This window comes from Campylobacter concisus (genome assembly GCF_002913945.1).
Lineage (GTDB): Bacteria > Campylobacterota > Campylobacteria > Campylobacterales > Campylobacteraceae > Campylobacter_A > Campylobacter_A concisus_P.
The window spans coordinates 1-57,671 of record NZ_POZK01000029.1; the positions used below are offsets into that span (position 1 = coordinate 1).

The 57,671-nt window shown below is 37.3% G+C and carries 50 protein-coding genes (1 of these 50 running past the window's edge); 40 read left to right on the forward strand and 10 right to left on the reverse strand.

Annotated features, from left to right (window positions below):
* The first annotated feature begins 2 nt into the window (after window positions 1-2).
* The 5 genes from CYP64_RS06480 to CYP64_RS06500 are packed head-to-tail and all read left to right on the forward strand — an operon-like array spanning window position 3 to window position 5,839.
* Window positions 3-1,403: a CYTH and CHAD domain-containing protein gene (locus CYP64_RS06480; RefSeq protein ID WP_103649125.1), complete on the forward strand. Its 1,401-nt coding sequence runs from the start codon at window positions 3-5 to the stop codon at window positions 1,401-1,403.
* Window positions 1,404-1,415: 12 nt separating this feature from the next.
* Entirely contained in the window at window positions 1,416-2,138 is a 723-nt protein-coding gene (gene ubiE, locus CYP64_RS06485; RefSeq protein WP_103649126.1) for a bifunctional demethylmenaquinone methyltransferase/2-methoxy-6-polyprenyl-1,4-benzoquinol methylase UbiE, read from the forward strand.
* Window positions 2,131-3,297: an exodeoxyribonuclease VII large subunit gene (gene xseA, locus CYP64_RS06490; RefSeq protein WP_103649127.1), complete on the forward strand. Its 1,167-nt coding sequence runs from the start codon at window positions 2,131-2,133 to the stop codon at window positions 3,295-3,297. Before ubiE ends, xseA begins: the two co-directional genes overlap by 8 nt.
* 2 nt (window positions 3,298-3,299) lie before the next feature.
* Window positions 3,300-4,379 carry a phosphoserine transaminase gene (gene serC / locus CYP64_RS06495; RefSeq protein WP_103649128.1) on the forward strand — a complete coding sequence of 360 codons (1,080 nt, stop codon included), beginning with the start codon at window positions 3,300-3,302 and terminating at the stop codon, window positions 4,377-4,379.
* Window positions 4,379-5,839 (forward strand): class I SAM-dependent methyltransferase, encoded by a 1,461-nt coding sequence (locus CYP64_RS06500; protein WP_103649129.1) that lies wholly within the window; start codon window positions 4,379-4,381, stop codon window positions 5,837-5,839. Before serC ends, CYP64_RS06500 begins: the two co-directional genes overlap by 1 nt.
* A 30-nt stretch (window positions 5,840-5,869) precedes the next feature.
* Here the strand turns inward: CYP64_RS06500 and CYP64_RS06505 are convergent, their stop codons facing one another.
* Window positions 5,870-6,610, reverse strand: coding sequence for a sulfite exporter TauE/SafE family protein (locus tag CYP64_RS06505; protein WP_103640949.1), 741 nt, complete (start codon window positions 6,608-6,610; stop codon window positions 5,870-5,872).
* 152 nt (window positions 6,611-6,762) lie between these two features.
* Between CYP64_RS06505 and CYP64_RS06510 the strand changes: the two genes are divergently transcribed.
* Window positions 6,763-8,034: an anthranilate synthase component I family protein gene (locus CYP64_RS06510; protein WP_103640948.1), complete on the forward strand. Its 1,272-nt coding sequence runs from the start codon at window positions 6,763-6,765 to the stop codon at window positions 8,032-8,034.
* Here CYP64_RS06510 and CYP64_RS06515 read toward each other — a convergent pair.
* Genes CYP64_RS06515 through CYP64_RS06530 form a run of 4 tightly spaced genes read right to left on the reverse strand, consistent with a single transcriptional unit; the run spans window position 8,031 to window position 13,906 of the window.
* Window positions 8,031-10,901: a response regulator gene (locus tag CYP64_RS06515; RefSeq protein ID WP_103649130.1), complete on the reverse strand. Its 2,871-nt coding sequence runs from the start codon at window positions 10,899-10,901 to the stop codon at window positions 8,031-8,033. The genes CYP64_RS06510 and CYP64_RS06515 overlap by 4 nt on opposite strands.
* Window positions 10,891-11,646, reverse strand: a complete 756-nt coding sequence (locus CYP64_RS06520) for a hypothetical protein (RefSeq protein WP_103649131.1) — start codon at window positions 11,644-11,646, stop codon at window positions 10,891-10,893. The genes CYP64_RS06515 and CYP64_RS06520 overlap by 11 nt, the downstream gene beginning before the upstream one ends.
* Window positions 11,643-13,460: an excinuclease ABC subunit UvrC gene (uvrC, locus tag CYP64_RS06525; protein ID WP_103649132.1), complete on the reverse strand. Its 1,818-nt coding sequence runs from the start codon at window positions 13,458-13,460 to the stop codon at window positions 11,643-11,645. Before uvrC ends, CYP64_RS06520 begins: the two co-directional genes overlap by 4 nt.
* A complete protein-coding gene (locus tag CYP64_RS06530) occupies window positions 13,454-13,906 on the reverse strand; it encodes a hypothetical protein (RefSeq protein ID WP_103649187.1) in 453 nt (150 codons plus the stop codon). Before CYP64_RS06530 ends, uvrC begins: the two co-directional genes overlap by 7 nt.
* A 30-nt stretch (window positions 13,907-13,936) precedes the next feature.
* On the opposite strand from CYP64_RS06530, the gene CYP64_RS10020 reads away from it, so the two are divergent.
* The 16 genes from CYP64_RS10020 to CYP64_RS06615 all read left to right on the forward strand — a co-directional run bounded on the left by CYP64_RS10020 (window position 13,937) and on the right by CYP64_RS06615 (window position 33,837).
* On the forward strand, window positions 13,937-14,104 hold the full coding sequence (locus CYP64_RS10020) for a hypothetical protein (RefSeq protein WP_167496277.1): 168 nt from the start codon (window positions 13,937-13,939) through the stop codon (window positions 14,102-14,104).
* A 115-nt stretch (window positions 14,105-14,219) separates the two neighbouring features.
* Window positions 14,220-15,608, forward strand: coding sequence for a sodium:proton antiporter NhaD (gene nhaD, locus CYP64_RS06535; RefSeq protein ID WP_103649133.1), 1,389 nt, complete (start codon window positions 14,220-14,222; stop codon window positions 15,606-15,608).
* A 10-nt stretch (window positions 15,609-15,618) separates the two neighbouring features.
* Complete coding sequence (guaA, locus tag CYP64_RS06540; protein ID WP_103649134.1) at window positions 15,619-17,151, forward strand: glutamine-hydrolyzing GMP synthase; 1,533 nt, start codon at window positions 15,619-15,621, stop codon at window positions 17,149-17,151.
* Window positions 17,152-17,537: 386 nt separating this feature from the next.
* A complete protein-coding gene (locus CYP64_RS06545) occupies window positions 17,538-17,942 on the forward strand; it encodes a YbgA family protein (RefSeq protein WP_103649135.1) in 405 nt (134 codons plus the stop codon).
* Window positions 17,926-18,294, forward strand: a complete 369-nt coding sequence (locus tag CYP64_RS06550; protein ID WP_103649136.1) for a TIGR02328 family protein — start codon at window positions 17,926-17,928, stop codon at window positions 18,292-18,294. Before CYP64_RS06545 ends, CYP64_RS06550 begins: the two co-directional genes overlap by 17 nt.
* 551 nt (window positions 18,295-18,845) lie before the next feature.
* Complete coding sequence (locus CYP64_RS06560; protein ID WP_103649137.1) at window positions 18,846-19,490, forward strand: cupin domain-containing protein; 645 nt, start codon at window positions 18,846-18,848, stop codon at window positions 19,488-19,490.
* Window positions 19,491-19,599: 109 nt separating this feature from the next.
* Window positions 19,600-20,760 (forward strand): multidrug effflux MFS transporter, encoded by a 1,161-nt coding sequence (locus tag CYP64_RS06565; RefSeq protein ID WP_103649138.1) that lies wholly within the window; start codon window positions 19,600-19,602, stop codon window positions 20,758-20,760.
* Window positions 20,753-21,391 carry a uroporphyrinogen-III synthase gene (locus CYP64_RS06570; RefSeq protein ID WP_103649139.1) on the forward strand — a complete coding sequence of 213 codons (639 nt, stop codon included), beginning with the start codon at window positions 20,753-20,755 and terminating at the stop codon, window positions 21,389-21,391. Before CYP64_RS06565 ends, CYP64_RS06570 begins: the two co-directional genes overlap by 8 nt.
* Before the next feature lie 233 nt (window positions 21,392-21,624).
* Window positions 21,625-22,869 carry a phosphoribosylamine--glycine ligase gene (gene purD / locus CYP64_RS06575; RefSeq protein WP_103649140.1) on the forward strand — a complete coding sequence of 415 codons (1,245 nt, stop codon included), beginning with the start codon at window positions 21,625-21,627 and terminating at the stop codon, window positions 22,867-22,869.
* Window positions 22,866-23,315, forward strand: coding sequence for an RDD family protein (locus CYP64_RS06580; protein ID WP_072595114.1), 450 nt, complete (start codon window positions 22,866-22,868; stop codon window positions 23,313-23,315). The genes purD and CYP64_RS06580 overlap by 4 nt, the downstream gene beginning before the upstream one ends.
* Window positions 23,308-25,467, forward strand: coding sequence for an LPS-assembly protein LptD (locus CYP64_RS06585; RefSeq protein WP_103649141.1), 2,160 nt, complete (start codon window positions 23,308-23,310; stop codon window positions 25,465-25,467). The genes CYP64_RS06580 and CYP64_RS06585 overlap by 8 nt, the downstream gene beginning before the upstream one ends.
* Window positions 25,468-26,166, forward strand: a complete 699-nt coding sequence (locus tag CYP64_RS06590) for a hypothetical protein (RefSeq protein WP_021091548.1) — start codon at window positions 25,468-25,470, stop codon at window positions 26,164-26,166. It begins immediately after the preceding gene.
* Window positions 26,156-28,354, forward strand: a complete 2,199-nt coding sequence (locus CYP64_RS06595; protein WP_103649142.1) for a polyribonucleotide nucleotidyltransferase — start codon at window positions 26,156-26,158, stop codon at window positions 28,352-28,354. The genes CYP64_RS06590 and CYP64_RS06595 overlap by 11 nt, the downstream gene beginning before the upstream one ends.
* A 17-nt stretch (window positions 28,355-28,371) precedes the next feature.
* The gene (locus CYP64_RS06600) at window positions 28,372-29,223 is read left to right on the forward strand and encodes a universal stress protein (protein ID WP_021091781.1); all 852 of its coding nucleotides are present in this window, start codon (window positions 28,372-28,374) and stop codon (window positions 29,221-29,223) included.
* Between the two features lie 306 nt (window positions 29,224-29,529).
* Window positions 29,530-33,147: a DNA polymerase III subunit alpha gene (gene dnaE / locus CYP64_RS06610; RefSeq protein WP_103649143.1), complete on the forward strand. Its 3,618-nt coding sequence runs from the start codon at window positions 29,530-29,532 to the stop codon at window positions 33,145-33,147.
* A 15-nt stretch (window positions 33,148-33,162) separates the two neighbouring features.
* Complete coding sequence (locus CYP64_RS06615) at window positions 33,163-33,837, forward strand: DUF6882 domain-containing protein (protein ID WP_103649144.1); 675 nt, start codon at window positions 33,163-33,165, stop codon at window positions 33,835-33,837.
* Here the strand turns inward: CYP64_RS06615 and CYP64_RS06620 are convergent.
* From CYP64_RS06620 to CYP64_RS06630, 3 genes are read right to left on the reverse strand one after another with little or no spacing between them, the layout of a single operon-like run.
* Window positions 33,834-34,496 (reverse strand): cysteine hydrolase family protein, encoded by a 663-nt coding sequence (locus tag CYP64_RS06620; protein ID WP_103649145.1) that lies wholly within the window; start codon window positions 34,494-34,496, stop codon window positions 33,834-33,836. The genes CYP64_RS06615 and CYP64_RS06620 overlap by 4 nt on opposite strands.
* On the reverse strand, window positions 34,493-35,482 hold the full coding sequence (locus tag CYP64_RS06625; protein WP_103649146.1) for a sensor histidine kinase: 990 nt from the start codon (window positions 35,480-35,482) through the stop codon (window positions 34,493-34,495). Before CYP64_RS06625 ends, CYP64_RS06620 begins: the two co-directional genes overlap by 4 nt.
* The gene (locus CYP64_RS06630; protein WP_103649147.1) at window positions 35,479-36,315 is read right to left on the reverse strand and encodes a DUF234 domain-containing protein; all 837 of its coding nucleotides are present in this window, start codon (window positions 36,313-36,315) and stop codon (window positions 35,479-35,481) included. Before CYP64_RS06630 ends, CYP64_RS06625 begins: the two co-directional genes overlap by 4 nt.
* A gap of 110 nt (window positions 36,316-36,425) precedes the next feature.
* On the opposite strand from CYP64_RS06630, the gene CYP64_RS06635 reads away from it, so the two are divergent.
* From CYP64_RS06635 to CYP64_RS06650, 4 genes are all read left to right on the forward strand, one after another.
* On the forward strand, window positions 36,426-37,757 hold the full coding sequence (locus CYP64_RS06635) for an aminotransferase class V-fold PLP-dependent enzyme (protein ID WP_103649148.1): 1,332 nt from the start codon (window positions 36,426-36,428) through the stop codon (window positions 37,755-37,757).
* Window positions 37,754-38,500: a hydroxymethylpyrimidine/phosphomethylpyrimidine kinase gene (locus tag CYP64_RS06640; protein WP_103649149.1), complete on the forward strand. Its 747-nt coding sequence runs from the start codon at window positions 37,754-37,756 to the stop codon at window positions 38,498-38,500. Before CYP64_RS06635 ends, CYP64_RS06640 begins: the two co-directional genes overlap by 4 nt.
* The gene (thiE, locus tag CYP64_RS06645; RefSeq protein WP_103649150.1) at window positions 38,493-39,098 is read left to right on the forward strand and encodes a thiamine phosphate synthase; all 606 of its coding nucleotides are present in this window, start codon (window positions 38,493-38,495) and stop codon (window positions 39,096-39,098) included. Before CYP64_RS06640 ends, thiE begins: the two co-directional genes overlap by 8 nt.
* Before the next feature lie 70 nt (window positions 39,099-39,168).
* A complete protein-coding gene (locus tag CYP64_RS06650; protein WP_103649151.1) occupies window positions 39,169-40,446 on the forward strand; it encodes an aminotransferase class V-fold PLP-dependent enzyme in 1,278 nt (425 codons plus the stop codon).
* A gap of 36 nt (window positions 40,447-40,482) precedes the next feature.
* On the opposite strand, the gene CYP64_RS06655 is transcribed toward CYP64_RS06650, so the two are convergent.
* Window positions 40,483-41,589: an FtsW/RodA/SpoVE family cell cycle protein gene (locus CYP64_RS06655; protein WP_103649152.1), complete on the reverse strand. Its 1,107-nt coding sequence runs from the start codon at window positions 41,587-41,589 to the stop codon at window positions 40,483-40,485.
* A 52-nt stretch (window positions 41,590-41,641) separates the two neighbouring features.
* Between CYP64_RS06655 and CYP64_RS06660 the strand changes: the two genes are divergently transcribed.
* From CYP64_RS06660 to mnmC, 14 genes are all read left to right on the forward strand, one after another.
* Complete coding sequence (locus tag CYP64_RS06660; RefSeq protein WP_103649153.1) at window positions 41,642-42,613, forward strand: RluA family pseudouridine synthase; 972 nt, start codon at window positions 41,642-41,644, stop codon at window positions 42,611-42,613.
* Window positions 42,546-43,220, forward strand: a complete 675-nt coding sequence (locus CYP64_RS06665; protein WP_180382139.1) for a fibronectin type III domain-containing protein — start codon at window positions 42,546-42,548, stop codon at window positions 43,218-43,220. Before CYP64_RS06660 ends, CYP64_RS06665 begins: the two co-directional genes overlap by 68 nt.
* Before the next feature lie 64 nt (window positions 43,221-43,284).
* Window positions 43,285-43,752: a hypothetical protein gene (locus CYP64_RS06670; RefSeq protein ID WP_258032978.1), complete on the forward strand. Its 468-nt coding sequence runs from the start codon at window positions 43,285-43,287 to the stop codon at window positions 43,750-43,752.
* A complete protein-coding gene (trmB, locus tag CYP64_RS06675) occupies window positions 43,752-44,939 on the forward strand; it encodes a tRNA (guanosine(46)-N7)-methyltransferase TrmB (protein ID WP_103649154.1) in 1,188 nt (395 codons plus the stop codon). The genes CYP64_RS06670 and trmB overlap by 1 nt, the downstream gene beginning before the upstream one ends.
* Window positions 44,923-45,594 carry a cell division ATP-binding protein FtsE gene (locus tag CYP64_RS06680; RefSeq protein ID WP_021091805.1) on the forward strand — a complete coding sequence of 224 codons (672 nt, stop codon included), beginning with the start codon at window positions 44,923-44,925 and terminating at the stop codon, window positions 45,592-45,594. Before trmB ends, CYP64_RS06680 begins: the two co-directional genes overlap by 17 nt.
* On the forward strand, window positions 45,581-46,396 hold the full coding sequence (locus tag CYP64_RS06685) for an FtsX-like permease family protein (RefSeq protein ID WP_103649155.1): 816 nt from the start codon (window positions 45,581-45,583) through the stop codon (window positions 46,394-46,396). The genes CYP64_RS06680 and CYP64_RS06685 overlap by 14 nt, the downstream gene beginning before the upstream one ends.
* Complete coding sequence (locus tag CYP64_RS06690; RefSeq protein ID WP_103649156.1) at window positions 46,393-47,613, forward strand: murein hydrolase activator EnvC family protein; 1,221 nt, start codon at window positions 46,393-46,395, stop codon at window positions 47,611-47,613. Before CYP64_RS06685 ends, CYP64_RS06690 begins: the two co-directional genes overlap by 4 nt.
* 73 nt (window positions 47,614-47,686) lie before the next feature.
* On the forward strand, window positions 47,687-48,403 hold the full coding sequence (gene pyrH, locus CYP64_RS06695) for a UMP kinase (protein ID WP_054196984.1): 717 nt from the start codon (window positions 47,687-47,689) through the stop codon (window positions 48,401-48,403).
* 18 nt (window positions 48,404-48,421) lie between these two features.
* Window positions 48,422-48,637, forward strand: a complete 216-nt coding sequence (locus CYP64_RS06700; RefSeq protein ID WP_084041541.1) for a DNA-directed RNA polymerase subunit omega — start codon at window positions 48,422-48,424, stop codon at window positions 48,635-48,637.
* On the forward strand, window positions 48,624-50,813 hold the full coding sequence (locus tag CYP64_RS06705) for a RelA/SpoT family protein (protein WP_084041542.1): 2,190 nt from the start codon (window positions 48,624-48,626) through the stop codon (window positions 50,811-50,813). The genes CYP64_RS06700 and CYP64_RS06705 overlap by 14 nt, the downstream gene beginning before the upstream one ends.
* 10 nt (window positions 50,814-50,823) lie before the next feature.
* Window positions 50,824-52,029, forward strand: coding sequence for a tyrosine--tRNA ligase (tyrS, locus tag CYP64_RS06710; RefSeq protein ID WP_103649157.1), 1,206 nt, complete (start codon window positions 50,824-50,826; stop codon window positions 52,027-52,029).
* The gene (locus CYP64_RS06715; protein ID WP_021091713.1) at window positions 52,030-53,121 is read left to right on the forward strand and encodes a nitronate monooxygenase; all 1,092 of its coding nucleotides are present in this window, start codon (window positions 52,030-52,032) and stop codon (window positions 53,119-53,121) included.
* Complete coding sequence (locus CYP64_RS06720) at window positions 53,118-54,560, forward strand: N-acetylmuramoyl-L-alanine amidase family protein (RefSeq protein WP_103649158.1); 1,443 nt, start codon at window positions 53,118-53,120, stop codon at window positions 54,558-54,560. Before CYP64_RS06715 ends, CYP64_RS06720 begins: the two co-directional genes overlap by 4 nt.
* Window positions 54,557-56,425, forward strand: a complete 1,869-nt coding sequence (mnmC, locus tag CYP64_RS06725; RefSeq protein ID WP_103649159.1) for a bifunctional tRNA (5-methylaminomethyl-2-thiouridine)(34)-methyltransferase MnmD/FAD-dependent 5-carboxymethylaminomethyl-2-thiouridine(34) oxidoreductase MnmC — start codon at window positions 54,557-54,559, stop codon at window positions 56,423-56,425. The genes CYP64_RS06720 and mnmC overlap by 4 nt, the downstream gene beginning before the upstream one ends.
* 58 nt (window positions 56,426-56,483) lie before the next feature.
* Here mnmC and putP read toward each other — a convergent pair whose 3' ends face one another.
* A protein-coding gene (putP, locus tag CYP64_RS06730; protein ID WP_103649160.1) for a sodium/proline symporter PutP crosses the window boundary here: on the reverse strand, window positions 56,484-57,671 show its 3' portion. The gene runs 300 nt beyond the window's last position; 1,188 of the gene's 1,488 nt are visible here — the last part of the coding sequence; its start codon lies off the right edge, out of view — the gene reads right to left on this strand; the stop codon is at window positions 56,484-56,486.

Here is a 57,671-nt window from a genome sequence, read left to right on the forward strand (position 1 = left end):
GTTTGGAGATAGAGCGTAAATTTTTACTCAAAAATTCTCAAATTCTAGATTTTTTAAAAGAAGCTGGAGTAGTCTTTAAGCATCTTGAAATTTCTCAGTTTTATACCAAGATAACGCAAAATGAAGAGATCCGCTTTCGAAGTGAAGAGGATAAATTTATAAAAACTGTAAAGATCGGTAAAGATCTGATCAGGGAAGAAAATGAAGAATTTTGCGAAAAAGCGGAGTTTAAAAAGGCTCTTAAAAACCGCATTGGTAGCGTCATCTTAAAAGATAGATATTTTTTTAAACTAAATAACAATCCTTGCAATATTGATATTTTTAAAAATGAACTAAACGGGCTTTGTACATTTGAAATCGAATTTAGCGATGAAAATGAGGCCGTCTTTTTCAAGCTGCCACCATTTTTAGAAAATTTTTGCCAAAGTGACGTAACTTGCGATAAAAGATATAAAAACAAATTTCTTGCCATCCATGCTAATGAAAATGAACAAATTGACTACAAAAGAGCCTATAAGATCATAAAAGAAAAAGAAATTCTGCCAAATTTTGCTGCAAATCTAAAAAGCGGAGAGGCGCTAAGAGTCCTTTTTGTTAGTATTTTTAAAGTAATAAAAAGGCTAAAAAGCCAGTATTTGATAGACAAAGATGAAGAAGTTTTGCATGAGCTTCGCGTAAATTTAAGAAAGGTTAGATCGTTACTTAAAATTTTTAGTGGCGTTTTTGATGAGAAAGTGACACTTTTTTTTGGCGAGAATTTTAAAATGCTTGCAAACTCGACAAACAAAAAGCGAGATTTGGATGTATTTTTGAGCTTTTTAAACGAGCAAAAACATGCAAATGAGCCTATCTATTTTGTGCAAAAGGCTCTAGATTTAGAGTATGAAAATGTAAAAAGCTACCTTGGCGACGAAGAAAATTACGCATTTTTAAAAGAGTGGGAGATATTTTTAAACGAGGGTGAATTTTATAAGTCAAAACTCTTTGATGTAAGCCTTTCGCGCCTTGGTTCGTTTAAGCTTAGAACGCTTTTGGTTTTAGCTCAAAAAAGGCTAAAAGGCTTAAATCAAGACTGCCCAAATGAGAGCTTTCATGATCTTAGGATAGAGCTTAAGAAGATGAGATATACATACGAGCTTTTATGTGAAATTTTCTATTTTGAAGGGCTTAAAAAGTATGAAGAGAAGCTAAAGCAGATGCAAGAAATTTTTGGCAATCTTCAAGACTATGACGTCTGGCTCGGCATCCTTAAAAGACTTCCAGAAATGCCAGATAAAGAGAGGCTCGAGAGTAAAATTTACAAGCAAATTTATAAAAGTAGAGAAGAGATACTAAGAAAGCGTCTTAAATTTATAAAAGCAACTCGCAAAATTTCAAGAAATTTAAAAATTTACTACATATAAAAGGGCAAATTTATGCAAAAACAAGAAAAAATCGTTGATATGTTTAACCAGATCGCTCCGACTTATGACGTCGCAAACAGGGTGCTAAGTCTTGGTGTGGATGTGAGCTGGAGGAAATTTGCCTGCAGATATATGCTAGAAATTTTTAAAAATAAAAGCATAAATATTGTAGATGTGGCTTGCGGTACTGGCGATATGATGGGGCTTTGGAGTGAAATTTCAAAAGAATTTGGCGTTGAGATAAAAAGCCTTACTGGTATCGATCCCTCAAGTGGTATGCTAAAAGAGGCTAGGGCAAAATTTCCAAATTTTAAATTTATAGAGGCCTACGCTGACAACACTACGCTTACAAGTGGCGAGGCTCAAATTTTAAGCATAAGCTATGGTATCAGAAATGTGGTCGAGCGAAAGGCGGCACTTAGGGAGTTTAGCAGAGTGCTTGCTTTAAATGGCTACGTTGTCGTGCTTGAATTTACAAAACGCCAGAAAAAGGGGCTTATAACCTTGCTAAGGGATTTTTACCTAAGTAAAATTTTGCCAAGTATCGGCGGCTTTATCTCAAAAAACAAAGAGGCATACGAGTATCTGCCAAGCTCGATCGAAAATTTCCTTGACGCAAAGAGTTTTTGTGATGAGCTTGTAGAGGCTGGCTTTAAGATAGAGCTTTGTAAGGGCTTTAGCATGGATATCTCGACGCTATTTATTGCTAAAAAGGTAAGAGAAGTCAATGCTTAGTGTTTCTGAGCTAAACGAAAAAGCAAAGGCACTGCTTGAAGCAACCCTTGACTACGTCGAGGTAAGTGGAGAAATTTCGCGCCTTACTAAGCACGCTTCTGGGCACTGGTACTTCACACTAAAGGATGAAAAGTCAAGCATCTCAGCTGTGATGTATCGCATGAACAACCAAAAGGTGAAATTCTTACCAAAAGATGGGCTAAAAGTAAAAATTTATGGCAAAGTGACCATTTATTCGCCAAGTGGGTCGTATCAGCTAGTGGCTAGTGCGATGCTGCCTGATGGCGAGGGTGAGCTTGAGCTTGCATTTAGGCAGCTTAAAGAAAAGCTCGAAAATGAGGGGCTTTTTGACATTGCTGCAAAAAAAGAGATACCAAATTTACCTAAAAAAATAGCCCTTGTCACAAGCGCTACTTCGGCGGCGCTTCAGGATATGTTAAAGGTCGTGACGAGTCGTTGGAAATTAAGCGAAATTTATATATTTGACGCGCTAACTCAAGGTGAAAATGCCCCAAACTCGCTTATAAAGGCTTTACGAAGAGCTGATAGATACGGCGTTGATGTGATCGTTTTGGCTCGCGGAGGTGGTAGTAAAGAGGATCTTTGGTGCTTTAATGACGAGGGCCTGGCGCGTGAAATTTATGCTACCAAAACGCCAGTCATAAGCGCTATCGGACACGAGATCGACTACGTTATAAGCGACTTTGTAGCAGACCGCAGGTCGCTTACACCAAGTGCAGCTATGCTTGATCTTTTGCCTGATGAAGAGGCGTTTTTTCAGTATCTTGATAGGCTCAGCGACGATCTTGATAGCGCTTTAAGCTTAAAGATCACCAAAAAGCAAAATTTGCTAAATGTCCTTCTTTCTAAATTTTCGTCAAACGCTCTAAAATCTAGGATCGAGCTAAAATTTAGCGAGGTGGCAAACAAGCAAAATGCCCTAACAAACGCCGTGCAAAGAAAGATCTTGCTTCTAGGCTCGACCCTTAGCTCGCTAGAGAAGGCTTATGAGATGAGGGAGCTCTTTTTTGAGAGCACAAAAGGGCTTATCGAGGTTAGAAAAAATGGTAACAAGATCGATCTAAGAGAGCTAAATTCAGGCGATGAGATAGAGCTTATCTCGCAAATTACACATAAAAAAGCAATTATCAAGGAGTAAAAATGAGTAGAAAAATCAACTTTAGCGCAGGCCCAAGTGCGATACCTTTAAGCGTTTTAGAGCATGCAAAGGCCGAATTTACCGACTACAGAGGCGAGGGCTACTCGATCATGGAGATCAGCCACAGAAGCAAGACCTTTGAAGAGATCCACTTTGGCGCGATGGAGAAGATAAGAAAGCTTTACGGCATCGGCGATGAGTATGAAATTTTATTTTTGCAAGGTGGTGCGCACTTGCAATTTAGCATGATACCAATGAATTTATATCAAGGTGGCAAGGCGCAGTACGCAAACACCGGCGTTTGGACAAACAAAGCCATCAAAGAGGCAAAAGTACTTGGCGTAAATGTAGATGTCGTCGCAAGTAGTGAGGATGAAAATTTCTCTTACATCCCTGAGGTGAAATTTAGTGATGACGCCGACTACGCCTACATCTGCTCAAATAATACGATTTATGGCACACAGTATAAGGCTATGCCAAAGACTAAATCGCCCCTAGTTGTCGATGCTTCGAGCGATTTTTTCGCTAGACCGCTTGATTTTAGCAGTATCGGCTTGCTTTACGGCGGCGCTCAGAAAAATGCAGGCCCAAGTGGCGTGACTATCGTCATTTTAAGAAAAGACTTGGTTGATCGCGTGAGCAGCCAAAATGTCCCTATGTTTTTGCGCTACAAAACGCATGTAGAGGCAAACTCACTCTATAATACACCGCCAACTTTTGGAATTTATCTTTTAAATTTAACTATGCAGCACCTACTAGATCTTGGCGGACTTGCCGAGGTTGAGAAGATAAATGCCAAAAAAGCAAGCACGCTTTATGACATCATAGACGGCTCAAATGGCTTTTACGTGGGCCATGCCAAAAAATCAAGCAGGTCAGATATGAACGTGAGCTTTACGATACCAAAAGATCACGCGCTTGAGCCAGTTTTTGTCGAAGAAGCACTAAAAGAGGGCATGCTAGGGCTAAAAGGCCATAGACATCTTGGTGGCATAAGAGCCTCTATCTACAATGCCGTTAGCCAAAGCGATGTTGAAAAACTTGGCGAGTTTATGAGAGAATTTGCAAGAAAACATAGCTGATGAATAAAACAAAGAAAGCTTACGATGAAATTCCTTATTTCTCGGCTGCATTTAGCGACTGCTCGCCAGTTAGGATAGAAGCGGTTGCTAAATTTCTGGGGCTTAAGGTAGCTGGCTTAAAAGAGGCTAGGGTGCTTGAGCTTGGCTCGTCATATGGCGGTAATATCTTGCCATTTGCCATTTCACATAAAAATGCAAAAGTCGTTGGTATCGACATTTCAAGCCATCAAGTGGCTGAAGGTAACAAAGTAGCAAAGCAGATAGGTTTAGAAAATTTTACTCTGCTTGAGCGAAATTTTTTGCACATGAACGAAAGCGATATAAAAGAGCTTGGGAAATTTGACTATATTATCGCTCATGGTGTTTATAGCTGGGTGAGCCCAAATGTAAGAGATGCGCTGCTTGCTACGATAAAGGCGCTACTTAGCAAGGATGGCATCGCTTATGTTTCGTATAATACCTATCCTGGCTGGAAGAGCCTTGATATTTTAAGAGATTTTATGCTTTTTGTAAGTTCAGGCAACGACAGCAAAGAAGCACTTGCTCATGTGAAAGGTGAGTTAAATTTTTTGCAGGATTATTTGAAATTTAGCTTACAAAACCAAAGCGATGTCGTATACAAAGATAGTATGAAGCTTCTTTTAACACAGCTAAATTTCTTACAAGGTATCATCGCAAAGGGCAATGATTATTATATTTTGCATGACTTTTTAGAGGCAAGCAACGAGCCAATCTACTTTCATAAATTTGCTAAACATATCGACAAGCACGGACTTTGCTACGTCATAGATGCCTCACTAAATGATATTTTTGCAAGCTCAACTGGCATTTACCGTTTTGACGCACATATAGAGCAAAGCTATCAAAATCGCATCAAAAAAGAGCAACTAAACGATTTTTTATTTAATAGATCATTTAGAAAAAGCCTCATCGCTCACAAGGAGAGGCTTGGCGGTGCTGAGGACTTTGACGCGGTGCTTGGAGAGAGCGAGCTTGATAGGATTTATTTTGCATATTTTAGCGAGCAGCCAAGGACAAAAACACAAGAAATTTTAAGCAAAGCCTATCCGCAAAGCCTAAATTTAAGTAAAGTAAAGGCCGCACTTGGTGAGAGCGAAGGCGAAGCATTTATGGGGCTACTTGAAATTTTAAATGATCAAAACACCAAAATTTCATCTTTAAAGCTTGCTGCACTTGCTTATGAGCCTAAAAAAACTAGGCTAAAGCCTAGAGCTGCGGCCTATCTTGGGTATTTTCTGGAGGCTAGCTCGCCAGTCATATCTTTGGCAAATGAGCTAAATGGCAAGTTAAATTTAAACCATGAAGAGATCAAGGCAGCTTTAAAATTTGATGGCAAAGCTAGTTTAAAAGATATCGCAAAGAGCGTAAATTTAAGTAAAGACGAGCTAGATAAGCTTGCTTTTAAATTAAGCGAAGCCTATTTTTTTGAAGAAATTTAAAAAAAGAGCGTGGCAAATTTAGCCATGCTCTTACTCAAAAAACATATCTTTTAATATCAAACATATCATCGCTATGTAAAAGACCAAAAACCATTTTTTAAGTGTTTTTTTGTCGGTATTTTGCGTTTTTTTGGTGCCAAAGTATGCGCCTATTAGCGAGCCAAGACCTAAAAATGCGCCCTCAGCGTATGAGATATGGCCATTTAGTGAGAGCGAGATGAAGCCCGCGATGGCTGCGAACATAACGAAAAACACGCCCATAGAAACGGCTTTTTTCAGCTCGTAGCGTAAAAAGCCAACCAAGATCGGCGCGATAAAGACGCCTCCACCGATACCGATACTAATGGCAAAAACACCAACAAAAACGCCAACTAAAAATAGCAAAAAGAGCGAATTATTCGCATTTGAGCCGTCGCTGTTTGGTGAAAAGTATAGTTTTATAAGTGAAAAGATAAATGTCACTAGAAGCATCGACTCAAGCAAGAGTGCAGGTGCGTGCGATACGATGATACCGCTAAAACTTGCCCCAACAAGACCGCCAAGCCCCAAAAATACGCCACGGTTTAGCTTTAAAAACCCAGCTTTGTAGTTTAGATACGAGCCAAAAGTCGCACTAAATATCATTTGCATGACGCTTATGCCAATAGCGGTTTTTATGTCATATCCAAAGGCGACCATTATAGGAACAACTACTGTGCCGCCACCGATGCCAAAAAAGCCAGCGATGTATCCAACGCCGATACCAATTATAAAAAGTTCAACAAAAAGCATAAATTTCCTTTTATGAGTGCCAAATTTTAGCCAAGCGGTGTTAAAAAAATAGTAAAAAGGTGAAATTTGGGCATAAATTTAGAAATTTGATAAAAATTTTAAAAACTAAAAGCGAACTTTTTTTATAATCATCAAAAAATTAAAGGAAAAAAATGCTCTTAGAACAACCACTCTTTTATTATGAAGTGATTAGAGAAAAATTTAAAAATAGCTACCTAGCTGAGGATAAGACGCAAACGATTATAGGCATTGATTGCGAATACATCGATGAAAAGGATATGGATTTTTATGGGCTTAGAAGTTATTTTGATACAAATCGTAATAAATCTTTAGCTCCGTTTGCGGGACTTTTTGGTGTTTTTGCTTATGATGGCGTGAGATATTTTGAATATATTGGAGAAGAGAAAGCTAAAAAGTACGAATTTCCAAAATTTATCTACGCTGATGCGAAGGCCTATCTACACTTTGACAAGATGAGTAAAATTTATACATTTTATGGAGATAAGAATAAATATTATGACTTTTTGATTGATACAAAAGTTGAATGCAAAAGCAAAGAGCAGAGTAAATTTAGTATAAAAACTGATCTTGGTAGAGAAAAGAAACACTTTGAGGATATGGTTGAGTTAGCAAAAGAGTATATAAGAAATGGCGATGTCTTTCAGGTGGTGCTTGGTGAATTGCTTGAAATTTCAACGAATATGAGTAGTTTGGAATTTTATAAAAAGCTCTCACTTACAAATCCAAGCCCATATATGTTTCATTTTCCTACACCTTATGGCGATGTGGTTGGCTCTTCGCCAGAGCTTGTTTTTGAGATGAAAAGTGAGCAAATTTTTGTAGCTCCGATCGCAGGCACAAGGCCTAGAGGAAGCGATGCAAATGCAGATGCGGCACTTGAAAATGAGCTTTTAAATGACGAAAAGGAGCTGGCTGAACATAAAATGCTAATCGACCTTGCCAGAAATGACATCGGCAGGGTTTCAGAGCCAAAAAGTGTATCTGTAAAAAATGCTATGCATATCCAAAAATATGAAAAAGTAATTCATATCGTAAGCGATGTCTATGGCAAGTGCGCTAAAGGGCTTGATCTTTTTGACGTCTTAGCTAGTATTTTTCCAGCTGGCACACTAAGTGGTGCCCCAAAAATAAGAGCTATGCAGATAATCAATGAGCTTGAAATTTCTGAGCGAAATATCTATGGCGGTGGCATTGGATTTTTACATTTTAATGGCGATGCTCAGGTTGCTATTCTTATTCGATCAGCCATATTTGTGCCAAGTGAAAATGGCTTTAGTGATGTATTTGTGGGGGCTGGAGCTGGTATAGTTTATGACTCAAAGAGCGAAAGAGAATACGCTGAAATTTGCCATAAGCGAGCAAGCGTGCTAAATGTATTTAAAAATAACGCAAAAGAGTTTTAGGCGTTAAACTTAATAAATTCATAAGAGCTTTTAGCGTAGCTAGTGCCCATAGAATCGATTTGCTCTCTTACTGTAGCTGAAAGCTCTGCTTTTGTGATATTTTTGGCTAGCACTTTTACAAAAGGAAATTCACTTCTTTCTTGTGCGCCAAATATCAGTACTCTTGTATCAACCTTTTTGCTTTGCCTTATCTTATCAATAACTCTTGTTAGCTCTTCGTAGTTGAAGTCTTTTACATTTTCATCTATAAGAACGATGCCATAAGTTTTGGTTTTTATCTTTGTTAATAGCTCATCAAAGCTATTTGTGGTTTCAAGTGTGTTGTAAAATTCTCCTAAAGCTGAGCTAAATATTTTATTTTCCATTGGCGATTTCTTAAATAAAATAATATTTTCGCTTTTTGCTAGATAGCTTTCGTCTATTGCAATCTCGCCAAAATTTGGCAAAAATTTTCTAAAAATTTGAGCCAGTTCGTCGCTATTTATTGGCGTTTTTATATAGGCATTGAAGTATTCTTTGACACTGTCTCCATCTATATTTGAAGTGTTTGAAAGCATTAGTATAATTGGAATTTTCGCATTTTGTATGGCTGTTTTTATAAGATCAAGATTTTTTTGAATGCTATTTTTTTCAGCTTCGAAAAATTTCGAGCCAACAAAGATAAGGTCAAAATCGCCTTGCTTTATGGCTTGTTTTAGATCTTTTTTATTGCAAACCCCAACAACTTCACAGTTAAATTTACTAAAGCCACTTGCTGTTATATCTATGTAAATTTCGTTAGTATCGCAGATTAAAATTTTTGGTTTATCGTTTAAATTTTTATTCATAATATCAGCTTCGCCTAAGCAAAGTAGCCTTGTAATGCTTAACGGAGTTAGCGGATCTTTTAAAATGAGCGGATTTTTAATATCTTGACCTTGCTTATTGGTGTTTCTTAAAAATATAGCATCATAATTTTTTGTAATAGATGGGCTAGTGCTTGTTAGCATATCCACTTTGAGCCCAAGGTCTTTTGTAGTCTGCTCAAAAGCTTCGTTGTAAGCGACATTTACATCTTGCAAGAATGCTAATTTATGATTGCATTTTATATCAAAGTCTTTATAGTTTGATGTTGTTTTAAAAATGACTACAAATTTAAACTCGTTGCCAATACTTGGAAACGAGTTAATCTCCAGCTTGCTTTCTAAATTTTTTAAATAAATTTGAGCGATTTTTAGATAAAACTCGCTTTCATCATTATTTAAGCTATTCTCATCATCTAAAAATATATCTGAAATTTGCTTTTCGCTCATGGCAGCTGAGCTATTTTTTATGCTAAAGCTTACAGAACAAAGTCCACTTCTATCAAACTCTTTTTGAACTTTTTTGATAGCGATGATAATATTTTGATGTCTTAAAGACATTGATAAAGACGCCAAAAAGATAGAGTTAAATGCGGTTTTTAATGAATTTAGATTTCCTTCTAGTTCATTTGTAAGGCTTGGATCAAGATAGCTTATAAAATTTATCTTTTTACTTTGCGAATAGACGATATTTGCTTGCAAAATTTCTTCAAAGCTTTTTTGAGGATCAAATATCTCGGTTTTATTGCATTCGCTATATTTTTTAACATTTGAGATATTTTTAGCATTGTTATAAAGCGAAGTCATGATATTTGCATTTTTTTCTATTGTGTCTATAAATACTTGCTTTTTGCTATTATTCGTTTCTATTTTTAAAGCCGCGGTCGATGTAAAAATTTCTTTATTAATGGACTCTAGCTTCTTGCTCACTGATAAAATATATCTATCTTTTATCTGAAAAAAGCTGCTATCTTTTATATAAGTTTCTTTTAGATCCTCATAAGTTTTTATGAGTTTTGATATCGCATTATCCGCACTTGTCTCTTTTGATGATAGGATATAGTTTGATATGTATTTTGACTTATCGATAAGCACCTTTAAAAATTTCAACCTAGCAGAAATACTAAGCAAAGATAAAATGAGCAAGCCACAAAGCAAAAACTCAAAAAAAGTCTTTATGCCAAAGCTTATTTTCTCGCTCTCGGTAAGTTCTAACAGCTCATTTTTTATATTTATGGCACTATCTAATAAAAGTATAAATTTATCATCTTCATACTGTTTGATTAAGATAATATCTTCGATATTTAGCTTTTCAGAAAATGCGATTTTGGCTTTAGCTTCTCTTATTTTTTTAGCTTGATAGTTGGCTTCAAACTGGTTAAAGTCTTTGTAAATATTCTCTTTTAGCTCACTTTTTGGAAGCATATCAAGATTTGGCGTGTTGTCCTTTACGGAATATATATTTTCTCTTACATCATTGTTTATTGAAAATAAAGGGCCATTTATAAAGATATTTTTTACGTAGTATTTAGTGTTGTTTGCTAAAGAGAGTTGATTGTAAATTTTACTTAAAGTTGCAACATAAGCTTTTATTATAAGCGGAAAGTCTTGGTCTAAATCTTGTTTAAAATTGCTATCTATTTCTCCATTTATATTTTGGAAAAATTCGTAAAATAGTTCATCAAATTTATCATTTTGGTTTAGATTTGCTAGTAATTCTTTTAATTTATTTATATTTCGTATCTCGATGCGATCGTCTTTTCTTATAGAATTTATAAATTTTTGTGTATTTTTTAAGGTGCTATCTCGCAACTTTTTTATATCTTCTTGGCTTTTGCCTATTAGCGTATCGTGCTCTTGTATTACAGATCTTATAGTTTGAAATACTAAGGATTGTTTATATAGTTTTTCATTTAGATCTTTTAGATCTGTAAATTTTTTATAGCTTTCATTTCCGCTATATGCGCAAAAGATCGCTGAAATTATTATTGGCGCTAATAATATATAAAATTTATTATTTTTCATGGATACTCTTTTTGCTATATTTTTTGACGATATTTTCTATCTCAATTAGTCTTTTGGTAAAAAGAGACATCTCTTTCATTTTTCCATTTTGATTGTTATCTAAAAAAGCGTTAAGCTCATTTGCAAGGTTATTAAGCTTTAAATTTAATGCAGCTTCTTTTATCTCATCTACGTATTTTTTGAGCATTATCTCGTCTTTTGCGATTATGGCTGATTGGATTTGGATAAGAATTTCTCTTGCATTGCGCAAAAATATATTTAAATAGGATGCAAAATCTTTTTTATTTAAATTTAGTATTTTAAGCGATGTTTCAAACCAAGAATCATCAATAAGTGATTGTGTCTGCGTATCAAAAAGATACCATGCGTTTAGTTTAAAAACAGGCAGTCTTAATGTAGGTTTTACTTTTACTGCTGCTATTAGATTTTGGTTGTTTATTATGTCTTGCTTTTCTAAAAGCACGATAAAAAATTTCTCACCATTTTTTAAAATGGCATTTTGCAATCTCGCTTCTAGTAAGATCGCACCACCATCTTTTCTTTTTAAATTTACTCTAGCGCTATTATCTTTCGTATTTTGTAAAAATTCCAAGAAACTGTAGTTTGGACTTTCTTGGCTTGTTATGACTAGCTCACTTATATCTTTGTATTGCAACAAAAAATCATCTAAACTATCAAAACCCAATAGCTCAAGTGAATCTTGCGTTATCGCAGATATTTTTAAATTTTCATCATATATTATCACTTCAAATTTCCTTCTTTGAGTACTGCAAGCTTTTCTGCTACGCTTTTGTTTGTTATTTTTGCCACTTCGTCTAAATTTGCTTCGCTGATTTTATCAAAACTTCCGTAAAAGCTGATTAATTTCGCGATACTGCCCTCGGATACGCCAGCTTGTCTTAGCACTGATCTTTGCATGTCGTTTTTCTGCCTTGTTTTTCTGTGAAAACTGATGACAAATCTATGGCTTTCATCGCGCATTTTTTGGAAAAACTGAAGCTTTTTATCACTTGTACTTAGACTAAAGCTACCATTTTTTGTGTAAATTTTATCCTTTGCCTCGCCTTTTGCGCGGTGAGCTTTGGCATCGATCTTTTCTTTTGAAATGGCTATCACATCGACATTTGCGCCACTGCTTTCTAAAATTTCACAGGCTAAGTTTAAAAGCACTTCACCACCATCAATGACCCAAAGATCAGGTGGGCTAAGCTTGTCAAATCTAAGCGCTCTAGCTGTTAGGCTCTCTTTCATCTGATCGTAGTCGTTTTTAGAGTTTAGATGCATGTAACGGTAGTTTTGCTTTGCCCACTCGCCGTGTTCATAGCGCACCATAGCTCCGACACTTGCCTCGCCAAAAAGGTGTGAGTTGTCGTAAGCCTCGACCACGTAAGGCGTGTGAGCTAGGTCAAAGTACTCTTTTATCTCGTTTAATAGCACGTTATCGTGCGTTTTTAGGTATTTTTCGATGCTAACTTCAGCGTTTTTTGTAGCGATTTCGCAAATTTTACGCTTATCGCCTATTTTTGGATATGTGATACTAAATTTACGTCCAAATCTCTCGTTTAAAATTTCCTCCACCAGCTCACTATCTTCAAAGCTCTCATGCACATAAATTTTGGTGCTAATTATCGGCTGACCGGCTATGAAGCTTTTTAAAATGGCCTGCTTATAAGCCTCGTTTATCTCGTCTTTTTGAGCGTTTTTAGCCTGCGTGATGTCAGTTTTTACGCCAGTTATCTTGCCACTTTGTACGCTAAATCTCACCGCACAGATCATATCGTGCACGCAAGCGACCGAGTATGCCTCAAAGTCCTCAAGTTTAGCAAGATCAACTTCAACCTTAGTTTGCATATTTTTAAGTGTTTGTATCTTATCTCTAGTCGCGGCTGCTTGCTCGTAGTCTTCAGCCTTGGCGTAGTTTAGCATGAGCTCTTCAAGGCGAGTGATGAGCAAATTTGGATTTTGTAAGGCTGCGATAGCATCGTTTACGATCTTAGCGTAGCTCTCTTTTGAAATTTTGCCTTCACACGGGGCATAACAGCGTTTTAGCTGATAAAAAAGGCAGGCTTTTTTGCCTTTGATGCAGGATTTTTTCTGAACGAGATTAAAATTTAGATAAAGCGCCTCAAGTAGCTCGCTAGCTCCGCTAAAATATGGCCCAAAATAGCGGATATTAGAGCCTTTTACCACTTTTCTAGTGATCTCAAATCTTGGAAAATCATCATTTAAATTTATAAAAATATAAGGGTAGGTCTTGTCGTCACGAAGCAAGATGTTGTATTTTGGCTTAAGCTGTTTGATGAATGAATTTTCAAGTATCAGCGCGTCTGCTTCGCTTGGAGTGACGATGTATTCAAGATGCACAGCTTCGCTTATCATCTTTGAAATTCTTGGGCTTAGTTTTTCAGCTGGAGCTAGACTTGGGGTAAATTTAAAGTAGCTTTTGACCCTATTTTTTAAAATTTTGGCCTTGCCGACATATAAGAGTCTATTTTGCGCGTCAAAATACTGATATACGCCAGGCTCGTTTGGAAGCGTTCTTATCTCGTCTATTAGCATCTTGCCTGCTCATTTTTCTTGAGCAAAATTTCTCTTAGCTCTTCAAATTTTTGGTGTATTTGCTCGTCTTTTGCTAAATTTTTAAACTCACCTTTGCTTGCTGGCATTATGAAATTTGACCTTTGCGTAGGTTGTTGTGTGAAAAATTTTAAAAACTTGCTCACGACAAATCTTATATTTTCTTCTTTTTTGTTCTTTGTATAATTGATTTCGTTAATAGGTTTTGGAGTAAGAATACTGTTAAAAACGCTATTTTTATTAAATTTGCAAAAGGTTTTTAATAACCTTTTTATATCATTTATACTACTATCACGCCTAAGCTCTAAAAGCCCAGTGGGATGAGTAAGAACAAAGGTCAAAACACCTTCTCTAACGTAGCAAAAAGCTATATAAAATCGTTTTGCTTTCCCCATAAGCTCTAAAAGCTGTTGGCACTCATTTGCCATGCTTAATTTTTCTTTATACAAAGGATTTTCGTGAATAGTATTTATCAAAAATTTAGCGTTTTTCATGGGCTTATCTTATCATTTTTTATTTTAATTTTTACTCTTTTTGCATTTAGCGGTTGTGGTTACAAAGATGATCCATTTTATGGAAATGCTCCCGTAAAAGAAAAGAAAACTGACAAGATAAACAAAATCTAGTAAAATTTTCGTATTTAAATAAAAATGTAATGTAAGCTTAATAATTTTAACTAACCTAATTTTTAGGCTCATTTAAGTAATATACCAAGATTTTTTATTCTACAAGGAGAGTATAATGAGGTTTTTTGGACTTCTAGGCTTGTTTTTCGCGATGGCTTTTGGTGCTGATGGAGAAACCGCAGCTATTGACTTAACTACTACGTGGGCAGGAATTTTATCGCTTATAATTTTTGTTGTTGGATATTTTTTCATAGCAGCAGAAGAAAATTTCCATATCGACAAAGCAAAACCTGCTATCTTTATCGGTACGTTTATGTTCCTGCTTATCGGCGTTTATATGCTTATAAATGGCATGGATGTGCATTCGCTTGAACATGAGGTAAATCACCTGATTTTAGAGATTGCTCAGATCGTATTTTTCTTGATGGTGGCGATGACATTTATCGAAGCGCTTATAGAAAGAGACGTATTTAACGCACTTAAATATAATCTCGTATCAAAAGGCTATACTTATAGAAAGCTGTTTTGGCTAACTGGTGTTTTAGCATTTTTTATAAGTCCAGTGGCCGATAACCTAACTACAGCACTTATCCTATCGACTGTGCTTTTAACGATAGATAGAAATAATACAAATTTCTTGGTAGCAGGCGCGATAAATATTGTCGTGGCCGCAAATGCAGGTGGGGCATGGAGTCCATTTGGCGATATCACTACGCTTATGGCTTGGGCTGCTGGAAAAGCGCCGTTTGTCGATTTTTTCGCACTTTTCCCAGCATCTATCGTAGGTTGGTTTGTAACGGCATTTTTACTTTCTCGCGTGGTGCCAAGTACTGCACCGCATTTTGACGTAGCAAACGAGCCAAAAGTGGTTATGAAAAAGGGCGGTAAAGCGGTTATCTTTATAGGCGCATTTACTATCTTTTGTGCAGTTATGATGCATCAGCTTTTCCACTTGCCAGCGATGTGGGGCATGATGTTTGGCTTTTCACTACTTAGTCTTTATACTTACTATTTCAAAAAAGCTCACAAAAATGAAGAGCCAATGCATGTATTTCACTATATGTCAAAGATCGAAAACAACACACTATTTTTCTTCTTTGGAATTTTAGCTGCAGTTGGCGCTCTTCATTTTGCTGGATTTTTAAATTACGCTGTATCACTTTATGATAAATTTGGCTCAACTGCTGTAAATATTGGCGTTGGCTTCCTTTCAGCGATCGTTGATAACGTTCCAGTTATGTCAGCTGTTTTGAAAGCAAATCCAGCAATGGGAGCTGATGCAGGCGAGGCGATGAGTCAGTGGCTACTAGTGACACTAACTGCTGGTATCGGCGGTTCGATGATCAGCTTTGGTTCAGCAGCTGGTGTTGGAGTAATGGGTAAATTAAAAGGAATTTATACCTTTGGTGCACATATGAAATACGCTTGGATGGTGGTTCTAGGATATATCGTATCAATCATTGTTTGGTATGTGCAGTTTGAAATTTTTCATATCTATTTTTAAAAGGTTATAAATGAACAATACGATTATAGTTTTGGATTTTGGTTCGCAGTACACTCAGCTAATAGCTAGAAGGCTAAGAGAAGAAGGTGTCTACACTGAAATTTTGCCATTTAATGCAAAACTTAGTGAGATAAAGGCGAAAGAGCCAAAAGGTATCATTTTAAGTGGCGGTCCAGCTAGTGTTTATGCTAAAGATGCTTATTTTTGCGATAACGGCGTCTTTGAGTTAAATATCCCTATACTTGGCGTTTGCTACGGCATGCAGCTACTTGCTCACACACATGGAGCTGAGGTTTTAGCGGCTGATCAAAAAGAGTATGGCAAGGCCGAGCTTAACGTTATTAAAGAGCATGAGCTATTTAAAGATACACCTTCAAAACAAATCGTATGGATGAGTCATAGCGACTATGTAAAGGACTTGCCAGAGGGCTTTGAAGTGATCGCTGTTAGTGAAAATTCGCCTTATTGTGCTTTTGGCGATGATAAACGAAAATTTTATGCGATCCAGTTTCACGCAGAGGTGCAGCACAGTGAGTATGGTACGCAAATTTTAAAGAATTTTGCTAAATATATTTGTGGCTGCGAGAGCACATGGAACATGGGAAGCTTCGCTAAAAACAAGATAGACGAGATAAGAAAAACAGTAGGTACTCACAAGGTACTTTGTGCAGTTAGTGGCGGTGTAGATAGCTCTGTGACCGCAGCACTCCTAGCGGCTGCTGTGCCTGAAAATTTGATCCTTGTCTTTGTTGATAACGGACTTCTTAGAACAAACGAAAGAGAGCAGGTTGAGGCTACATTTAGAACAAAACTTGGCGTTGAGCTAGTTAGCATAGACGCAAGCGAAACCTTCCTTGGCCGCTTGGCTGGTGTAGTAGATCCTGAGAAAAAACGCAAGATCATAGGCGAGACATTTATAGAAATTTTTGAGCAAGAGGCTAAGAAGCATGGCGATGTGAAATTCCTAGCTCAAGGTACTCTTTATACTGATATCATCGAAAGCTCAGTTGTTGGCTCAAGCAAGACGATAAAGAGCCACCACAACGTTGGAGGCTTGCCTGATTGGATGACATTTGAGCTGATAGAACCGCTAAGAGAGATTTTTAAAGACGAGGTTAGAAAGCTAGGCCTTGAGCTTGGACTAAGCCGAGAGCTAGTTTTCCGCCACCCTTTCCCAGGACCTGGTCTTGCCATCCGCATCATGGGCGAAGTAAATAAACCAAGCCTAGAGCTACTTCGCAAAGCTGACGTAATCTTACGTGACGAGCTAAAAAGTACTGGCTGGTACAACAAAACTTGGCAGGCGTTTTGCGTGCTCTTAAATGTAAATTCTGTCGGAGTAATGGGTGATAACCGCACCTATGAAAACGCTGTTTGTGTGCGTGTAGTAGATGCGAGTGATGGCATGACCGCAAGTTTTTCAAGGCTTCCTTATGATCTACTTGAAAACGTAAGCCGCCGCATCATAAACGAGGTAAACGGCATAAACCGTGTAGTTTACGATATCTCGAGCAAACCGCCTGCAACTATCGAGTGGGAGTAGAGTAACAAAAATATTTCTGCTGTAAAACCGTTGAAAATACAATATCACAACGGCTTACGGAAGCAAAAAGCTCCTTAGTGATACTATTTTGATACTAAAAGTAAGAAAAAGTAGGTTCCAAAGGGAGTTTTAAATTTAGATAAATTATTTAGAAAGCCTTCCATTATTTTGGTGGGAGGCTTTTGTGGAAACAGTGGTTAATAAATTTGAATAGGTTATAGTAATAAAAATCATTTGTATCTGAGCCCACTTTAACATACTAATAATGCAGGATATTCATTTATACCTTACCTAAACAAAAATTTAAATGCTATTAATAAATGCTTAAATTGTGATACATTGTATGGGATTTGTTTTGGTTTGAATATTTTGAAAGAAGCGTCAACATGAGACACAAAGATACAAGAAGAGAATGTGAAGAGTTATGGGCAAAAAATAAATATTTTGTACTAAGCAAATCGCAAAAAGCATATCTGGAGATAAGGGAGTACTTGAAGGAAAAAGAACTGGATGTTGTATGGCTAAATGAAAAAATACAGGAAACAAGAGATATGAAGGAGAGCAAAAAAGATTTTAGTAATGCCATTCTTCATATATGGGGATATTTCAGAAAAGATGCAAATACAATTGAAAAACAGGTATTATTTGATATATTAAATGGATATATGGCAGGGGAGAATAGTCAGAAGGCTGTAATTGAATGCATTAACACTTTACTAAAGAAATACCCTAATGAATATTTAGAAAAATCAACCTTGTTAACAGGAGAAAAATATGAGACTATGGCATGAAAAACTTATCCACTTATTGCCTAAAAATCAGCTTCTTGGACAACACAGGGAATGTTGTGCTTTGAGGGGCAATGGATGGAAAAAGAAACATAAAACCGTAGATTATGTGTTTACATATTCCCCATATCATCTTTTTATTTACCATGTATTGGTTATGGTGGAGATGGAAAAAAGAGGATATAAAGTTTCTGCGGAATGGAAAGATAAAAATTATAGAGGAAGGACGGCAGAAAAGTACGATAATCTTAAAGAGGAAATTATAAGCAGTCCAATTTACAAAGAGCACAATATCGAATATCTAGCTGATTGCATAGAAAATTTAAGAAACAAAGGTATACATTTAAAAGTATAGAAGTTGTGGAAGAGTAAATTGATATAAAAATAAAAGAAGTTGAAGATAAACTGGAAAAAGAATGTGCATCAAAAGAAATATTATATGACCTTTCAGAATGGTTTGGAATACCAAAAAGCACAGAAGAGTATATTAGTGATTCACAGGAAAAGCCTTTTCTCGCTTGTTATATGAATGATGAGTCGGTTGGTTTTGTTGTATAAATGCAACCGGCAAGGATTGTACAGATATTTTTGTAATTGGCATAAAAGATTCCATCAAATGGGTATTGGATTAGTGCTTAACGAAGCTTACAAAACTACGGCAAGGAAGCTGGGTTGCGCATATTAAAAACAGAAACTAAAAAGATACTGTTATAGAATAAAAGAAACAAATATGATATGGTAATTATTGAGTGAGAGTAGACACAAAAATCCCTTTATGAAATTTTCTGTAAATGGAACTTCCTTATATACATTAGTTTTAATTAGGATATTTTTTCTCTTTTTATTAACATTGGTCAATGAAATTTAGCTCTTAACCTTTTATAATTTTACAAAAAAGGATATAAAATGAGTCAAATTTACAATCTAAATGCCGATACGAAAGTCGTCGCAAAAAGCGTTGTTAGCAAGAGAATTTTTGATTGCGAGAACGCTCATGTCGATGTATTTGCTTTTGATACTGGCGAGGAGCTAGATCATGAGATGCTGTTTTGCGACAGCCTCGCATGGGTTGTAGAAGGCGGTGCTAGCCTATACTACGGCGAAAAGCAGATGCATATAGGCAATGAGCAAGCTTGCCTGATAGAGAAAAAAGTGTGGCGCAAGCTAGTTTTTAACGAACCAACGAAATATATTTCAATTGATTTTAAGGAGGATTTAATGATAGATCATTTACCTAAGGCAGCTATTTTTAGCTTAGTTGATGCAGTCGAATACGAAAAAGGCAAAATCGTGAGCAAAACGCTCGTAAAGAACGAAAACGGCTCAATGTCATTGCTTAGTTTTGACACAGACCAAGAGCTCTCAACTCACGCAGCTCCAGGCGATGCACTACTTATCGCACTTGATGGTGAGATGAAGCTAACTATTGGTGATGAACATTTTGATATCAAAAAAGGCGATACCATCGTGCTTCCGGGCAAAATACCACATGGATTAAAGATAAAAGATAAATTTAAAATGCTCTTAATCGTCACTAAAGACAAAATGTAATACTAAGCCCTATTTCTAGGGCTTATTCTTTATAATAACAATAGTAAATTTATACTTAATAAAGCAAAAAGTAAAGTCATAATATAATCTCTCCAAAAAAAGAAAAACTATGAAAAAAGAAAATTCCAAACTATTTTTATTGCTATTTTTAGGTGCTCTCTCTGCCTTTGGACCATTTGTTACAGATCTTTATTTGCCAGCACTTCCGGCTATTACCGAGTGGTTTAAAACAAGCGTCACAGCTACGCAATTAACGATCACGACATCAATGGCAGGCTTAGCCATAGGTCAGCTAATAGTTGGACCAATAAGTGATAAATTTGGACGAAAAACGCCACTTACCATTTCGCTCATCGTCTATACGATAAGCACTATTTTTATATTTTTTGCGCAAAATATCCAGTTTTTTATCTTTATGCGCATCATCCAAGGGCTAGCAAGTGCTGGCAGCTTAGTCATCTCAAGGGCTGTTGTGAGTGATCTTTATAAGGGCCATGAAATGACTAAATTTTTTAGTCTTATGATGGTTGTAAATGGTCTCGCTCCGATACTTTCACCAATAGGCGGCAGTTTGCTGCTTAAATTTACTGACTGGCGCGGCATCTTTATGGCGCTAACCATCATTGGCATTTTGCTTTTTATCGCAAATTTTTATTTCAAAGAGAGCTTAAGTCAGTCAAATCGCTTAAAAATGCCTTTGCTAGTGACTTATAGTGTTTTTGGCAAAATTTTAAGAAAGAAAAAATTTATGCTTTTCGTAAGCATTCAGACATTTGCGATGGGCGCGATGTTTGCCTATATAGCGTCATCTTCGTTTATTTTTCAAGAATTTTATTCTCTAAGTCCAGTAAGTTATAGCTTTTGTTTTGCTTCAAATGGTTTAGGGCTTGTTATAGGAGCAAGGCTTGCTAGTCTTTTAAATGAGAGAAAAGCGCTCAAAACTGGACTTTTTGGCACCTTGTTTGCTAGTGTTTTTATTGCTTTCATGCTTTGCTTTAAATTTGAAGTGATCGGCGTCATTATCGCATTTTTCTTATTACTTCTTTTTACAGGATTTGTCTTGCCAACTGCTTCATCGCTAGCTATGAACGAAGGCAGAGAATACGCAGGCTCAGCCTCAGCGATACTTGGATTTTGCCCATTTTTCTTAGGCGGCATCGTCTCTCCGCTAGTTGGGCTTGGTGATATATTTTATTCGACTTCTATTGTTATTTTAGCTTGCACATTATTTGCTTTGATATCTTTTTTAAGGTTAAAAAGAGTTGCGTAAAATTTATCTTATTTCAAATACAAAAACGACTGATGAGAGCGTTGTAAATTTAAGCGTTAGCAAGATAGAGTTTTTGAAATTTGAACTAAATTTAAGTGACTATGATGTGCTGGTAGCTACTTCTAAAAATGCTTTTAATGCATTAAAATTTAATAACATAAAAGCTATAAATTTGCCAGTCTTTGCCATCGCAAATAGTTGTGCGACAGCCGCAAGAGAGTTTGGATTTAGTGAAATTTATACCGGAAAGAAAGCTCACGGAGATGACTTTGCAAGAGAAATTTTGCCACTTTTAAAAGGTAAAAAGGTTCTTTATCTAAAGGGTAAAGATAGTGCTTCAAATTTCTTAGAAATTTTGCAAAATGGCGGCGTAAATATAAAAGCGATTATCGCCTATGAAAATGTCTTAAATCCTTGCAAAATGGAGCTAAAACCACCAAAAAATAGCATTTTGATCTTTGCTTCTCCGCTAAATGTCAAAAATTTTCTTAGTAATTTTGGCTGGGATGAGAGCTATCAAGCGATAAGCATTGGAAAGGTCACTGCAAAAGAGCTAGAATTTACCGAGCCAATAGTGAGCCAAAGTCAAGATATAAACGCCTGTATCGCGCTTGCCAAAACATTACTTTAAGCAAAGAATTTATATAATTTTATTGCCTGAGTGAAGCGAGTCAGCATTTTACGGGGTCCAACACTTTTTTGTTAGCGAAAAGGTATGGATGCCTTGTGATGTGGCTTCGTTTGAGTCTGAAAAGGCGAGAAGTTGCAACCGTTTGGTATCCATCTATTTGCAAGATTGGCTTTGTTTATGGGCCACTCTTCTATGCGACGCCCACTCGGGTTTTTTAAATTTACGGAGATGAAATGAATATTCTCATAATAGGAAGTGGCGGCCGCGAATACGCCATTGCTCTAAAACTAAAAAACGAAAAAAATATAAATTTATACTTTGCGCCTGGAAATGGTGCGACCTCACGCCTTGGCGAGAATTTAAATATAAAAGACTTTTATGAGCTTGCAAAATTTGCTAAAAAAAATAGTATCGAGCTAACTATCGTGGGACCTGAAGCGCCTCTTAGCGAAGGTGTGGTAGATATATTTAAAAAAGAGGGATTGCTCATATTTGGACCAAGCAAAGCAGCTGCTAGACTTGAAGCTAGCAAAGCCTATATGAAGGACTTTTTGGCTAGAAATAACATAAAAACCGCAAGATATTTAAATACAGATAATAAAGAAAAAGCATTTAAATTTATTGATACCCTAAGCGCGCCAATGGTCGTAAAGGCAGATGGTCTTTGTGCTGGAAAAGGCGTTATCATCGCAAATTCTAAAGAGGAAGCCAAAGAGGCAGTTAGTGACATGCTAAGTGGAGCTAGCTTTGGTGAGGCTGGTAAATTTGTTGTCGTTGAAGAGTTTTTAGACGGCTTTGAGCTAAGTTTTTTTGCTATTTGCGACGGCGAAAATTTTGTAAGCTTGCCAGTGGCACAAGACCACAAACGCTTGCTTGATAATGACGAAGGTCCAAATACTGGTGGCATGGGCGCTTATGCTCCAAGTCCGCTTGCTTCAAAAGAGCTGATAAAAAGGGTTGAAGAAGAGGTTGTAAAGCCAACTTTAAAAGGGATGAAAAACGAGGGCAGTCCGTTTTGTGGAGTACTTTTTGTGGGGCTAATGATCGTGAAAAATGAGCCTTATGTACTTGAGTTTAACGTGAGATTTGGCGATCCTGAGTGCGAGGTATTGATGCCATTAATTGACGGAAATTTAAGCGAAATTTTACTAAATGCTGCAAAGGGCGAGCTAAAGCCTATTAGCTTAAAAGATGAATTTGCAGTCGGTGTTGTGATGGCTAGTAAGGACTATCCGTATAAAAGTAGTCCAAAAGCTAAAATTTCAGTTTTAAATAATGTAAAAGATGCTCACATTGCTTATGCTGGTGTTAGCGAGCAAGGCGGAGAAATTTATGCAGATGGTGGCAGAGTATTAGTCTGTGTGGCCACTGCGAAGAGTATAAAAGAGGCACGTGATAGAGCTTATGAGCTTTGCGAAAATGTAAAATTTGACGGAGCACATTATAGAAAAGATATTGCCTGGCAGGCATTAAAATGAGTATGCAGATAGTTGAAAAACTTGAAAAAGAAGAAATTTCGCTAGCACCATTTTCAAAAAGAGTGCTAGCTTACTCAATTGATGAATGTATCGTTTCTTTTTTGTTTTTGATCATTTACTGGGATGCTTTTTTGTCGGTTATGAGCTATGATGAAGCCAGAAATTTGACTTTAAATTTCTTTTGGCAAATAGTCGCATTAAAGATTATTTATCATGCATTTTTTGTTTGGTATTATGGTGCGAGTCTTGGACAAATGCTAACAAAGACGATGTGCATTAATGTAGAAATTTTAGATAGACCAAATTTTATTTCAAGCTTGGTAAGAGCGATTTTTAGGTTAGTTAGTGAAGCTTGTTTTTATCTTGGTTTTGCATGGGCATTTGCAAATCCAGCTAGACAGACTTGGCAAGACAAAATAGCAAAAACAGTGGTGATAAATGCGTAAAATTTTATTTTTAGTTCCGGTATGTATTTTAAATCTAAGTGCAGCTGTGCAAGATGTGCAGCTTTTGGCTGATGATGTAAAGCAAGATAAAGGCATCGTCACGGCTAATAAAAATGTTGTTGTATATTCACAAGATTACCTTGTAACGGCTGATTGTGCTGTGTATGATCAAAATAATTCGGTTATAGAGCTCTTTGGAAATGTCAATATGATGAAGGGCAAGAGCGAAGTCTCTCGCTCAAACTATGCAAAGTTAAATTTAAAAAATAATGACACTGCTTTTGAATCGCTTTTTATGATGAATAAAGACATGGAAGTGTGGATGAGAAGCGATGAGAGCAGCTCTGACAGTGAGTACTATAGAGTAAAAAAAGCGATGGTTTCAAGCTGTAATGTCCAAGATCCTGACTGGAGTATTACCTCAAGCTCAGCTATGCTAAATAAACAAAGCAAATTTTTACACCTTTTTAACCCAGTCTTTCGTATAGCTAATGTGCCAGTTTTTTATTTGCCATATTTTGGTTTTTCAACAGATACCACAAGAAGAACAGGTCTTTTGCCGCCTGAGCTTGGATATGGAAAATCTGAAGGCTTTTATTACAAGCAGCCGATTTATTTTGCACCTTATAATGAGTGGGACTTCGAGCTTGATCCGCAGATAAGAACAAACAGAGGTGCTGGAATTTATGGTGCATTTAGATTTACTGAGTCGCCTGATTCAAGGGGCGAAATCAGCTTTGGCTCATTTACTGATAAAAACAGCTACCAAGCCAAGCAAAAAGGAGAGACTTCAAATAAAGCTGAACTAAAAAATAAAACACATAAAGGCATTGGACTAAAATACGAAAGAGATAAGCTTATAAGATACCTTAGCGAAGCGGATTTGCAAGAGGGAATTTGGATAGACGCAACGAAGCTAAATGATATAGATTATTTAAATTTAAAAGGCAGGGATGATGATTATGATTCGCTTGTAACTTCTAAATTTAACTATTTCATCGCAAATGACGATCATTATTTTGGTGCTTATGCAAAATACTACATAGACACTGAAAAAATTGGCTCAAAAAATGAGAACAAAGACACTCTTCAAGAGCTTCCATCGCTTCAGTATCATAAATTTACAGATGATATTGTCTTGCCAAATATCTTATATTCACTCGATCTTCAGTCACATAGATACGATAGAAAGATAGGCGTTAGAGCGACTCAGTATGAATTTACGCTTCCAGCTTCAGTGCATGTGCCACTGCTTGATGATAGTTTAACTTTTTCATTTTACGAGTATCTATACGCATCAAGAATAAATTACGAGAATAAGATAAATTCATTTGATGATAAAAGAGAAGATAAGCATGCAAATTTTGTAAATAATTACCACAAATTTGCCCTTCACACTGACCTTGCAAAAGCGTATGAAAGCTTTTATCATACTCTAAATTTTGGAGCTGAATATCTACTGCCAGGCTATAGAAAAGGAAATTTAGATGATGAGTTTATCTATGATAAAAATCTAAATGAGTATGAAAATTTCTTGACTCAAGAGCAGAGTAAGGAAGAAATTTCTGGTTATCTGACTCAGTATTTCTTTAACTCTAATGGTAGAAAGATTATAAAACATAGTATTTCTCAAGGATATTACACAAAAGAAGATGAATATTCGAATTTAAAAAATGCTATCTATCTATATCCATTTGAAAATTTAAGCCTTTATAATAAGCTTGAATATTCGCACAAGAGCAAAGAGCTTAAAAAGGTACAAAGCGGATTTTCATACACAAATGATCTATTTTGGCTAAATATGCTTCACACCATGAAGAAAAATGATAGCAAAATAAAAAATAGTGCGACAAAAGATAGCTATTTTACAAGTGGTCTTGGAGTAAAATTACCTCATCAATATAGTCTTATTGGCGGCTGGCAATATGATATTGAGCGAAGCTACACAAAAAGCTGGAGAGTTGGTGTACTTCATCAAAGAAAATGCTGGAATTACGGGATAATTTATCAACAAGATGTCGAGCCAACAACAACAATAAACGGCTCAGCATCAACTAGAAAAAATGGTATTTATTTCACGATAAATTTCTATCCAATGGGCGGTTTGCACTATGACTTTTCGCAGAGCAGTACAAAATCGAGTGCTAACTAAATGATAACAGCTAAATTTAAGGATCAATTAGAAGCAGCTAGCAAGCTAATTGAAATTTTGCCAAAAAAAGAGCTTGTAGATAAAAAGACGATAGTTGTTTGTATGTCGCTTGAGTCAGTTATACTCACAGATGCGGTTTGTAGAAGTTTAAATTTAAGCTACGAGATGCTCTTTAGCGAGCCAATACCTGCGCCAAATAATAGCGAATGCGACGTTGCAATAGTTAGCGAGACAGAAGATATAGTATTAAATGATAAACTTATAAAAGCTTTTAATATAAGCTATGACTATATTTACGGCGAAGCACATAGAAAATATGAAGAGAAAATTTTAAAAAACGTTTATAAATACCGAAAAGGAAATTTGATAGGAGAGCTAAAAGATAAAAATATTTTACTAATCGATGAGGGATGCGAGACTGGTATGACGGCACTCATTTGCATAAAGACGTTGCTTGATGTGAAGGTAAAATCCATATCATACGCAACGCCAGTGATTGCTACTGATGTCTTTACAAATTTAAATGATATGGTTGATGAAATTTACACGATAAACAAGATCGTTGATTTTATCGATGTGGATTCGTATTACGAGAAAAAGATCGAAGCTACGAGTGAGCGTATCATGTCAATATTAGAAGAGAGCCCTTATTATTTGCCGTTACAAAAACAACAAGGAGATAAAAATAATGCAATATAGTATAGAAGTCAATAATCAGGTTGAAATTTTTGACCTTAATAAAGTAGCAAAACAAGCTAGCGGAGCGGTACTTTTAAGGGTAAAAAATACCGTAGTTTTAGCAACTGTTGCAAGAGAGGACACGCAAGTTGAGGAGGATTTTTTACCTCTAACGGTGCAGTATATAGAAAAAGCTTACGCCGCTGGTAAAATTCCAGGTGGATATGTTAAGCGCGAGACAAAGCCATGCGACTTTGAAACGCTAACAGCTCGTATCATCGATAGATCTCTTAGACCGCTCTTTCCAAAAGGTTACGCATATCCAACTCAAATAGTTGTAATGGTGCTTTCAGCCGATCCTGAGGTTGATTTGCAAGTTGTAAGTCTAAATGCAGCCTCAGTTGCACTCTATCTTAGCGACATCCCTGTAAATCGCCCAGTTTGTGGCGTTAGAGTTGGTTATATAGATGAAAAATTTGTTATCAACCCAAGCAACTCTGAACTAAAACAAAGTGCGATCGATCTTTATGTAGCTGGCACAAAAGATGAGCTTTTGATGATCGAGATGAGAAGCTTACCTCAACAAACTACGCAGCTTATCCCAATGGTTGCGATTGAGCCGATGATAGATCCAAGCTTAAGTGATAGCATGGCTCAAAAACAGCTAATGAATGAATTTAGCGAAGATATGATGGTTGAAGCGATTGATTTTGCTGGTAAGGCGATACTAAGAGCTAGCAGTGCTTACGAAGAAGCTTTCAAAGAGCATAAGAAAGAGGATGCTGCGCTTGAGCTAAAACCTGAAATAGAAAATGAAAATATCGCTATTTATATCGATAAATTTTATAAAGCTGAAGTCAAAAATGCGATCAACCAAATGGCAAAAAGCGAGCGAGCGAGCGAACTTAGTAAGATCGCGAAACAAATTTCAAGCGATGAGGTCGCTCAAAAAGAGGGCTGGGATGAGGCTGTCATCACAAATGTCCTTGGCAAATATAAAAAGAAAATCGTTAGAGAGCAGATCATAAACGAGGGTGTAAGGGCCGATGGACGTGGTCTTGAAGAAGTTAGACCTATTAGCATCGAAACAAATGTGCTTCCAAATGCACATGGCTCATGCCTCTTTACAAGAGGACAGACGCAGGCTTTGGTTGTCACTACTCTTGGCACTGATAGCGACGCTCAAATGTATGACATCCTCACTGAAAAAGTACCTTTTGTAGAGAAATTTATGTTTAACTACAATTTTCCAGGCTTTAGCGTAGGCGAGGCAAGCCCATTAAAAGCTCCTGGTAGACGCGAGCTTGGACACGGAAATTTAGCCAAACGTGCCCTTGCACCAAGTATCGATCTAGCTTCACCATACACAATAAGAGTCGTTTCAGAAATTTTAGAGAGCAACGGCTCAAGCTCGATGGCTAGCGTTTGCGGTGGCTCGCTTGCAATTAGAGCAGCTGGCGTAAATACTTTAAAACTTGTCGCAGGTGTCGCTATGGGATTAATATTTGAAGGCGATAAACACGCAGTGCTAACAGATATCATGGGACTTGAAGATCATGACGGCGATATGGACTTTAAAGTAGCAGGTACAAGCGATGGTATCACAGCGCTTCAGATGGATATTAAGCTTGGTGGCATTAGTTTAGAAGTGCTAAAAGAGGCACTTTATCAAGCAAAACGTGGTAGAGAGCATATCTTATCTTTGATGGCAGAAGCGGATAAAAATATAGAAATAAATGAAGATGTGCTTCCAAAGCTTGAGCTATTTAGTGTCGATCCAAGCAAGATCGTAGACATCATCGGACAAGCTGGCAAGACTATAAAAGAGATTATTGAGAAATTTGAAGTCTCAATCGATCTTGATAGAGAAAAAGGCGAGGTGAAAATCGCAGGTGGAGCAAAGAAAAATGTCGATGCTGCAAAAGACTACATCATCTCTATCACTTCAAAAGACAATGGACGTTCATTTGGCAAAAAGCCTTTTAAACACGACAAAGAGCGTTCAAAACCAAATTTTAATATCGGTGATGAGTTTTTGGGAACTGTAAAGAGCGTAGTTGATTTTGGTGTGTTTATCGAGCTAAAAGATGGCATTGATGGCTTGCTTCATATCTCAAAGATAAAAACCCCATTAAACGTAGGTGATCAGGTCAAAGTATGTGTGAGCGAGCAAAAAGGAAATAAAATTTCGCTCTCTTTGGTTGAATAAATTTTAAAGGACAGATGATGAAATACAAAAAGTTGCTTTTTCCAATAGGAGCTGGAGACGATATCGAGCCAAGAATTTATGGTGCCCTAAAGGTTGCTCAGTGGTTTAACACACATATGGAAATTATGACTTGCCAGCTTGACCCAAGCGTAGTTTATAATATGAAAATGACGCTTCGTGGAGGAGTGCTTTTTGAAGAATTTCTAAAATCAGCTAAATCTGAACTAGCTGTCGAGCATGAAGAGAATGAGAAAATTTTCAATAAAATTTGTGCTGAGCTTGGCATAAAAGTAACTAGTGAAATCATTGAAGATGTTTGCACTGCAAATTTTACTATTCATAGTGGTAAAAGAAGCGCGATAGTGGAGCAAGAGAGTAAATTTTGCGATCTAGTGGTGGCTGCTGTGCCACTTGATGGAAAGATCACTGGAACATTTGAGTCAGCTGTTTTAAAAAGCGGTAAAAATGCGATTGTAATCCCTAGAAAAATGCGTGAGTTTAAAGCTGATAATATCCTTGTAAGCTGGACTGGTACGACGCAAAGCTCAAGGGCATTAACAGGTTCAATCGATCTTTTAAAAAAGGCAAAAAAGGTTCAGTGCATTACCTCAAAAGCAAGCCTTGGCGATAATGCTGAACTAAATCTTAAGAAGCTTGAAGAGTACTTCAAAATTCATGGCATATCAGCCACTTTTGAAGTGATCGCTACTACGATGATACCTGGCGAAGCACTTTTAAAAGCAGCTATTGATAGAAATGCTGATTTAATCGTTGCTAGCAGATATGGTGAAAATGGTCTTATGGAAATGGTGCTTGGTGGCACTTCGAGATTTTTCTTGGAACACACAAATATCCCAGTTTATTTATAATGGATTGCGGCTTAGTCCGCGATCTAATTCTTTTAAATTTATCTTTTTGATTTGCTAATTTTTGTTCACTCGCAAGAATTGACTAATAAATTTTGACTTCACTGACCGCTTAGCTCAAATTTTAGAGCCGAAATTACTCGTTTAAAATTTACAAGACCTTAATAGCATAGTGCGTCAGATGACAGCGCGCTTCGTTTCTGGCCACAAACTACAAATTCTATAAATTTTAAAGCTCCCATTAAGATTTCATCAAGCACCTTATTAGCCAAAATTTTGTAAAATCCACTCATTAAAAAAGGATAAAAAATGAGTGAAAATTCTAGCTTTACACACCTACATTTACACACCGAATACTCCCTTCTTGACGGAGCGAACAAGATAAAAGAGCTAGCTCACGTGCTTCATGATAGAGGCGACACAGCAGCGGCTATCACAGATCACGGCAATATGTTTGGAGCGATAGATTTTTACAAGGCGATGAAAAAAGAGGGGATAAAACCGCTAATTGGCATCGAAGCTTACGTTCATAATGGCGAGCAGCTTGATGACAAGAGTACTAAGCAGCGCTTTCACCTTATACTAATCGCCAAAAATGAGACTGGCTATAAAAATTTAATGTATCTTAGCTCCATGAGCTACATCGAGGGCTTTTACTACTATCCTCGTATCAATAAAAAAATTTTAAAAGAGCACAGCGAGGGCTTGGTTTGTAGCTCTGCTTGCTTGCAGGGCGAGGTGAGTTGGCATCTAAATTTAAGCGATCGTAACGTCAAATTTGGCGCAAAGGGCTACGAGAGAGCAAAAGAGGTCGCACTTGAATATAAAGAAATTTTTGGAGATGACTTTTACCTTGAGATCATGCGTCACGGCATCGGCGATCAAAAACGCATTGATGATGATATTTTACGCATCGCCAAAGAGACTGGCATAAAGGTCATCGCTACAAACGATACTCACTACACTTTTAAAGAGCGAGCCGACGCACATGAGGTTTTTATGTGTATCGCGATGAACAAAACTTTAGATGATCCAAACCGACTTCGCCACAGCGTCCATGAGTTTTTTGTTAAGAGCAAAGAGCAGATGAGTGAGCTATTTTTAGATATCCCCGAAGTGATAGAAAATACCCAAGAGATCGTAAATAAGTGCAACCTTGAGATCAAGCTTGGCAACCCAACTCCACCAAATTTTAAATTTACTCTTGAATATGCCAAAGAGAGAAATTTAACACTTCCGGAGCCTGAAAATAGATATAGTTTTAAAAATGATGCTGTATTTTTTGAATATGAATGTAGAAAGGGGCTTGAAGAGAGGCTAAAATTTGTCCCTGAAAATTTACATGACGAATACAAAAAGCGCCTTGAGATAGAGATTGGCATCATAAATAAAATGAATTTCCCAGGCTACATGATGATCGTTTGGGACTTCATAAATGAGGCCAAAAGTAGAGGCGTGCCAGTTGGCCCAGGACGTGGTTCTGCGGCTGGTAGCTTGGTCGCTTACTCGCTAAAGATCACCGACCTTGATCCGATCCCATACAACCTACTTTTTGAGAGGTTTCTAAACCCAGAGCGTGTTAGCATGCCAGATATCGACGTGGATTTTTGTCAAAGCAGGCGTGGCGAGATCATCGACTATGTTACGCAAAAATATGGAAAATTTAACGTTGCTGGCGTTATTACATTTGGTAAATTGCTCGCAAAAGGTGTCATTAGAGATGTTGCTAGGGTTTGTGATATGCCTTACGCTGAAGCCGATGCGATGGCAAAGTTAATACCCGATGAACTAGGCATTACGCTAAAAGATGCTTACGAAAAAGAGCCAAAGATAGCTGAGCTAATAAGTCAAAATCCAAAGGCAGCTAAAATTTGGAAATTTGCCCTTGATCTTGAGGGACTAAACAGAAATGCCGGTCAGCATGCAGCAGGTGTCGTTATCTCAAATGAGGAGCTGTGGAACAAAACTCCGCTATTTCGTCAGCCAAACAGCCCAGAAGATCGCTATGTTACGCAGTATAGCCTTAAATATCTTGAGGATGTGGATTTAATTAAATTTGACTTTCTTGGACTAAAAACACTAACAGTTATCGATAATGCCATAAAGCTCGTTAAACAACGAACTGGCAAGGATATTATTTGGGAGCAGATCGATAAAAACGATTCTAATGTTTATAAAATGATACAAAGCGGCCAAGCGATAGGAATTTTCCAAATCGAGGGCGAGGGCATGAGAAAACTAGGAACTAGCTTGCGTCCAGACTGCTTCGAGGATATCGTCGCGATGCTAGCGCTCTACCGCCCAGGACCGATGGAAAGCGGTATGCTTGATGACTTTGTCAAAAGAAAACATGGCGAGGCCGAGATAACCTACTCATTTAAAGAGCTTGAGCCAATCCTTGCGCCAACATACGGCGTTATCGTCTATCAAGAACAAGTTATGCAAATCGTTCAAGCCATAGGTGGCTTTAGCCTTGGTGGAGCGGATCTTGTGCGTCGTGCGATGGGTAAAAAGATCAAAGAAGAGATGGATAGGCTAAAGGGCGAGTTTGTAAAAGGCGCTGAGGCAAAAGGGCTAAATGGACAAAAAGCAGACGATCTTTTTGAGCTAATTGTAAAATTTGCAGGATATGGCTTTAATAAATCTCACTCCGCAGCCTACGCCTATGTTACATTTCAAACGGCTTATCTTAAGGCTTATTACCCGGCTGAATTTATGGCCGCACTTCTTACAAGTGAAGAGAGCAACGTCGATAAGATCGTTCGCTATATCGATGAGATAAAACGCATAAATATAGACACTTTGCCACCATCTATCAACAAATCAACTAAAGAATTTAGCGTTGTTAAAAATGGCGATCATGACGGCATTATCTTTGGGCTTGGTGCGATTAAAGGTGTTGGTGGAGCGGCTATTGAAAACATTATCACTGAGCGTGAAGCAAATGGCGAGTTTAAGAGTATGGACGACTTTGTCTCAAGGATCGATCCATTTAAAGTAAATAAAAAGGTCTTTGAAAGCCTTATAAAAGCTGGTTGCTTTGATGAGTTTGGCTTTAGTCGCAAGATGCTTATGCAAAATGTAGAAAATATCATAGAAGCTTGCAAAAGTGCTGCTCAGATCCGTAAAAATGCTGTTGAGAGCTTGTTTGGTGAAGATGAGAGCATGAACGATGTGAAGATAAATTTTGTCACGATAAATGACGAATTTGACATCAAACAAATTTTAAAATTTGAGCAAGAGAGCGTTGGTATCTATCTCTCAGGCCACCCACTTGATGATTATAAAGACGAGATCAACAAGATAAAATACACTCTAAGCTCAGAATTTGAGAGCTTGCCACAAAGTGCAGAAATTTTAGTCGTTGGTAAGATCGAGGACTTTAGCACAAGGATAACCAAAAGTGGCAAGAAAATGGGCACTGTAAACGTGCTTGATTTTCACGGAAATATCGAGATCGCAGTCTTTGAAAGAGAGCTTGGCAACATCGAAGATATAGTAAAAGATGAAGCAAAACGCGACCTGCCTTATGCTTTTAGGATAAATATCACAAAAGATGATCAATTTGTAAGGACAAATTTAAATGAGGTTTATAGCCTAGAAGATGCGCAAAATTTAGACTTTAAAACAAGAAAGCTAAAACAAAACTCTAAATTTTCTAAAAATGAAGAGGCGAGCGCCCCTCAAAAAGCAAGAGAGTATGCTGAGCTAGAGGTGCTTTTATGCCTTAGTGAGCTTAGCAAAGATAAGATTACCAACCTTTATAATCTTGGCTATAACGAACATATAAAAAGTGGCACGAACAATGATAAGCGTCTTGTTATTAAGATAAAAAATGAAAATACAGCTCAAATTTTTGTCTATAAGACAAAATTTGTTGTAAATGACAGCTTTAAAGAAAAAGCACTTCAAGCAATAGCTTGCTAAGACCTCGGTGAAGCGATGTTTTTAGATAAGCTTGGCGTAGATAAAAGTAACTGGAGCGAGCTTTTTAGCGCATGTGTTGGCAAAGCGACATTACTTCAAAAACGTGCATTTAAGCTACTTGTTGAAGGTAGCAACTGGCAGGTCGATTTTGATAGCGGTAAAATTTACTTTGATGAGCATGAGTTTGATATGCAGTTTATCGGCTCTGAAAGCTTCTCGTCAAATACGTGGCTTTGGGGTTATGAAAATATAAATGGCTTTGATGAGCGGTTGCTCGAGCTTGCAAATAAAGCACGCGAGTTTGGTGAGAAATTTGGACTTAGCGCATTTGGTATGCCACAATTTGAGCTAGATGAAAATTTTAATGGTCACACGATTAGTATGATCCTTTGCACCGCTTTTGATGAGCAAAATTATTATAGGATAGAGTACGAGGGCGGAGCGGCGTATGTGGCTTTTAGATCAAATATGGTCTTTGAAGAGCCAGTGCTAGCAAATGAGCTTTTAAGCGTAGTAAATGAGTGTTTAAGCTCTTACGAGCTAGATCACAAAATCTTTATAAAAGGACTTTTGCTAAGCTGTGATATGAAATTTAGCGAAAGTCCTAATGAGATCATAGTGAATAAAAACGAGCTTAGCTTTAAATTTGACGAGCTAAATAGGCTCATAAATATTTCAAGCAAGCTTTAAAATTTAATACTCTTTACCACATCAGCGCCAAGTGCTAGCTTCATATGAAGAGAAAACATCTCGTGGTAAAAATCGCCATTGTGTCCTGGTATATCGTACGTTTGTGTAAGATCAAACGGTACGATAACTCTTGCTTTTTTATTGTATTCATTGGCTCGTAGTTTAAGATAACTAACGCACTGATAAACGCACATATCAGTGCAATCTCCGGTGACTATAAAGGTGTCTAGCTCCGGACGCTCTTCTAAAAATTCCTCAAATTCTTTATTAAACGCAATGCTTAAAGAATTTTTATAAAATGCTTTGATCTCTTTAAAAAAGCTTAGATTTTCTATCTCTTTTACGGTTTTTATCTCATTTGTATCAAGCATAGCGTGAGGTAAAAAGGTCTCAAATTCTTTTGAATCACTGGTGTGCCTATCTTCTATAAGGATAAAATTTCTAAAACCAAAATCTTTCCACGCTCTATCAAAAAGTGTCGCGATCCCTTTTGATAAGGCGGCCACTCTTTGACTAGCTAGCGCACCACTTCCAGCAAATGCTTCTATCATATCGATACAGATAAATGCAACGTTTTTTGCTCCATCGTTTGAAATTTCTCTTAAATCAAGCGTTTGAAGAGATTTTTTAAAAGCCTCAAGTTCGTTTTGTATGTTCATTCTTTCTCCTTTATTGGTAAATTTATGCAAAATGTTTTTGGATTTAGTGTGATCTCGATACTGCCTTTGTGAGCCTGCACTATCTGTAAGCAAAGGTGCAGCCCAAGGCCGTTTCCTTTTAGCTTGCTACTTTTAAATGGCTCAAAAACTATGGCTTTGTCTTTGATAGGCTCGCCACTATCGTAAACGATAAATTTATGCTCACTCGGTGTTTTTTCGTAGCTTAAAATGATCTCTCCTTCATCATCATCGCTCTCTTCGATGGCATCAATGGCGTTAAATAAAATATTTTGAAAGACGATGGCTAGTAGATCAAGGTCGCCCATATATTTGCCATCTGGAAATTCTAGGCTAAATTTAATATCCTTTGAATAGTCGTAAAAATTTATAGCCTCTTCGCACTCTTTTTTAAGCTGCAAAAAGTCAAAAATTTGCGCATTTATGTTAAGGCCTTTTGTGAAAAGTAGAGTGGCTTTGATTATGCGTTCGACTCGCCATGTAGCTTTTTGTATTTGATTTACGATAGGCTTTGTGCGCTCATCAGCTCTTTTAAGTAGAGTTGAAGCTAAAAGTGAGATAGAGCCTACTGGATTTCTGATCTCGTGGGCTAGGTGAGCTGCTACTTGGCCCATAGAGGCAAGACGCTCGGTACGTTTTTCTACTGTTATGTTTGTTGCAGAGATTATTAGTTTATTGTCTTTAGAGCTTGTTTTAAAAAGATAAATTTGCCCATTTACATTTATCTCGCCCTCTTTTTTTGGTATCTCTTTAAAAATTTTACCAAGTCTTACTGCTTCTGAGTTTTGTAAAAAGATCTCATCATTTTCATCTAACACCCAGATAGCATTTGGCAGAATTTCCACAATATCTTTAATAAAATTTTGCAAGTTTGCGTAAGATGATGTTAAATTTTTATATTCATTTTCTATCAGATAAGTCTGCTCTATCAGGCTTTTTAAGCCAGCTTGAATATCGTGTTCGTTCATTTTAAAAGTTCCTCAAAATCGCTAATTTCATAAAGCCTTAGCCTTTCATCCTTTAAATTTATTAGCTCGCTACTAAATCCACTCTTTGAAAAAAGAGCAATAACATCTGGCTTGATATTTAGTTTTTCGCATTTTTTTAATAGTAAATTTAGCACGTTTTTACAAACCTTTCTCTCTTTGTATTTTGCCTCGCCGACTATGATCTTGCCACCTATATTTAATAGCATATCAAGCTCTATATTTCTGCTCCAAAAGCTACTTAAAAATATGCCATTAATCATAAATTTTTTTGCCATGAGTTCACCGCATAAAATTTCAAATCCAAGGCTTGCATATTCGTCAAATTCCTTTTTTATGATGGCTAAAATTTCATCATTTCTACCAGCTTTTAGCAAGCTTAAATTTGGCTCTATAAATCTAAACCAAAACCTTGAAAAATGGCTATTAAAATGTATTTTATCCTCAACTTTATAGCCCCTTTCTTCTTTTTTTAGCATTTGGTTTTTTGATCTTTTTGGAAGTACTTCTCTACTTTTTTCTAGCAGTAAAAAATTCTTTTCAAAAAGCTTTGCGTAGACTTTGCTAGCTAGGCTTTGAGGTAAAATTTTATTTACATTAAATTTTTTTCTATCGCTTCGTGCGAGTTTTATGAGGGCAGATTTTATAGCATCGTTTGTATCGGATTCGAAGTAAAATTTTGGCATCAAGGCTAAGAAGTTGTTTAAAATTTCAGCCTCGATCGCTTCAAAAACATCATAATATGAGTGCTTTAAATCAAACTCATCAAAGACGAGATGAAATTTAATAAGTTCATTTATATCTAGGTGTTTCATTCGCTCAAATGTTGATTTTAAAGCTTTTATATTGGCTCCTTTATTTGGGCATTGTAGTATATTTTAGCTAAAGTAATCTATAATGCTACGCAAAAAACAAGGGTTGTGATTTGGTAAATTTAGAGCATATTAGAGAAAATATAATTTTAAAAAATGGCATTTATTATTTTGACTTTACAGCTTCAGGGCTAGCTTATAAACCTATCGAAGATGAGATGGTAAAAATACTTCAAACATATGCAAATACACACTCTATCAGCTCATCAAACGCCTATAAAACCGCTCAAACTTATGAAGATTCAAGACGTGAGTTAAAAAGCTTACTAGGACTTGATGAGAGCTTTTATCTTTTTACTTGTGGCAATGGAGCTACCGGTGCGATAAAGAAATTTCAAGAAATTTTAGGAATTTATGCACCGCCAGCATTAAAAAAAAGATATGCCCTAAAGCCAGATGAAAATTCTCCACTTGTTGTGCTTGGCCCTTATGAACATCATTCAAATGAGATAAGCTTTAGGCAAGCACTTTGTGAGGTTGAGCGTATTAGGCTTGATAAAAATGGAGGGATCGACTTTAATCATTTGGAGCAAATTTTAAGGATAAATGTCGGTCGTGAGATCATCGCAACTTTTAGTGTGGCTTCAAATGTGACCGGGGTTTTGAGCGATTATAGAAAAATTTATACTCTTATAAAATCTTATGGTGGCGTTGTGGCATTTGATGCTGCAAGCTTTAGCGCTTATGGAAATATTGATTGTGACTATTTTGATGCTCTTTTTTTATCTCCTCATAAATTGCTTGGTGGAGTTGGAAGTTGTGGGCTTCTTGCTATAAAAAAGATACTTGCAAACTCAGATGAGCCGACATTTGCTGGTGGTGGAACGGTAAGTTATGTCAGCAAAAACTACGCTATATTTGTAAAAGATAGTGAGCAGCTAGAAGAGGCTGGCACTCCGCCTATTTTAGGACTTATAAGGGCAAATTTAGCTTATAGACTAAGAAATGAGATAGGATTTGAGGCAATATATGAAAATGAGAGCGAGCTTGGAGAGTATTTGGAAAAAAGACTAGCAGAAATTCCTGAGCTTACGTGCTATCATCCAAATAACATAAAGCGTTTGCCGATATTTTCTTTTAACGTGACTGGTGTTTCGCCTTATGAACTAGCTAAAGTTTTAAGCAAAGAATATGGCATTCAAACGCGTGCAGGATGTTCTTGCGCTGGGCCATATGGACACGATTTGCTTCATTTAAAAGAAGATGCACTATTTACCCATAAGCCAGGCTGGGTAAGGGCTGGACTCCACTATACGCATACGCTACAAGACGTGGATTATTTAGTAGATGCATTAAAAAATAGCATTAAAAAGTATTCAAGTAGTTGGAAAGTCGATGATCCTTTTAGTGTTGATAAAATTTCAGGTTGTATGGGAGATAGATGAAAAATATATTAATCATTGCAGGAAGTGATAGTGTTGGTGGTGCTGGCGTGCAGGCTGATATTAAGACATGCGAGGCATTTTCTTGCTACGCAGCGACAGCTATAACGGCTCTTACGGCACAAAATACAAATGGTGTTAGCAATATCTTTGCTACAAATGTTACAAATCTAAATGAACAAATCAAAATGGTAGACGAGGAGCTAAACATAGATGCCATAAAGGTTGGTATGCTTTTTAATAAAGAGCTTATATCTTGCGTTGGTGCTTGGCTTGAAAAATTTCATAAGCAAGGCATTAAAATAGTAATAGACCCAGTTTGCGTAGCAAAATCAGGTTCAAAGCTTCTTGAAGATGATGCGATAGCAAGCTTAAAAGAGCTTTTTAAATTTGCAGACATTATCACACCAAATATCGATGAAGCCAAAGTTTTGGAGCTTGATAGTAAAAATTTACCTTGCGATATGATCTTAAAGCGAAGCACGGTTGCAGAAATTTGTGAAGATACTCTTTTTAAAAAAAATGGTGACGTGCTTAAATTTAAAGAGCCACTAATAAAACCAGAGATCATGCATGGGGCCGGATGTAGCTTTGCAAGTGCGCTGGCCTGCTTGCTGGCAAATGGACACGCCAAAGAAGAGGCCATAAAACTAGCCAAAAAATACATTTTAAATGCTATTAAAAATGTAGTTACGACAAAATTTGGCAAACGTCTACTAAATCATAAAGTTGGCATAAGTGATTGAAATTTACGCGATTAGCGATGATGTGTTGATGCCTGAAAATTTAGCCTTGCAATACACTAAAGAAATTTTAGAGTGTGGGGTTAAATTTTTCCAATTTCGCTCTAAAAAAATACCCAAAGATGAGAGGCTAGCTAGTGAAATTTTCAACTTATGTGAAAAATTTGGAGCCAGATTTATCGTAAATGATGATATTTTATTTGCTGCTCGTATAGGGGCAAAGTCCGTGCATTTGGGAAAAGATGATGCGAGCATAAAAGAGGCGTTTGAAATTTTAGGAGATGACGCTTACGTGGGGGTTAGCTGCTATGATAACTTGGAGCTTGCCCTTAGGGCAAAACAAAATGGTGCTAGCTATGTGGCTTTTGGAGCGATGTTTAAAAGCCCAACAAAACCAAATGCGCCACTTTGCAAGACCCAAACCATATCACAAGCAAAAGAAATGGGAATGAATGTGTGTGTTATAGGGGGCATAAATGCTAGCAACATTGCAAGCGTCGCTAGAGTAAAGCCAGACATGATCGCCTTAATATCCGCTATCTATAAAGATGGCACAATAAAGAAAAATATAGAAAATTTACAAAGAAATTTATTGCTTTAAAAGATGCTTATTTTGCAAGCTTTTTTATGAAAATTTCATTATAATCCCTGCTTTAAAAAAAAGGAAAACATTGCTAAATATCGATGAAGTAAGAAAAAATATCATTTTAAAAGAAGGCCTTTACTATTTTGACTACACGGCTTCAGGTCTTGCTTACAAGCCCATTGAAGATGAAATTTTAAAATTTTTAAAAACCTACGCAAACACTCACTCAGATAGTAGTTCAAGCGCAGTGCTAACGCAAAAATGCTATGAAAATGCAAGAGCTGAGCTAAAAAGCTTATTGGGCCTTGACGATAGTTTTTATCTTATCGCGACTGGTCAAGGAGCAACGGCTGCGATAAAGAAATTTCAGGAGATAATGGGAATTTATATCTCACCAGCTACAAGAGCTTTGATCGGCGAAGCAAATTTAAGAAATTTAAATTTGCCACTAGCGATCATTGGCCCTTATGAGCATCACTCTGTTGAAGTTAGCTTAAGAGAAGGGCTTTGTGATATAAAACGTATAGAGCTTGATGAAAATAATGAGATAGACTATGCGATGCTTGAGAATACGTTAAAGCAAAATGCAAAAAGAAAGATAATAGCTAGCTTTAGTGCCGCCTCAAATGTCACTGGCATTAAAACTGATTATAAAAAAATTTACTCGCTAATCAAAAAATACAATGGCATTTTAGTACTTGATGTGGCCACTCTTAGTGCTTATGAAAATGTTGATTGCAGATATTTTGACGCACTGTTTCTCTCGCCTCACAAGCTGCTTGGTGGAGTTGGGAGTTGTGGGCTTTTGGCTATCAAAAAAGAGCTTTGTAAAAATTTGCCTACATTTGCAGCAGGAGGCACAGTCAAATACGTAAGCAGGACATCGCATATTTTTACTAGTGAAGTTGAAAATTTAGAAGAGGGCGGTACACCGCCGATAATGCAACTAATGCGTGCAAATTTAGCCTACAAGCTAAGAAACGAAATCGGACTTAATAATATAAAAGTGGCTGAATGTGAGCTGGGCGAGATGTTTTGTAAAGAGCTAGAAAAGATAGATGAGGTGATAAATTATTGTCCTGAAAATTTAGACAGATTGCCTATTTTTGCATTTAATGTAAAAGGCATTTCGCCTTATGATTTTGCTGCTAGTTTAAGTAGCGAATTTGGCATCCAAACACGTGCAGGCTGTGATTGCGCTGGGCCGTATGGACATGATTTGCTTCATTTAAAAGATAATACTATTTTTGAAGCAAAGCCAGGCTGGGTACGTGTTAGCATTCACTATACGCATACAAAAGAGGATATAAAATATCTTATAAATGCCATAAAATCTTGCATCAAAAAATACAAAGAAGGATAGGGTAAAACTATATGCTTGACATTTGTGGAGAAAATTTTAGAAGTGAATTTTTATAAAGCTATAGGTTCTATCAAATCTAAAAGTTAGTAAATTTTGCAAAATTCCAAAAAGCACCATAAATGTAACAAAGCTACTTCCGCCGTAACTAAAAAATGGCAGTGGCACACCTACAACTGGTGCAAAACCTATCGTCATCGAGACATTTACACCCACATAAACGAAAATAAGTGCAGCAATCCCCGTGGTGGTAACTTGCGTAAAATAGTCGTTTTTTAGACCGTAATTTAAACTTAAAAGATGTGTTATAAGTGCTCCATAAAGTCCAAGCAGAAACAATCCACCATAAAAGCCAAAACGCTCGATATTGTAGGCAAAGATGAAGTCACTAGTGGCGATTGGCAAAAATTTAAAGTGCGTCTGCGTTGCTTCGTCCTTTGGCTTGCCCTTTAATCCGCCGCTACCTATGGCGATGATGCTTTGTTTGACGTGATAGCTTGGCTCTTCAGCGATAAAATCGTGAATCCTCTTTTTTTGATAGTCATGTAAATTTTCATACAAAACCGGCGCCAAAAAGCCTATCGCAAGGATAATGGTGATCCAAATTTTCTTATTTACTCCGATGACAAAAAGGATGGTATAACCAACTATTAAAAGTATGAGTGCGGTACCAAGATCAGGCTCTTTCATAATTAGCGCAAATGGCAAAAGTATGTAAAAACTAAGCTTTAAAAAATCTTTTACTCCGTATCCATTAGCCTCTGGAGGACGCTGTTTAATGAGATAGGCTAGCATTAGTAAAAAAGCTGGTTTCATCAGTTCTGATGGCTGAAGCGTGAAGTGAACGAAGGGAATTTCTAACCAGCGCCTAGCACCTAGTTTGCTAACGCCAAAGAGATCGACGCTTAAAAGTAGCACTATGCAGATCCAGTAAAACATCGGAATGATCCAGTCGATACGTCTAATGGGCAACAAAAATGCGACACAAAATGAAACAAATCCGATACCAAAATATACAAGCTGTTTGTTTGCTAAAACATCGTTTGCTTCGGAAACTAGGATGTAAGAGATGGCTATGATTGGGATTATTAAAAACGGCTGAATAAAATCAAAATGTGTTAAAATACGCCGATCTAGTTTTATCAAGTAGCAAACCTTAATTTTTGGGCTAGATTATATCACAAACAAGGCTTTGATTTTGGTTAAATTTAATGTTTTAAAAAGCTCAAGACTAGACGTTGCAGTAGCACAAGAGCTTCAAATTTCACGCAATCAAGCTTTAAATTTGATAAAAGACTCTCTTGTAAGCGTAAATTTAAAACTAGTCTTAAAACCAAGCTTTGCTCTAAGCGAAAATGATGAAGTTTGCGTAAATTTTGCCCCAAAAAAAGAGGTACAAAACGAGTATGAAGTAAATTTTGATATACCAATAATCCATGAAGATGATGATCTAATAGTGCTTAATAAACCTCCTCAAATCGTCGTTCATCAAGCCCCAAGCGTCAAAGAGGCGACACTTGTTGAGTGGCTAAATAAAAAAGGTTTTATGCTCTCAAATTTAAATGGCGACGTAAGAGCTGGCATAGTTCACCGCCTAGATAAGGGCACGAGCGGCGCTATCGTCGTTGCTAAAAACAACTTCGCCCACGCAAAACTTAGCGAGCAGCTAAGTGATAAAAGCATGGGACGAATTTATCTAGCGCTCACCGACCTACCGCTAAAAGAGGACGTCATCATCGACAAGCCAATCGGCAGAAACCCAAATAACCGCCTAAAAAAGGCGATCGTCGCAGATGCTAAATTTGCAAAAAGTGCCTTTGTAAATTTACTAAGCGAAAATGGCATAAATTTAATAGCAGCAAAACTTTTTACGGGTAGGACTCATCAGATAAGAGTGCACCTATCTAGCATAAACCGCCATATTTTAGGCGATGATTTATACGGATTTAAGAGCCAAGGCGATAAAATAAGCAGGGTTATGCTTCACGCTTATATGCTCTATTTTATCCATCCGCGAACTGGCAAAAGGGTAGAATTTACCGCAAAAACGTATGATGACTTTAACCAAATAATTTACAAAAAAATTCCCAAGGAGATTTTTGATGAAAAAATTTGCCCTACGCATATTGACACCATTTTTAGTAGCTTTCTTAGCGGGATGCGGCTCTAGCGTACCGACTCAGCAAAGTATGTCACTGCCTACGATTACAAGTTTAAAAACTATTTCAGATATGACAGAAGTTGGCTTCGAGTGGAATCCAGTAACCGATGAGAGCGTCGTTGGCTACTATCTTTACCGCTCAAATCCAAATGATGCAAACTCAAAAATGCAACTAGTTGCAGACATAAAAGACCGCTTTGCAACGCACTATGTGGACCGCAATCTAGCTCCAGAGACAACCTACTCGTACCAAATGAGAACCTACTCAAGTAATGCCATCTCTCAACCGGGCACGATCGCAACAGCAACTACAAAGCCACTGCTTGACTCAGTACCATTTTCGCAAGCTATTACAGGGCTTCCAGGACGCGTGAAAGTGATTTGGAGACCACATCCTGATAGCACAGTGGCAAGCTATATCATTCAAAGAAGCGATGCAGGAGCTAATAAATTTAGTCAAATCGCAGAGGTAAATGGCAGACTAAATGCCGAATATATCGATACTGAGGTAAAACCTGGTAAGTCTTATGAGTATAGAATTTTAGTTAAAACTTCTTCAGGTGTTGTCTCAAAACCAAGCCAAAACATAAGTGCAACGACAAAGGAGTTACCCTAAATCAGTAACGAATCTTCAGGCAACAAAAAATGCACCAAAAAAGATAATCCTAACGTGGGATTATATGCCGGCTGAGGATTTTTCGTACTATAAGGTTTATAGAACGACTAGTAAATTTTTGCCTTATACATACTTGGCAAAAACTACTAGCAATACCTATGAGGACCTTATAAATACAAACGCTGCAACAAGGTATTATAGAGTTACAGCTGTTGATAAAGACGGCCTTGAGAGCTTAAAACAAGAAGAGCCAATTGTGGGGATAACACTTGGTGCACCAAAGACTCCAAATATTAGCGCTAGCTACGATGGTAGCGGCGTAAATGTAAACTGGAGTGCAGTTGATAGAGCCAGTTCGTACACGGTTTATAGAAGCGGCGCAAGTGAGAAAATTTTTAGTGGCATAGATGGTACTGGACTTAGAGATGATAGCGTGCAAAAAGGAGCTAGCTATTCTTACAGCGTCGTAGCTATCGATGAGTACGGCATCGCCTCTGATAAGTCATCAAAAGCAGAAGTTAGCATAAAATAATGCCAAATTTCATCGCTTCGTCTTTAAAAGAGCTCTCGTTTCCATTTGGTAATGACAAGGTCAAATTTCTTTGGCAGGCAAATGGACGAAACGAGAGGCTCATCTACACAAAAAATGAAGAAGAGAGCTTTTTTCTAGTCGTAAAGCCCAGTAAAAATGGCATCGTCGTAAAGGGAGAAAAGCTTACAAAGCCAGCTAAAGTTGGACTTTTACAAGAGGCGCTTGAGCTTTTTAAAGAGCAAAATTGCAATGATGTAATCAGTCAAGCATTTGCTGTAAAAAAGACAAATTTGACTAAGAAAGTAAGTGAAATCTTAAGCCTTGAAGAATTTGCGCCAGCATTTTGCGAGCTAAAAGATAAATTTAAAGAGATTTTCATCGAGATCGGCTTTGGCTCTGGCAGACACTTGCTTTATCAAGCTAAAAACAATCCAAATGCCCTAGTTATCGGAATAGAAGTCTATAAACCAAGCATCGAGCAAGTAGCCAAGCTAGCTAGGTCAAATGGTCTAGAAAACGTGCGTCTAATAAACACCGACGCCAGACTTTTGCTCTCACTTATTGGATCAAATTTGGTTGATAGAGTCTTTTTACACTTTCCAGTGCCGTGGGATAAAGCAGAACATAGACGCGTGGTCTCATCGGCGTTTGCGCTTGAGTGCGAGAGGATATTAAAAGTAGGCGGCAAATTTGAGCTAAGGACTGATAGCAAGGAGTATTGCGATTTTAGCTTGAGTAAATTTTTAGAGCCTACAAACTCAAAGCTAGAAGCTTTTAAAAATAGAAATTTAGAGGTAACTAGTAAGTACGAAGACCGCTGGAGACGTCAAGATAAGGATATTTACGATGTTGTTTATACTTGTGAGGTTGAAAGTGGCGAGAGTGTTTTAGCTGGGGATTTTAGCTTTAAAGAAAAGACAAGTGTAAAAAATATCATTAAAAATTTCAAAAATTTCATCATCAAAAAAGAGGATTATTTTTTACATTTTGAAGAAATTTACACCATAAACGAGGGTGAAATTTTGCTAAAAGTTGCTTTTGGAGCATTTAATAAACCTGAGCAATGTTTTATCAAAATAAGCGATGAGAAAAGCGAATATTTTATAAAAAAACCGATCTTAATTCGTGAGAATTTAGCTGCACACGAGCTTTTGAAGGAGTATTTGGCTGATGCAAGAGATAATTAGTGCAAGGAATTTGAGCCTAGCTTATGAACGCGATGAAATCGTAATTAATAGCGTCAATTTAGATATTTATGCAAATGATTTTGTCTTTATAACAGGTAAGAGCGGAAGCGGAAAGAGCACACTTTTAAAATCATTTTATGGAGAAATTTCACCCCTTGCTGGAGAGCTAAATGTCTGCATGACACAAATGGATGACATCGATGATAAAAGGCTTTGTGAGCTTAGGCAGCGAGTTGGCATTATATTTCAAAATTATCGCTTGATAAATGAATGGAATGTGGAAAGAAACGTTATGTTGCCACTCATCATCAAAGGCATCAATCAAAATGTGAGTAAAAAGCAAGTGGCTAAACTTTTAAAACATGTAAATATGCTTCATAAAGCTGATAAATACCCTCGTGAGCTAAGTGGTGGTGAGCAGCAAAGAGTAGCGATGGCAAGGGCTCTAGCGCACAATCCAAATTTGCTCTTATGTGACGAGCCAACTGGAAATTTAGACGAATACTCAAGCGACGTCATCTGGTCGCTTTTAAAATCAGCTAGGGAATTTTTAGGCACGAGCGTAGTAGTTGTCACGCACCATATCCCATCGACACTTCGTATCCCATACCGTCACTTCGTCATAGAAAATGGAGGTGTGCATGAGATCGCTTAAAAATCATCTTGGATTTATCTTGCCGCTAATCGCGCTTTTGTTCTCCGTGCAGTTTAGCCTAACTGCTGATAAGGTTGTGAGAGATTATGAAAGACTTATGGGAAATGACTACAACATCGTCATAGTTTCAAGTAAAGAGTTAAGCGAGCCCGTGCTAAAGCCGATCGTGAGTAATCTAGCTAGCCTCGAGCCACTAAGTCCGCAAAAAATAATCGACCGCCTTTCAAATGACATCTCTGCTAAAAATTTATCCATACTGCAAAATGCGCTACCTAAATTTTACTCACTAAAACTTAGCGAATTCCCGACACCGCAGTACATGGATGAGCTAAAGCAAAAGCTTTTAAAATTTGATGGGATCACAAAGGTTGAGACATTTTCAAAGACTCACGATAAGGTCTTTAAAATACTAAATTTAGCCAAAAGTATATCGTATGCTTTTATGGCGATACTTTGTGTTGTTGGGCTTATGCTTATGCTAAAGCAGGCTAAAATTTGGCTATTTGAGCATAGGGAGCGCATCGAGATTATGACGCTCTTTGGAGCACCTTTTTGGCTAAAATCAGCCATGCTTTACAAATCAGCCATGGTTGATAGCCTAGTTGCGACCATTGTAGTTGGTGCATTTTTCTTTTTCTTGCCTGGTATTGAAATTTTTAGAGAAAATGCCGCAAGTATTGATGTGGTTTTGCCTAGCCTTGATCCTTCAAGGGATATTTTTATTTTATTTGGCGTGGCTATGTTTTTAAGCATTTTTGCTGTTAGTTTGGTGATGAGTAAGGCTAGAAAAAGCACGATATGAGAAAAGGAATTTTTACATTTTTGCTAGCTTTTAGCTTAGCTTTTGCATCAAATACCAAAGAGAAGATCAAAGACTCCAAAAACTCGCTAAGATCGAGTCAAGCGATGAGTGAGCAGCTTAGTAAAAAGCTAGATGATTTGGCTGGTGATATCGTAAATGGCGAAAAAAAACTTCGAGGTATAAGTGGCGATATCACAAATTTAAAGGGTCAAATTTCAGTCCTTGAGACAAATGCTTCAAAAGCACTTATTGAACTTGATGATTTAACGAAACAAAACAAAGAGCTAGAACGCACACAAAAAGAGCTAGAGCAAAATATGATAAGGATCATCGCAGAAGATTTGTCGTTTGATCTTTTGATGTCTGCAACTGAGGGCAAGCAAAGCGAGGAGAGCATCATCTCATCTCAAATTTTAACCAAGCTAAATGCCATCACAAAAGAGGATTTTAAAAGGCTTAGTCAGAACTATGAAGATACGATCGAAAAGATAAAAAATAAATCAAACAAAATAAACGAGATAAACTCAAGTATCAAAAACTATAGACGTAAGCAAAGCGACCTGCAAAATTTAGAAAGTACGCAAAAAAATACAATAAACGGACTAAAACGTGATAAGGAAATTTACAGCAAAAAGCTAGCCAAGCTTCAAGCCCAGCAAGATGAGCTAAGAAAGACGCTAGAACAGCTTGCTATCATGCAAAAACAAGAAGATGAAGCCGCACGTGCAGCTAGAGAAAAACAAGAAAAAGCAGCTGCAAGCAAAGGTGGTAAAAAAGGCGAAAAAAGCCAGCCAATGGGTGGAGGCTATCAAACAAGCTCGGTCAAAAAATATTCAGGTGCAAAGACAATCGCTCCTCTTGACAGCTACACCATAAAGCAAAAATTTGGAAATTACGTAGATCCGATATATAACATCAAAATTTTTAATGAGTCAGTCACGCTTCGCTCAACCACGCCAGATGCCAAAGTTAAAAGCGTGCTAAATGGTAAAGTGGTCTTTGCAAAAGCAACTCCGATGCTTGAAAATGTTGTCATTATAGAAAACGAAAATGGCATCCACACAATCTACGCTCATCTAAGTCAGATCGCACCGACGGTCAAAGTAGGCTCAGTCGTACAAAAAGGCTACGTTATAGGCCGAGTTAGAAATGATCTAACCTTTGAAGTGACGCAAAGAAACTACCACATCGATCCACTTGAGATGATCTCAAAATAGCCGCCTTGCAAGTACTATTAACTAAATTTAAAGCCTTTTTGGCTAGAATGCGTGAATTTTAAGGAGCAAGACAATGAGTAAAAGAAAACGTGTATTGGTTAAATTTTCAGGCGAAGCTTTAGCGGGAGAGAATGGTTTTGGCATAGATACGGCGGTGCTTAAATTTATAGCAAATGAGATAAAAGAGCTTGTCGAAAATGGTATCGAGGTTGGCATCGTGATAGGTGGCGGCAATATTATACGTGGTGTGAGTGCTGCAAAAGATGGCATCATCAAACGAACGAGCGGCGATCATATGGGCATGCTAGCAACTGTTATAAATTCGATCGCAATGCGTGAAGCTTTAGAGCGAAGCGGGCTTGAAGTAAGAGTGCAAAGCGCGATCAAAATGGAAGCGATCTGTGAGACTTTTATCGTTGGACGTGCGCAGCGCCATTTGGAAAAAGGCAGAGTTGTTATATTTGCCGCAGGTACTGGCAATCCTTTCTTTACAACTGATACAGCAGCAACTTTAAGAGCTATTGAGATCGGCTCAGATATGATCATAAAAGCTACAAAGGTTGATGGCGTTTATGACAAAGACCCTAAAAAATTCAAAGATGCAAAACTATTAAAATCACTAAACTATGAAAAGGCAATGAGCGATGATATCAAGGTTATGGACGATACTGCCATAGCTTTAGCAAAAGATAACTCACTGCCGATTTTGGTTTGTAACATGTTTAAGGCTGGAAATTTATTAAAAATAATAAATGAAGAAGAAGCAGCCCTATACTCAGTAGTAAAATAAATTTTAAAAAGGATAAATATGAGAACAGAACAAATAACAGCAAGAGCGTTAAAGCAAGTTGGTGATGATAGATATAAACTTTCACTTATCGTAGCAAAGCGCGCAGAAGCACTGGCAAACGGAGCTCAAACTCTTGTTAATGCTGATACTTCAAAGATGAAATTTGCTGACATTGCGCTACTTGAAGTAGCTGAGGGCAAAATAGGCTTAGAGGCAATAGTTGAAGGAAAATAGTCTTTTTTTAGAGCAGCTAATAGAACAAATTTTACCTTGTAAAAATGTTTCAGAAGCTATAACGCTGCTCTTTTCTCTTTGTGAACGAAGCGAGAAATTAGATAAAGCTATAGATAGCTGTGTCACATCTCATGCTGGTCAATATCGCAAAAGTGGCGAGCCATACGCAATCCATCCTATCTTAGTAGCATCAATAGTAGCAAATATGGGTGGAGATGAGAGTATGGTCATAGCTGCACTACTTCACGATGTAGTTGAAGATACTGAAGTTACGCTTAGCGAAGTCCAGGCTGAATTTGGCGATGAAGTGGCAAAGCTGGTTGAGGGGCTTACAAAGATAGTTGCTATAAGAGAAAACAAGCTTGCAAGCTCGAGTAGTAACGAAAAACTAGCAAGTTCGGCACTAACTTTTAGAAAAATGCTTTTAATCTCCATTGAGGATGTTAGAGTTCTTGTGGTTAAGCTTTGTGATAGACTTCATAATATGCTAACCCTTGATGCATTAAAAGTAGAAAAACAAAAACGTATTGCTGAAGAGACGCTTATGGTCTATGCTCCGATCGCTCATAGGCTTGGAATTTCATCGATTAAAAACATACTTGAAGATCTAAGCTTTAAATATGCGATGCCAGAAGAATACGCTAAGATCGATAGCTTTTTAAATAAAAATAAGCAGCAGCTTAGCCTTAAACTAAATGCTTTTTACGAGAAAGTAAATCAAATTTTGCTTGAAAATGGCTTTATTGAGGGTACTTTTGAGATTCAAAAACGTATAAAGCATTACTATTCGATTTATTTAAAAATGCAAAGAAAAGGTATTTCGATTGAAGAGGTACTCGATTTGCTCGCTATTAGAATTCTTGTGCAAAAGCCGCTTGATTGCTACCTTGCGCTTGGAAATTTGCATATAAATTTTAATCCTCTTATTTCGAGATTTAAGGATTATATTGCACTTCCAAAGCAAAATGGTTATCAAACGATACATACAACTATTTTTGATAATAAGAGTATTTTTGAGGCACAAGTTCGTACTTATGATATGCACAAAACCGCTGAATACGGTGTTGCAGCTCATTGGAAGTACAAAAATGGTGAGGGCAGTTTACTAAATCCAAAGCTTGACTGGCTAAACGACATTGGTATGCAAAATAATGAAGCTGAAAGTAATGTCGAAGAGCTTTATGAATATGCAAAAGATAGTCTTTATATAGAAGATATTGCGGTCTATTCGCCAAAAGGTGAGGTTTTTACGCTTCCACGCGGGGCTACTGCACTTGATTATGCTTATGAGATTCACACAGAGATCGGACTTTACGCAAAAGAAGCTTATATAAATCGCGTCAGAATGCCACTTTTAACAGAGCTAAAAAATGGCGATATTGTAAGGATTGTAACTGGCGAAGAGGCAAAATTTCGCTGTTCATGGATAAATAGCGTTCGAACTGGTAAAGCAAGGGCTACGATAAGAACATATTGCAAGCAAAAGATAAAAGATATAAATTATAAAATTGCAGTTGACATTTTAAAGTCGGTTTTTGGCGTTTCGAAAGATAGAATTTTAGACTGGATAGAGCATGAAAATTTAGGTAAAAAAGTTTTTCGTGCTGCAACTGAAAGCGATTTTTTGCAAGAGGTCGTAAATATGCTTAAAAAGTATATAAAAAAAGAGCGTCCTTTTATGATCTCTTTGGGCGACAAATATCAGGTTAAAAAGCAGAAATTTGAAAATATCGTAATCTACTCAAATCATAAAATTTCAAATGTCGAGTTTGACTATTGTTGTAACCCAAAAAGAGGCGATAGTATAGTTGGCTTTAAAAATGGGCACAATGTGACAGTGCACCACAAACTTTGTGAGCGTGCTGGAAAGCTTATGGATAAGGGCAATGAGATCATCTTTGTCAAATGGACTAGAAATGCCCCACATAGATATAAAATTTTATTAAATCTTGAGAACCGAAAAGGTGCGTTGGCTGAATTTTTAACATATCTTGCTAGACTAGATGTAAATTTGGCTACAATCTCGCTAAACGAAGCAAATGACCTTAGCGGTGACACATTTGAGATAAGTGTTGAGATAGCCGAAAATATCGATGCAAACGAGCTAAGAGAGAAGATCAAAGATAGATATAAGATTATAGATTTCGTTTCGCAAAGCGATCCATACCATAACTAGGAGAAAGATAATGCAAGATATAGCTGAAATTTTACAAGAGATAAAACGCGGTGTTGCCGAGATTATTGACTTTGAAAGAGTTGAGAATTTAATAAAAAACTATTATGAAAAAGGTGAAAATTTCTATGTAAAGGCTGGCTTTGATCCAACTGCTCCAGACCTTCACTTAGGACACACAGTCGTTTTAAGCAAGATGGCACTGCTTCAAAAACATGGCGCGATCGTGCAGTTTTTAATAGGTGACTTCACTGCTCAAATAGGCGATCCAACTGGCAAATCAGCCACCAGAAAAAAGCTAGATCAAGAGACAGTTTTAAAAAATGCTAAAACCTACGAAGAGCAAGTTTTTAAAATTTTAGATCCAAAAAAGACCGTGATAATGTTTAACTCGAAATGGTCAAATGAGCTTGGAGCTGCTGGAATGATAGAGCTAACTAGCACATTTTCAGTCGCTAGAATGCTAGAGCGCGATGATTTTGAAAAAAGGATAAAAGCCGGCAGTCCAATTTCAATTTGTGAATTTATGTATCCGCTTCTTCAAGGTTATGATAGCGTTGCGATGAAGTGCGACATCGAGATGGGCGGTACGGATCAGAAATTTAACCTTCTAATGGGTAGAACCTTGCAGAGAACATATAACGTTGGCAAAGAGCAAGCTGTCATCATGATGCCTCTTCTTGAGGGGCTTGATGGTGTAAATAAGATGAGCAAAAGCCTTGGAAACTATATCGGTGTAACCGAAAATGCAAATGATATGTTTGCAAAAACGCTTAGTATAAGCGATGAGCTAATGTGGCGTTGGTACGAGCTTTTAAGTACAAAAAGCCTTGGTGAGATAGAAAATTTAATGAACGACGTAAAAAACGGCAAGTATCATCCAAAAAAAGCAAAAGAGGACCTTGCTTACGAGATAACAGCAAGGTATCACGGCGAGGAGGCTGCAAAGGCTGCGATGGCTGAGTTTAATAGTGTCCACTCTCAAAATCAGCTCCCAACTGATATAAAAGAATTTAGCCTAAAAGCACCAGCGTGGATAGTGGAAGCTTTATCGCAGTGTGAGCTAAGTGAGTCAAATTCTCAAGCAAGACGCGACATAAAGGCAAATGCAGTTAGCATTAATCAAGAAAAGATTAGTGATGAGCAATTAAAATTAGAAGCAGGTGAATATATCTTGCAAGTCGGTAAGCGTAAATTTGCAAAAGTAAAGGTTGAATAGATGGAGTTAAAGCCATTAAAAATAGGAAAATATGAGATAAAGTATCCGATATTTCAAGGCGGCATGGGACTTGGTATCAGCTGGGACAAACTAGCTGGCAATGTCAGCCTAGAAGGCGGTCTTGGAATAATCAGCTCAGTTGGCACAGGATATTATGAAAATCGTAAATTTATAAACAAAGAGCTAAATGCAAAGCCATTTGGAAGTGAGAATTTCTACTCAACAAGAGGTCTTAGAGCAATTATTGAGAATGCACGAAAAATTTGTGGAGATTTGCCACTTGGCGTAAATATAATGTATGCTGCAAATGATTACGCAAGAGTGGTAAAAGACGCTTGTGAAGCCGGTATAAATATCATCGTATCAGGTGCTGGACTACCTACGAATTTGCCAGAATTTACACAAAATTTTAAAGAGGTTGCACTAGTTCCTATTATCTCAAGTGCAAAAGCACTAAAGATCATCTGTAAACGTTGGCTACAAAGATATGACCGCTTACCAGATGCTGTCGTGCTTGAAGGACCACTAAGCGGCGGACATCAGGGCTTTACTTACGAGCAGTGCCTTGATCCTGAGTTTTCGCTATTTAATCTAATTCCACAAGTAAAGGCCGAGATAAAAGAGTGGGGCGACTTTCCGCTCATCGCAGCCGGTGGAATTTGGGATAAAAATGATATCGAAAAAGCAATATCGCTAGGCGCAGACGGCGTTCAGATGGGTACACGCTTCATCGGCACTCATGAGTGTGACGCGGATATTGGCTTTAAAGAAGTGATACTAGCAGCCGAGGAAAAAGACATTGAGCTTATAAAAAGCCCAGTTGGCTATCCGGCTCGTGGGATTAGAACAAATTTGATAAATTTGGTAGAAAAAAGGATGGGACCAAAGATCCAGTGTATAAGCAACTGTGTGAGCCCTTGTCAAAGGGGCAAAGGAGCTAAAGAGGTTGGATATTGCATCGCTGATAGGCTATTTGACTCATTTAGCGGCAAAAAAGAGACTGGGTTATTTTTCACTGGAGCAAACGGATATAAACTAAAAGAGCTAATAAGCGTAAAAGAGCTAATGCACAAGCTGGTACATGGTGAATGAAACGAGCGATAATACTCTTTTTTATTGTTTGTAATTTTCTTTTTGCTGCAACAAATTCAGAGATATTTGCAAAATTTGATAAAAATTTTGCTAGCTCAAGCAGAAGTGCAAAGATCAAATTTCACAACGATATAAAAGACATCTATGTCGACGCGATCATAAAAAACGATAAAAATATAAAAAGACAAGCGCTCACAAGACTCATAACCAGCTCGAAATCGCTTGGTTTTGATTCAAGTGGGTATATAAAAGATCTAAATGCACTAAATGGCGTAAAGAGCGCTAGTACGCCTAGCACCACTACTTTGACGCTGCTTAGTGCAACCAAGGTAAATGACACTTTGGTGCTTAAGTTTAATACAAAAATTGATACCGCAAAACTAAAAACATCCTTTTTAAAACAACAAGATACATATAAAAACATTATGGATATCGATGGTAGATTAAATGGTAATCCGCTAACTTATAAAAATTTTATATCTGATTATATTCATATCTCGCAGTATGACAAAAATACCGTTAGAGTTATTTTTTCTGATAAGATCCAAAAGACTATAAAAGCAAATGCAACAGGTGATCTACTCATAATAAGTACACAAAATTTTATCTCAAACGAAAATGTAAAAGCACCACTTCATAAAACTAAAAACAAAAACGAAGAAGTGCCACACAAAGAGCCTGAGCCAAATTTAAAGCCGCAGCCTGTACAAAGTGAGCCAGTGGCAGCACCTTTGCCACCAGTTGCGACTGGTAAATTTTCACGCAACAAAACGATCGTCATCGATCCAGGTCATGGTGGCACTGATCCAGGTGCAGTAAATGGCAAACTGCAAGAAAAAACAGCCGTTTTAGGCGTAGCCAAAAAGCTTGGCGACATACTAAAAGCGCGTGGCTACAAGGTCTTTTTTACCAGGTCAACCGATGTCTTTATAAATTTAAGAACAAGAACAAAATTTGCAAATGATAAGATGGCTGATCTATTTGTTTCCATTCACGCAAATGCCGCTCCAAATGCCACAAAGGCAAAAAGTATGCACGGCATTGAGACATTTTTCTTATCGCCTGCAAGAAGCGAACGCAGTAAAAACGCAGCCGCGCTTGAGAATAAATCAGATATCGAAGAGATGAATTACTTTTCACAGCAGACATTTTTAAATGTACTAAATCGCGAGAAGATTATCGCGTCAAATAAGCTTGGCATCGATATCCAAAAAGAAATTTTAGCAAGTGCTAGAAAAGTCTATGCTGCAAGTGACGGCAGTGTGAGAGAGGCGCCGTTTTGGGTACTTGTTGGTGCTCTTATGCCAGCAGTTCTTGTTGAGATCGGCTATATCACGCATCCAGTCGAGGGTGAAAAGCTCTTTAATGATGCCTATCAAAACGCTCTTGCAAATGGTATTGCAAACGGCATTGACGGATATTTTGCAAAAAATAGATGAAAAATGCAAATTTAAGCTTCAAGGGACAAATTCCATTTAACGAGGAGTTTGGCGATATCTATTTTAATACCGACAAACCTTGGCTTGAGAGTGAATTTGTCTTTGCAAGCGCACTTGATGAAATTTGGCAGAGCAAAGATAGCTTCATAGTCGCTGAAACAGGCTTTGGTGCTGGACTAAATTTCTTTACACTTTGTAAGAAATTTAAAAATAGCTCTAAAAAACTTCACTTTGTTAGTATCGAAAAAAGCCCTATTAAAAAAGATGATCTTTTAAAAATTTATGAAAATTTAGGCATTTTTAAAGCTTATGCCAAAAAGCTAGTTTCGCTCTATCCACCTCTTATTGAGGGCATACACCGCATAAATTTTGGTCCAAATATCACACTTGATCTTTGCTACGGCGAGGCTAAAGAAATTTTACCTGAGCTTGATTTTAGCGCTGACATCTGGTTTCTAGACGGCTTTGCTCCAAGTAAAAATGGCTCGATCTGGAGCGAAGAAATTTTTAGGCAGATCGCAAGACTAAGCAAGGTTGGCACGATTGCTAGAACCTACTCGTGTGCAAAAATAGTAAAAGACGGGCTAAAGGGTGCTGGCTTTTTGCTAAGCCTAAAAGAGGGATACGCTAGAAAACGCCAGATGAGTAGCGCCGTGCTAGAGAAAAAAGATAAAAATTTAAAAGATGCTTGGTTTGCGAGATGCGAGCCAGCCTCTAGCGTAAAAGGCAAAACAGCGCTCATCATAGGAGCAGGAGTGGCTGGACTTGCAACAGCTGGCGAGCTAGCCAAAAATGGCTTTAAAGTGGTGATCGCCGAGGCAAAGGGTGAAGTGGCTACAAATGGCTCAGGCAATCACTGTGGTGCTTTGATGCCATTAGTTACGAAGCCTGGGGTAAATTTAGGCCGCATGCATTTAAACGCATTTTTGCAAGCAGTGAGATTTTACAAGGCAACTTTGCCAAAAAGCCTTATCAAATTTAACGGCTGCATCGACTACGCATTTGATGATGAGCTCGTTAAAAGGTACGCCTCATGGCAGGATCAAAATGCAGAGGATATTTTTAAATTCGATGAGAACTTAAAACCATATCCTGGCATATTTATAAAAGATGGCGCATACGCTAGACCAAGAGAAATTTGTAAATTTTTATCAGGCAGTTTTGAAATTTTATTAAATCACGAGTATGAGATCAGGGCGCATCTACAAAACGGCAAAATCAGTGTTAATTTTAAAAACGGTAAAAATTTAGAAACTGATATTTTGGTCTTTTGTACTGGTAGCAAGAGTAGTGAAATTTTTAATGGCTACGACATGCAAATAAGCAGTGTCCGAGGTCAAGTCACGCACCTAAAACCAGTGCTAAAAAATGCCCTGCCACTAAGTGCAAAAGGCTATATCTGCCCAGCCGTCAAAGGCGTACAAGTTATCGGTGCAACTTATGCCAGAAATGAAATTTGCGATACGGCTAAAGTTGAGGATAATGCTAAAAATTTAAGCGATGTAAGCGAGTTTTTTGATATCAAAAAAGCAACAATTATCAGCTCACGTGTGGGATATAGAAGCTATAGTGGAGATAGATTTCCGATAATTGGTGCTTTGCATGATGAGGAATTTTATAAACAAAACTACAAAGGGCTATTTTGGAGCAAAAATAAAGATAACAATCCAAAAGCAAGCTACGAAAAAAATGTCTTTGTAAATTTTGCTCACGGCTCACGTGGCCTTGGCACAGCGATACTTGGAGCAAATTTGATAATGGATCTTGTGCTTGCTCGCCCACTTTGCATAGAAAGATCGCTATTTCATGAGCTTCATCCAGCTAGATTTTTGATAAGAAAACTAAAAAAGGGATTAAAATTTTAAGAGAAAATTAGCAGAAATTCCTAGCACAAGATACTAGGGATTTCTTATAAGATAAGGCTTAAAGCCTTGTTTTCATCTTTTCAAATTCATCTTTTATAACTTGCTCGTGAGGTTCGCTCGTCATTTTATTTATCGCATCGCCCCAGATACTTACGCTAATGATCGCTATGCAAGACGCTATGATGCCAGGTAAAATTTCATAAACATAAGCGTTTAGCCCTGACGTGATCCAAAATATTACGGTCGCACCTCCAGCTATCATACCAGCTAATGCTCCAAGTGCGCTCATGCGCTTCCAGTAAAGGCTAAAAAGTAGTACCGGTCCAAAGCTCGCACCAAATCCAGCCCAAGCGTTGCCAACGACGTTTAGAACATTATCTGTCGAGATAAAGGCAAGTATAGTAGCAACTATGGCCACTACTACGACAGCATAGCGACTGATCGCTGTTTGTGTATTTTGACTAATCTCTTTTTTATAGAATGCAAAGATAAAGTCCTTTGTTACCGAGCTAGATGTAACTAAAAGCTGACTTGAGATAGTACTCATTATCGCTGAAAGCACAGCTGAGATGATAATGCCTATAAAAAATGGTGGGAAAAGTAGCTCACCAAGCTTTAAAAACACCGTTTCAGGATCGTTAAGCCCGCCTCTTTGACTAAAGTAGACAAAGCCAATAAGTCCGCTCATAATCGCACCAAGCAACCCAATACTCATCCAACCAATGCCGATCCTTCTTGCTTTAGCAAGCTCTTTTGAATCGCGTATCGCCATAAATCTAACAATGATGTGTGGCTGACCAAAATAGCCAAATCCCCAAGCCATAAGTCCTAAAATTCCCCAAAAAGTTTGATCTCTAAATGGATTTAGGTGGTTTGCATCAAGCTTGCTTATCTCTTTTAGTAAATTTGTATCGCTTGGCAAGTCTAAATTTAGATATGCCACGACTGGGATCGAGACTAGGACACAAAACATCAAAAGCCCCTGAAATGCGTCAGTTATACTAACTGCTTTAAATCCACCAAAAAATGTGTAAAAGACCACAATAACAAGTGTAAAGATCGCTCCGTAGGCAAATTTTAAACCAAAAAAGCTCTCAAATGTCTTTCCACCAGCGATGATGCCGCTACTTACATAAAGTGTGAAAAAGATTAAAATGATAAGACCAGAGATGATTCTTAAAATTTTAGTCCTATCTTTAAAGCGATTTTCTAAAAAGTCTGGTATTGTGATGCTATCACTCGCAAC

Bases quoted from the DNA above. Each gene is read 5' to 3' on its own strand.
- ubiE (WP_103649126.1), top strand. From the start codon at position 1,416: ATGCAAAAACAAGAAAAAATCGTTGATATGTTTAACCAGATCGCTCCG.
- xseA (WP_103649127.1), top strand. From the start codon at position 2,131: ATGCTTAGTGTTTCTGAGCTAAACGAAAAAGCAAAGGCACTGCTTGAA.
- serC (WP_103649128.1), top strand. From the start codon at position 3,300: ATGAGTAGAAAAATCAACTTTAGCGCAGGCCCAAGTGCGATACCTTTA.
- CYP64_RS06500 (WP_103649129.1), top strand. From the start codon at position 4,379: ATGAATAAAACAAAGAAAGCTTACGATGAAATTCCTTATTTCTCGGCT.
- CYP64_RS06505 (WP_103640949.1), bottom strand. From the start codon at position 6,610: ATGCTTTTTGTTGAACTTTTTATAATTGGTATCGGCGTTGGATACATC.
- CYP64_RS06510 (WP_103640948.1), top strand. From the start codon at position 6,763: ATGCTCTTAGAACAACCACTCTTTTATTATGAAGTGATTAGAGAAAAA.
- CYP64_RS06515 (WP_103649130.1), bottom strand. From the start codon at position 10,901: ATGAAAAATAATAAATTTTATATATTATTAGCGCCAATAATAATTTCA.
- uvrC (WP_103649132.1), bottom strand. From the start codon at position 13,460: ATGCTAATAGACGAGATAAGAACGCTTCCAAACGAGCCTGGCGTATAT.
- CYP64_RS06530 (WP_103649187.1), bottom strand. From the start codon at position 13,906: ATGGCAAATGAGTGCCAACAGCTTTTAGAGCTTATGGGGAAAGCAAAA.
- nhaD (WP_103649133.1), top strand. From the start codon at position 14,220: ATGAGGTTTTTTGGACTTCTAGGCTTGTTTTTCGCGATGGCTTTTGGT.
- guaA (WP_103649134.1), top strand. From the start codon at position 15,619: ATGAACAATACGATTATAGTTTTGGATTTTGGTTCGCAGTACACTCAG.
- CYP64_RS06545 (WP_103649135.1), top strand. From the start codon at position 17,538: ATGAGACACAAAGATACAAGAAGAGAATGTGAAGAGTTATGGGCAAAA.
- CYP64_RS06550 (WP_103649136.1), top strand. From the start codon at position 17,926: ATGAGACTATGGCATGAAAAACTTATCCACTTATTGCCTAAAAATCAG.
- CYP64_RS06560 (WP_103649137.1), top strand. From the start codon at position 18,846: ATGAGTCAAATTTACAATCTAAATGCCGATACGAAAGTCGTCGCAAAA.
- CYP64_RS06565 (WP_103649138.1), top strand. From the start codon at position 19,600: ATGAAAAAAGAAAATTCCAAACTATTTTTATTGCTATTTTTAGGTGCT.
- purD (WP_103649140.1), top strand. From the start codon at position 21,625: ATGAATATTCTCATAATAGGAAGTGGCGGCCGCGAATACGCCATTGCT.
- CYP64_RS06580 (WP_072595114.1), top strand. From the start codon at position 22,866: ATGAGTATGCAGATAGTTGAAAAACTTGAAAAAGAAGAAATTTCGCTA.
- CYP64_RS06585 (WP_103649141.1), top strand. From the start codon at position 23,308: ATGCGTAAAATTTTATTTTTAGTTCCGGTATGTATTTTAAATCTAAGT.
- CYP64_RS06590 (WP_021091548.1), top strand. From the start codon at position 25,468: ATGATAACAGCTAAATTTAAGGATCAATTAGAAGCAGCTAGCAAGCTA.
- CYP64_RS06595 (WP_103649142.1), top strand. From the start codon at position 26,156: ATGCAATATAGTATAGAAGTCAATAATCAGGTTGAAATTTTTGACCTT.
- CYP64_RS06600 (WP_021091781.1), top strand. From the start codon at position 28,372: ATGAAATACAAAAAGTTGCTTTTTCCAATAGGAGCTGGAGACGATATC.
- dnaE (WP_103649143.1), top strand. From the start codon at position 29,530: ATGAGTGAAAATTCTAGCTTTACACACCTACATTTACACACCGAATAC.
- CYP64_RS06615 (WP_103649144.1), top strand. From the start codon at position 33,163: ATGTTTTTAGATAAGCTTGGCGTAGATAAAAGTAACTGGAGCGAGCTT.
- CYP64_RS06620 (WP_103649145.1), bottom strand. From the start codon at position 34,496: ATGAACATACAAAACGAACTTGAGGCTTTTAAAAAATCTCTTCAAACG.
- CYP64_RS06625 (WP_103649146.1), bottom strand. From the start codon at position 35,482: ATGAACGAACACGATATTCAAGCTGGCTTAAAAAGCCTGATAGAGCAG.
- CYP64_RS06630 (WP_103649147.1), bottom strand. From the start codon at position 36,315: ATGAAACACCTAGATATAAATGAACTTATTAAATTTCATCTCGTCTTT.
- CYP64_RS06640 (WP_103649149.1), top strand. From the start codon at position 37,754: ATGAAAAATATATTAATCATTGCAGGAAGTGATAGTGTTGGTGGTGCT.
- CYP64_RS06665 (WP_180382139.1), top strand. From the start codon at position 42,546: ATGAAAAAATTTGCCCTACGCATATTGACACCATTTTTAGTAGCTTTC.
- CYP64_RS06670 (WP_258032978.1), top strand. From the start codon at position 43,285: ATGCCGGCTGAGGATTTTTCGTACTATAAGGTTTATAGAACGACTAGT.
- trmB (WP_103649154.1), top strand. From the start codon at position 43,752: ATGCCAAATTTCATCGCTTCGTCTTTAAAAGAGCTCTCGTTTCCATTT.
- CYP64_RS06680 (WP_021091805.1), top strand. From the start codon at position 44,923: ATGCAAGAGATAATTAGTGCAAGGAATTTGAGCCTAGCTTATGAACGC.
- CYP64_RS06685 (WP_103649155.1), top strand. From the start codon at position 45,581: ATGAGATCGCTTAAAAATCATCTTGGATTTATCTTGCCGCTAATCGCG.
- CYP64_RS06690 (WP_103649156.1), top strand. From the start codon at position 46,393: ATGAGAAAAGGAATTTTTACATTTTTGCTAGCTTTTAGCTTAGCTTTT.
- pyrH (WP_054196984.1), top strand. From the start codon at position 47,687: ATGAGTAAAAGAAAACGTGTATTGGTTAAATTTTCAGGCGAAGCTTTA.
- CYP64_RS06700 (WP_084041541.1), top strand. From the start codon at position 48,422: ATGAGAACAGAACAAATAACAGCAAGAGCGTTAAAGCAAGTTGGTGAT.
- tyrS (WP_103649157.1), top strand. From the start codon at position 50,824: ATGCAAGATATAGCTGAAATTTTACAAGAGATAAAACGCGGTGTTGCC.
- CYP64_RS06715 (WP_021091713.1), top strand. From the start codon at position 52,030: ATGGAGTTAAAGCCATTAAAAATAGGAAAATATGAGATAAAGTATCCG.
- CYP64_RS06720 (WP_103649158.1), top strand. From the start codon at position 53,118: ATGAAACGAGCGATAATACTCTTTTTTATTGTTTGTAATTTTCTTTTT.
- mnmC (WP_103649159.1), top strand. From the start codon at position 54,557: ATGAAAAATGCAAATTTAAGCTTCAAGGGACAAATTCCATTTAACGAG.